Here is a 45,671-nt window from a genome sequence, read left to right on the forward strand (position 1 = left end):
ATCGCAGCCGTCAGCGTCGTCTTGCCGTGGTCAACATGGCCAATCGTGCCAATGTTGCAATGCGGTTTAGAACGCTCAAACTTTTCCTTTGCCATACCTTCAGGCGCCTCGTTGATTGGGGGGTCAGACGACCCGAGTTGCATCGCGGGCCATTTATTTGCTCAGGCTGAGAAAATCAAGCGTCAGTTGCCCGACAGGGCAGCTTCGGTGTTTTCCATCACAGCTTTGGCGGGCTCGGAAGTTATCTCGGCACCCGATGCGTCCATGACAGGGGCCGCGGGGGCAAACCATCCCTCCGCTGCCTGCTGCTCGCGCATCCAAGTTTCGGTCGCCAACGCCGCTTCTGCCGCAAGCGCCTCCATCGATTCTTCGCGCGATGAGGCCAGACGGGTTTCAAAGACCTTGATCACGGCAATCGCCTTTGGCTCCTCGTTCAGCTTTGTTGCGGCCGCATCATCCCAGACGGTCACGGCGATCTGGACCGCGGACTTTCCCGGCACAATGGGGGGCGGCAGCGAATATGCCTCTACCTTCAGACCGAAATTGTAGCGTTTCCCGCCTTCGAATCTGTCGAAGCGTTGAACGTAGGCCTCTTCAACCACGGCCACCCATTCTTCCGGTGTGGCCTCTCGCGACACCAGAAGCTTTTGCGGCGATGGCGCCACAGCTGCCGCGAAGCCGAGGCTGAAATCGCCAATCGCTTCTGGCATTTCGTCAAGGTCGCGCGTCGCATTCGCGCAGGCCGACAGCCCGAGACAGGCAACAAGCATGAAGGTCAGCGGTCGAAACATCTCGGTCACCTCTGGTTCGTAAATTCGTCCAGCCGGGATAGCCGAACCGACCCATGCGTGCAATCGGCGACGGTTTGCAGCATCCGCGCCATGACCTATATCTGACGCAGGAAAGAGGTGATCGATGCCGCAGATGCCCCACCCTTTGGAAGAGACTTCGCCCCTCCCGGTGCGTGTCCCGCTTGTGACGCAGCCCATGGGCGTACTCGCCAGCCTGCGCGCCGCTCGCACCAACCTTTTGTCGATCATCCCGGATATCGCAACGCGGCAGCCAATGGTCTCCGGACGGACGGGCAAGCGCTGGCACATGGTGATGGACCCCGGTGCACTAAAGCGCATGCTGTTGGAAAAACTGGATAACTACCCGAAATCCGATGTGACCAAGAACATGCTGCGCCCCGCGATTGGCGAATCCCTTTTTATTGCCGAAGGCGCGCATTGGCGGTGGCAGCGCAGGGCCACGGCCCCGGCATTTTCGCATCGCAACGTGTCAAACCTCGCGCCGGTGATGTCAGACGCCGCGATCCGCACGGTCGAACGGATCGGAGCTCATACTGGCCACGCGGTCAATCTTTATGACGAGATGGTGGCGACAACCTTCGACGTGATATCCGAGGTGACGTTTTCGCAGGATCAGGGCATTGACCGCAGTGCCGTACATGACGCGATCGAACAATATATCGTCGAAGCCGGCAAAGTTTCGCTTTTCGATATCTTCGGTCTGCCGGACTGGATTCCGCGCCCCGGCCGGATGGTTTCGGGGCAGGCGATGAAAGCGACCAAATCGCTGGCCGACCGCGCAATCGAAGCGCGCGCAAAGCGCCGGTCGGACGGCGTGCCTGACCTTCTGGACCTCCTGCTTGCGGGCGAAGACCCCGAAACAGGGCGGAGGATGAACACGGCAGAGATGCGCGACAACCTTCTGACCTTCATCGTCGCCGGGCACGAAACGACGGCGCTCGCCCTGTCATGGTCGCTTTACCTGTGTGCCTTTGACCCTGCCGTGCAGGACGAAGCGCGACAAGAAGCGCGCAATGTTCTGGGATCGCGCAGCCGGTTCGACGCCGAAGACCTGCCAAAGCTCGGTCTGATCCGGCGCATCGTGGACGAGGCGCTGCGGCTTTACCCACCGGCCGCGTTGGTTTCGCGGACGGCGCGCGAAGCGGATGAACTTTGCGGGCGTGAAATTCGGCCGGGCGACACCGTGATGGTTCCGATATACGCGCTGCACCGGCACCACCAGCTTTGGGTGGACCCTGATGCGTTTCGGCCTGAACGCTGGGCGCGTGGCAAAGTCGACCGCTACGCTTATCTGCCATTCGGGGACGGGCCGAGGATCTGCATTGGTGCCAGCTTTGCCCTGCAGGAAGCCGTGCTGATTCTCGCTACGTTGCTCTCGCGGTTCCGTTTCACCGCGATCAAAGGTCGCGACCCCGACCCCGTGATGATCCTCACGCTACGGCCGGAAGGCGGGGTGTGGCTGGAGTGCGAGCCTTTGTGACTGTACGGGCGCCGCTTGTCAGCGGTTCGCACCCGTCCTGCGGACCGGCGCCTTACGGCGCTTCCGGGGGCCGCCGCGTCCACTGGACGCGCCGCCGCTTGTCAGCGGTTCGCACCCGGAACCCACAACACGTCCTGGGCGCCGTTGTCATTGGCGCGGCGCGCGGCGACAAAGAACCAGTCGGACAGTCGATTGAGGTATTTCACGGCTGCCGGGTTCACCTGCTCCACCGTTGTCAGCTCAACTGCCAACCGCTCTGCCCGGCGCGACACCGTTCGGCACATATGCAGATGTGCGGAAAGCGCGCTGCCGCCCGGCAAGATGAAACTGCGCAGCGGGGCAAGATCGGCATTCATCGCGTCGATTTCGGCCTCAAGCCGCACCACCTGCGCATCGACCATCCTGAGGGGCGGGTATTCAGCCTCGGCATCCTTGTCCATGTCCGGCCGACACAGATCCGCCCCAAGATCGAACAGATCGTTCTGAATGCGACGCAGCGAGGCATCGAGATCCTCGTCAGCATTCAGCCGCGCGATCCCGAGGACAGAGTTCAGCTCGTCTACCGTGCCATACGCCGTCACCCGCATGGAATGCTTGGCCACGCGCGCACCGTTTCCCAAAGCGGTTTCACCCTGGTCACCGGTTCTGGTGTAAATCTTGTTCAATACGACCATGAATTTGCCCTTAAGGTTTCAGCCAGACGAAAAGCAGGATCAGCACCACCGCCACGAATTGCGCCGCGATCCGGTATCGCATGATCTTGTTGGCGTATTTCTTGTTGAATTCGCCGCCCTTGGCGAAACCTCCGATCCCCGTCATGAGAATCACAACCACCGCGATCATTACCACGGCGATCAGAATGAAAAGTGGGTCCTTGGTCATGTTGTCCCCGTATCAAGGTATCTGCCCGATGTAGGCCAATACAGCGCGAAAGCGAACGCTTAATCGAGCGTTTCAGCCGCGTGAAAGGATCGCATCCATGGCGCGGGTGGGCAGCAGGCGGCGCAGCACTGCCATCGCGCGCGTCACGGCCGTCACCCGGTATCTTGCGCGCGGGTTCCGTGCATTCAAGGCCCGCAGCAGCACCCTGGACACCGAAGAGGGTGGTAGTTCGAACTTTGTCGGACCCGCATCTTCGTAGAGACGTTTGAGGAGACTGTTGCGATACTGCTCTGCGCGGGCAGAGTTTTCCCAATCCACCCAACGTTCAAATTGCGGGATGGAATTCTGGCGGAAAGACGTGCCGATCGGGCCGGGCGCGATCAGGATGACCTTAATGTCGGTGTCGCTCATTTCTATCCGCAACGTGTCGGTCAGACCCTCAAGCGCGAATTTGCTGGCGACGTAGGCACCGCGCCAGGGTGCGGCGACAAATCCCAGAACCGATGAACAGTTGACGATCCGCCCGTGGCCCTGCGCCCGCATGATCTGCAAGGCCAGAGTGGTCAGCTCATGAACGCCGAAGACATTGGTTTCAAAGATTTCCTGCAACGCACCGCGCGGAAGATCCTCGACCGCGCCGGGCGTGGCAAACGCACCGTTGTTGAAAAGCGCGTCAAGCGTGCCGTCGGTCGCTTCGAGCACTTCGCTCAGCCCGTTTACGATGGATTCGGGATCGGCGTAGTCGATCCGGGGCGAGATGAAGCCTTCGCTGCGCAGATGTTCGCAATCCTCTTCCCGGCGGCAGGAGGCAAAAACCAGCCAACCCGCATCGCGCATGGCATAGGCCGCGTCGTAACCGATCCCGGACGAGCAGCCGGTGATGAGAATGGATTTTCTGGACATGACTTTCCCGCACAATCTGTGAAACGGGCTAGTGTATTCGTCGTGCTGGCGCAATCGGGCGGGGGCGATCAAGCCCCCGCATGGGCGTCAATTGGCCGAAGCCAGAAGAAAATCGGCCATCCAGCCCACGCGACCGGTTTCGACCGTGCGCAGCTTGACCCAGCCATCGCCATTGTCTTGAAGGATCTCAACCGCTTCACCGCGCGACAATTTGCCAAGGACGCTGTAGGTGGTGCCCGGACCGTTGCGCATGTTCACCCGGTTGCCATCCACCAAGCGCAGTTCGACGTCGCGATCCGAAAGCTCGGGGCTTGCAGCCTGCGCATCGGCTGCTGCTTCGGGCGCGCCCAAGCGAACAAGTTTCGTCGCATTGCGCGGCTTGCTGTCGACCAGAGCAACCGGCGTGGCTGCGGGTTTGTCGACAGAGAAGGAGGCAAGCTGCACACCTTCGACCTGCTGTGTTTTCTGCAACTTGGACACCGGTGCAACCGACGCGGCGGCGGATTTGACCGACAACAGGTCCGCCGGAGACGTGTCTGCGCGGGTCACATCGTTGACGCGCTCAGACATCTCTGCGCTTGCTGTCGCCGGTACAAAATCCGAACCACCGCTCAACTCGTAAAAGCTCCAGCCCAGTACCCCAAACGTAAGAACCATCAATCGTACCATAGGACCGCCCACCTTGAACCCGTTTCACCATACATACAGCGTGCCAAAGCGCTGTGAGGGAGTTCATAACCGATTCCCTGAATATTCCTATGTGTAAAATTACCTAATTTTTCCCCGCGTAGCTTTACGCTGTCTGTGCTCGCAGGTATCACATCATCTATGGATGACGGTGTAGACAACAACAACATGAACCCTCGCGATCTGTCAGAGCCCCTGCGCCGCGCTATCGGCGAAAGATACCTGACCTATGCTCTCAGTACGATTATGCATCGTGCGCTGCCCGATGCGCGTGACGGGTTGAAACCTGTTCACCGACGCATCCTGTATGCAATGCGCGAGCTGCGGCTAAGTTCCACCGGAGGCTTCAGAAAATCCGCCAAGATCTCCGGCGACGTGATGGGGAATTACCACCCGCATGGCGACGCTGCGATCTACGATGCAATGGCGCGGCTGGCACAGGATTTCGCTGTCCGCTATCCGCTTGTGGATGGCCAGGGCAACTTCGGAAATATCGACGGCGACAACCCGGCGGCGAGCCGATATACAGAGGCGCGCCTGACCGTCGTTTCCGAGGCGATGCTGGACGGGCTGAACGAAAACGCCGTCGATTTTCGGGATAATTATGACGGCACCCTGACCGAACCGGTCGTTCTGCCTGCCACTTTCCCCACTCTGCTGGCCAACGGATCATCCGGCATTGCAGTGGGTATGGCGACGAATATCCCGCCCCATAACATCACCGAACTGGTCGATGCCTGCCTGCACCTCATCCGCACACCTGACGCACGCGACGACACTTTGCTGCAATATGTGCCCGGCCCGGATTTCCCCACCGGCGGCGTGCTGGTCGAGCCAAAGGAAAACATCGCTCAGGCCTATCGGACGGGGCGCGGGTCTTTCCGTCTGCGCTGTCGCTGGAATGTCGAGGATCTGGGCCGCGGGCAATGGCAGGTCGTGGTCACCGAAATTCCCTATCAGGTACAAAAGTCCAAACTCGTCGAACGTATCGCCGAGCTGATCCAGACCAAGAAGATCCCGATCCTTGCCGATGTGCGCGACGAATCCGCCGATGATATTCGCATGGTGCTGGAACCGCGGTCAAAGAATGTCGATCCGGATGTTTTGATGGGGATGCTGTTCAGGAATTCCGATCTTGAAGTGCGCTTCAGCCTGAACATGAACGTATTGATCGACGGGCTGACGCCCAAGGTCTGCTCCATGAAGGAGGTGCTGCGCGCCTTCCTCGACTTCCGGCGCGAGGTCCTGATCCGTCGCAGCCAGCACCGGATGGAGAAGATCGACCACCGGCTGGAAGTGCTTGAAGGCCTGATCGTCGCCTTTCTGAACCTCGACCGCGTAATTGACATCATCCGCTATGATGACGACCCCAAGGGCGCCTTGATGCGCGAGGATTGGGGCCGGACCTTTGTGCGTGCCACCGATCAGACCGATTATGTCTCGCCCCCCGCTGCATCGGATGAGGGGCTGGGACTGACCGAAGTTCAGGCCGAGGCGATCCTCAACATGCGCCTGCGCAGCCTGCGTCGTCTCGAAGAGATGGAGCTGGTCCGCGAACGCGATGCCCTGATGGAGGAACGCGCCGGGCTGGAGGATCTTCTGGAAGATGGCGGCCTGCAATGGGCGCAGATTTCCGAACAGCTGAAAGAGACGAAAAAGGCATTCGGCAAGAATTACGAAGCCGGCGCCCGGCGGACCACCTTTGCCGAGGCTACGGACGCGCCGGATGTGCCTATCGAGGCGATGATAGAGCGCGAACCGATCACCATCGTATGTTCTCAGATGGGGTGGATCCGGGCCATGACCGGTCATATCGATCTGACGCGGGAGCTGAAATTCAAGGATGGCGACGGCCCGCGCTTCATCTTCCATGCGGAAACGACGGACCGACTGCTCGTCTTCGGGACAAACGGGCGGTTCTATACCCTGTCCGGCGCCAATCTGCCCGGCGGGCGTGGTATGGGCGAACCTTTGCGCCTGATGGTGGACCTTCCCAACGAAGCAGAGATCGTCGATCTGTTCATCCACCGGCCCGACGGCAAGCTGCTGATCGCGTCCTCAGCAGGCGATGGGTTCGTTGTTCCCGAAACGGACGTGATCGCGCAGACGCGGACCGGCAAGCAGGTCCTCAACGTGCGCGGGGACACGCGCGCGAAGATCTGCAAACCGGTGAGCGGCGACCACGTTGCCGTGGTGGGCGAAAACCGCAAGGTTCTGGTCTTTGCGCTGGATGAACTGCCCGAGATGGGTCGAGGTAAAGGCGTCCGGATGCAGAAGTACAAGGACGGGGGATTGTCAGATGCCACCACGTTCACCCTGGCAGAAGGCCTCTCCTGGCGCGACCCGGCCGGACGCACCCGCACCGAATCCACCCTTGACGAATGGATCGGAAAGCGGGCCGGAACAGGCCGCATGGCCCCCCGCGGATTCCCCAGAGACAACACCTTCACCTGACGAACTTTCCATCAGCTTCGTGGGCGCGCGCCGTCGGCTTCTGTGGCTCGCGCTCAAGATGGATTTTCTGACGATCCTGACCCTTGGAATTTATCGGTTCTGGATGAAAACCCGCCTGCGCCGGTGGTACTGGTCTGCGATCCGCCCCGGCGGGCATCCGCTGGAATATCTCGGCGATCCGTTCGAAAAGCTGCTTGGATTTCTGATCGCCGTTGTCATCCTCGCCTTCTATGTCGGCATCGTGAACCTGCTGCTGGTGTTCGCCAGTTTCTCGCTTTTTCAAAGCAACACGGCGGCATATGTTGCAAGCTTCATCGGCGTCATCCCCCTGTGGTTCTATGCCAGCTACCGCGCAAGGCGCTACGTGCTGGGACGCACCCGCTGGCGTGGCATTCGGCTGGGTGTTGATCCGGGGGCATGGGGTTACGCCGGTCGCGCGCTTGTCCATTGGGCGGTGACGCTGATTTCGCTGGGGCTGCTGTGGCCCCGGATGACCTTCATGCTGGAGAAATATCGCGCCGAGCGGAGCTGGTACGGCACTGCCCGGATCGAACAGGGCGGAAGCTGGACGATGCTATACCGCGCGGCGCTGCCCGTCCTGCCTGTGCTGGCAATGCTCGCCATAGCTGCCCTGTGCTTTTTCACCGGCAATATCGGTACGGCCATCGGAATTGCTGTCCTGGCGGGTGCTGCTGGGATCTACGCCGCCGTGCATTACAACGTGGTCAGCTGGAAGATGCTGATGGATCACAAATCCGCCGCCGGGCTGGGCCTGCGGGCCAATCCCAGCCCGCTTCGCGTCTTCGGCATCTATATCGTGGGCTACATCACGACGATCATTGTCGTCGCCATCCCGGCCGCGCTCCTCACCCTGCCACTGCTGGCGCTCCAGACCTCTTCAACAGGCGGCTCAATGGAGCTTCCCTTTTCCGCCAGTGCCATCAGCGCACTGCCCGAAGCTGTGCTGATCGCGCTGACGGCGCTGTGCTATTTCGCGCTCTTTCTTCTTTGGGGCGCGTTGCGACACGCTTTCGTCACGATGCCCCTGCTGCGTCACTACGCGGAAACGCTGACCATCACCGGCGCAGACGCCTTGAAGGGTATCAGCCAGCGCGCCCGCGACGAGTTCAGCGAAGCGGAAGGGTTCGCCGAGGCGCTGGACCTTGGGGCTGCGATATGAGCACGGTGATCCGCGTCGGAACGGAACCGGCCGCCTTTGTCGGCGAGGCCGCGTTTTTCGACGGTGACAAGGCCGTACCCCAGAACGCCACACTCACCCTTGACGAAGAGGCGCGGGAGTTGGTGATAGCTCTCGCCCAATCCGAACATCGCTGGCCGCTTAACAAGATCCGTGAAGTTCCGGACCAGGCGGGTCGCGATGTCATGATGCTGCGGCTCGACGGGGACCCCGTGCAGCGGCTGTTTCTGCCCAACCGCACGCTTGCCCCGCGCCTGCCCCACCGAACGCGACGCGCCCCGGTGAGCCGCCCCGGCCGGATCGCCGCATGGGCGGTCGCGGCCGTGGGTGCGGTCGCTGTCATCGTCCTGCTTCTGGTGCCGCGCCTTGCCAATCAGCTGGCTGACCATATCCCGCCCGGGGGCGAACACGCTTTGGGCGAGGTGACACTCACGCAGATCCGCAGCGCGCTTGACCAGACCGGGCTACAGCCTGTGCCTTTCTGCACCGCGGCCGAAGGGATGGCCGCGCTTGACCAGCTTGAGAGGCGGTTGACGGCTGGGCTTGACCTGCCCGGCCCCTTGTCCGTCCATGTTCTGGACCATGACATGGTCAATGCCTTCGCCCTGCCCGGCGGATATATCGTGCTGTTCCGCGGGCTGATCGACGCCGCCGAGACACCCGAAGAGGTCGCCGCTGTCTTTGCCCATGAAATCGGGCATGTCATCAGTCGTGACCCAACCCGGCATGCGCTGCGGTCGGCTGGCTCCATAGGGGTGCTGGGCCTGATCTTCGGGGATTTCGCGGGCGGTGCGCTGGTGCTGTTCCTTGCTGAACGCCTGATCGACGCCACCTATGCGCGCGATGCTGAAGAGGCGGCAGACCGCTTCGCGCATGAAACCCTTCTCGCAGCAGCGTTGCCCCCGTCGGCGATTGGCAGCTTCTTCGAACGTCTCCTGAAGGAAAATGGAGAGCCGGAAGGCATCGTTGCCCATTTCCTGAGTCACCCGCAGATGGGGGACCGTATTGCCGCTGCGCGGGATGCCACACCCGACAACGCGGTCTTTCGCCCTGCCCTCACGGACCCGGAGTGGAACGCTTTGAGAAAGATTTGTCGCCAATCGGCGCGTGACGTTCCGTCGGAGCCACCGAAAAGCGGCGTAGGTTGGCGCTAACGTGACGATTTTGGTCTGTTTCCCCCCGTGCAGAGCCGCTATCAACCCCGAAGAAGTCTTCAAAGGCCGCATCGCGAGCGGCTTGTCACCAAAAGGAGAGTTACGCCGATGAAGGTCCTTGTGCCGGTCAAGCGTGTGATCGACTACAACGTGAAAGTTCGTGTGAAAGCGGACGGTTCGGGTGTCGATCTTGCCAATGTGAAGATGTCGATGAACCCGTTCGACGAGATTGCCGTTGAAGAGGCGATCCGCCTCAAGGAAGCGGGCAAGGCAGACGAGATCGTCGCGGTCAGCATCGGCGTCAAGCAAAGCCAGGAAACGCTGCGCACCGCGCTGGCGATGGGCGCGGACCGGGCCATTCTGGTGGTTGCCGCAGATGACGTGCACACCGATATCGAACCGCTTGCCGTTGCCAAGATCCTGGCGAAAATCGTCGAAGAAGAACAGCCCGGCCTCGTGCTGTGCGGCAAGCAGGCGATTGACAATGACATGAACGCCACCGGCCAGATGGTCTCGGCGCTGCTGGGCTGGTCGCAGGCAACCTTCGCCTCGAAACTGGACATCGAAGGCGACGCGGCAACCGTGACACGCGAAGTCGATGGTGGCCTTCAGACGATCAAGGTCAAGATGCCTGCGATTGTCACCGTTGACCTGCGCCTGAACGAGCCGCGCTACGCGTCGCTGCCGAACATCATGAAGGCCAAGAAAAAGCCGATGGACGAGAAGACCGCCGCTGATTACGGCGTCGATGTTTCTCCGCGTCTCGAAGTCGTCAAGACTTCCGAACCGGCGGAACGTGCTGCGGGCATCAAGGTTGGCTCGGTCGACGAGCTTGTCGCGAAACTCAAAGAAGCGGGGGCTGTGTAATGGCTGTTCTTCTCCTTGCCGAAGTGAATGATGGTGAACTGGCGCTGGACGCCACCGCCAAGGCTGTTGCAGCCGCCAAGTCGCTTGGCGATGTGACCGCGCTTTGTGTCGGCGCAACCGCCGCAGCCGCAGCAGAAGCAGCGGCCAAGATCGACGGTGTTTCCAAGGTGCTGTGCGCCGAGGATGCGGGCCTTGGCCACCGTCTGGCGGAAGCGACTGCCGCGCTGATCGTCAGCCTTGCAGGCGATTATGAACATATCGTGGCACCTGCAACGACGGATGCGAAAAACATCCTGCCCCGCGTTGCGGCCCTGCTGGATGTCATGGTGCTGACCGATGTGTCGGGTGTCGTTGATGGCGCAACTTTCGAACGCCCCATCTATGCGGGCAACGCGATCCAGACGGTCAAATCTTCGGACGCGACGAAGGTGATTTCGTTCCGCACGTCGACCTTCGACGCAGCCGGTGAACAAGCTGCTGCCCCGGTCGAGACGATCTCGGCGACCGAAAACCCCGGCCTGTCCGAATGGGTCGAGGACAAGGTCGCTGCAAGCGACCGTCCGGAGCTCACCTCGGCCGGTGTCGTGGTCTCCGGCGGGCGCGGTGTCGGCTCGGAAGAGAACTTCGCGATGATTGAGGCGCTCGCAGACAAGCTGGGTGCCGCCGTTGGCGCATCGCGCGCAGCGGTCGACAGCGGGTTTGCGCCGAATGACTGGCAGGTCGGACAGACCGGTAAGGTCGTGGCACCAGAGCTCTACATCGCAATCGGCATCTCGGGCGCGATCCAGCATCTGGCAGGCATGAAGGATTCCAAGGTCATCGTCGCCATCAACAAGGACGAAGAAGCCCCGATCTTCCAAGTCGCCGACTTCGGCCTCGTTGCAGACCTCTTCGACGCTGTCCCGGAACTGACCGAAAAACTGGGCTAAGCCTCTTCCAGCCGAGCGTTCTAGAAGGCCCGCCATTGGCGGGCCTTTGTCGTTCCGGGTCGCTCTGATCAGCGCAGCACGCGGGACAAGACCGGGGTCAGCGCGTTTGCCGCCTCCTGATGAGCTATCGGCCCCAGTAATTCTTCTGCCGCAGGCCGATCCGTTGCACCCAGAACCATCCCGTCGGTCCGACGTACAAGCGCAGCAGAGCTGGCCACCACCTCCACAACCTCGTCAACATACGGGCGAAGAGCCTCGATCATCGCGCGGTTCACGAACAGCGGGTCCTGAAGAAGGGCGAAATCGTCTTCGTCTGGCGCATGTTCGGAAAACCACAGCAAAATCTTTGGGTTACGCAGCACCATCGACATGTGTTTCATCCGGGATATCCAGGCGGCGCTCAATTCCTCAGTGATTGCCGCAAACCTGTCCGGGGACAGGCTTTGTAGACTGTGCAACAAATGCCGGTTGAAATTGAACTCCGTAAAATCCACCTCGTGATAGAGGTCCTGAAGCGCGCGAGAGGCTTTCAAGAACCGATCGTTGCGCCGCGGATGAACCGTGTAGAAACGGTTCGACATGTTGGGCGCGCCCATCACCTGGATCACGGTCGCAGCGGAGGACGCAGCCGCCTCCATCACCGTGGGCTCGTTCAGGTAAACGTCCAGCCCTGCATTGCGCACCCCGAAATTGACACAAGTCTTGCCCAAAGCGCGTTCGACAAGTCCCGGAACCGGTTCCCGCAGGAACTGTCCGAAAATCTCGGTTCCACCGAGAAAGGCGATATAGTCTCCCTGTAACCGCCGCTTCGGCCCGCGAAAAAGGATACGCGAATTCGGATATCGGCACGGGTAATACTCCAGCCCGCGCTGGCCTGTTCTTTCATAGGTCATCTCACCCACCTCACATTTCTTCCCGGCCACAGAATCGCCAGATTCCGTTGCGATTCGGCTAAAGGAAAAACTTGAGAAGAAGTTTCGCGACCTGCCCTTGCACGTCCCTGCCGGGCGCGCCATTGTTGCGGCGCAACATTTTCACCAGGACGGGCAAGCATGGACATCACGCGGATCGGAGTTGTGGGCGCGGGGCAGATGGGAAACGGCATTGCGCATGTTCTGGCACTGGCCGGATACGACGTGCTGCTGAATGATGTCAGCCAAGAAGCACTGGACAAGGCCGTCGCCCTGATCGACCGGAACCTTGACCGGCAAGTCAGCCGCGAAAAGATTTCGGCCGAGGACAAAGCCGCCGCCATGGCGCGCATCAAGACGACGATGACGTTGACCGATCTGGGCAAGACCGATCTGGTCATCGAAGCAGCGACCGAACGCGAAGAGATCAAGCAGAAGATTTTCGACGCGCTGTTGCCGCATCTGGAACCGCACACGATCCTCACCTCCAACACGTCGTCGATCTCGATCACCCGCCTTGCGAGCCGCACCGACCGTCCTGAAAAGTTCATGGGGTTTCATTTCATGAACCCCGTCCCACTCATGCAGCTTGTGGAGTTGATCCGCGGCATCGCGACGGATGCGGAAACCTACGATGCCTGTCTGGGCGTGGTTGAGCGGCTCGGCAAGACGGCCGCCTCTGCCGAGGATTTCCCGGCCTTCATCGTCAACCGGATCCTGATGCCGATGATCAACGAAGCGGTATACACGCTGTACGAAGGCGTCGGAAACGTGAACTCCATCGACCAGTCGATGAAGCTGGGCGCCAACCATCCGATGGGGCCGCTGGAGCTGGCAGATTTCATCGGGCTCGACACCTGTCTTGCCATCATGAACGTCCTGCATGACGGGCTGGCGGACACGAAATACCGGCCCTGCCCCCTGCTGACAAAATATGTCGAGGCAGGATGGCTGGGACGCAAGACCAAGCGCGGTTTCTACGATTACCGCGGCGAAACCCCTGTCCCGACGCGGTGATACGCGCCGCGGTGCCGGATGACGCGGAAGAGATTGCGCGCGTCCATGTCACTGCCTGGAGTGAAACCTATCGCGGCCTGCTGGCCGACGATGTGATCGACAGCTACACCGTCGCGCGACGCCGAGAGAGATGGGAGCGGATCCTGACGCAGGAGGCTCCGGGGGCCGCAACCTTCGTCGCAGAAGCTGACGGCCAGATCATCGGATTCGCCTCGACGCTACCGCAGCGAAACCCGGACATGCGCCCTGTCGCCGAAGGTGAAATCGCCGCGCTTTATCTGCTGTCATCCTACCACCGGCAAGGGTTTGGAACTGCGCTTTGGCACGCCTGCCTGACCGAGTTGCGCAGGATGGGTTGGGGCCGTGCAACATTCGAAGTGCATCGGGGAAATGCTGCGGCCATCGCCTTTTACGACGCGCAGGGCGCAGAGTTTCACATGCCCGCAGACGCAGATCACTTGATTTACACTGTCGCGCTATAAGGTGTCAGCCGTCGCGCAGGGCCAGCGTTTGCTCGCGCAACCAAGCCACGAAACCGCGCGGATTGCTCGACCATTCCTGGATCGCATCCCGCTCGATCACCTGACCGACGACAGGGGCTTGTGGCTTGTCCAGCGCGTGGACGACCTCGTACAGCAGCAAGCCCTGCCGCATTGTCGCCGAAACGCGATTGGCCATCTGGTACCAACGTGAATTGGCCCCGGGGAAGAAGATGGGCATGACCCGCGCGTTCGACCGCTGAATCATCTTCGCCGTGAACGGGTTCCAATCCGCCTCCACGGCATCGCCGAACATGGTCGACGAAGACGCCACGACCCCAGAAGGGAACAGCACCACCACGCCCCCGTTCTGAAGATGCTGCATGGCGCGCTTGCGCATTTCGAGGTTCTGCTGAAGCGCATCCGCCTCGTGGGCGAAGGGGACGGGGATCATGAATTGCTCGATCTCGCCAACACCGGTCAGCAGCGAACGCGTCAAGATCTTGTAATCGGTCCTGACGCGGCCGATCAGCTCTGCCAGAATCATCCCATCGATCAAGCCGTGCGGGTGGTTCGCGGTGATGACGAGCGGACCTTCCTTCGGAATCCGGGCAATCTGTTCAGCTGGGGTCATCAGGTCGATGCCCATGACGTCCAGCGCCTGCTGCCAAAAACCCTGACCTTCGGGAACACCCATCGCTTCGAACTTGCGTATGCGGCGCAGCAGGCGCAGCTTGCCGGTCAAAAGCTCCATCGCCTGGATGGTCTTGACCTGAAAGGCATTTTCAAACGTGTTGGCATAGGACAGGCGGCGGCGGTCATAGGGCTGGTCAGCGAGATTGGTGCCATCCCCCTGGCCAAGCAATTGGCGGGTCTTGCCAGACATCAAATCCCGCTGAGACTGCGTACTGTCAACCAAACCGGCATGTCCTTCCAGGTTGCATCTCACATATCCTCGCCAAACCGGTCGGCCACCAGCGCTTCTACCGCATCTGCCAGAGCGCCGGCATCGGGGCCGGATATCTCGACGTCAATAGTGGTTCCCTTGGAGGCTGCCAACATCAAAAGCCCCATGATGCTGTCGCCGGACGCACTCATCCCGTCTTTGCAGACCTCGACGGAAGCATCGAAACCTTCGACAACTTCCACCAACTTTGCGGAGGCGCGGGCGTGCAGCCCCTTTTCATTCACGATCTGAAGCGTGCGGCGGATAGAGTTTGACATGATGCGCCTTAGTCCGGAGAAATATTCTGACTGTCAATATACTTTCGGCCAGCCTCGAGCGCCGAGCGAACTGCATCCGTGACCGGCAACTGGCGGCTTTTCGCCAGCTTGATCAGCATCGGCAGATTGGCACCATATAGAATCCGTCGGTTCGATGGCTGGCAAGCCATGAGTGACAGATTGGATGGCGACCCACCGAACATGTCGGTGACAATCACCACGCCATCGCCATGATCAACATCATTGGCAGCCCGGCAGATCTCTGCCTGCTTGGCGTTGCGGTTATGGTCAGCCTCGATGGCGACCGTTCGCACGCCCTGCTGTGTCCCAACCACATGTTCGACTGCCGAAAGATACTCTTTCGCCAGACCTCCATGCGCCACGATCACGATACCGATCAACTCTGGGTCTCTCCGCCTGTCTGCACGATGCGAGACGTTTCGGCGGCCAAGCCAAGACGTTCCAGTTCGCGATGCCTAATTGACACCCGCCAGCCTTGTTGCGCAAGGGCACGCGCCACGCATTCCGTAACGGCAACAGACCTGTGCCGTCCGCCGGTACATCCAAAACCAACCGAGAAGTGCGCTTTGCCCTCATCTACAGAGGCCGGCAGCAGAAATGCGACCAGATCGGTGACCTTATCGATGAACGCCTCATAGCGGCTATCGCGCGCCACATATTCGCTGACGTCCCTGTCCAGGCCCGTGAGCTTGCGCAGCCCTTGCTGCCAATACGGGTTGTTGAGAAAGCGGCAATCGAGAACAAGGTCGACACCGTTGGGCAACCCGCGCTTGTAGCTGAAGGAATGCAGGGCAACGGCCAACCCCTGACCGGTTTCGGCACCAAACCAGCGTTGCAACTGGGCGCGCAAATCATGTGGGGTCAGGTCGCTGGTTTCAATCAGCAGGTCAGCGGCGCTGCGCACCGGTGCAAGCAACCCCATCTCGCGCGCAATCCCTTCACCGGGGGCGTCGTCCGGGGAGAGGGGGTGGCGTCGCCGGGTTTCTGAAAAACGGCGCAGCAAGACATCGGCCTGACAATCGAGGTACAACAGCTCTGAAGTGATACGATCATCCCCGGCCAGCTGCGCCTGCATTGCCAGAAGGCCTTCGGGGGAAAAGTCGCGCCCCCTTGCATCAATTCCCAGCGCCATCGGGCGGGGCGCCTCGCCGTCCAGCAGGCGTGGAATCAGGCTGAGGGGCAGATTATCGATCGCCTCGAACCCGATATCCTCTAGCGCGTTGATCGCGGTCGACCGCCCGGCGCCTGACGGGCCGGTCACGAATATCACTCGCTGCGCTTTCTCGTTCATGGCAGACATGTCAGTCTCTCCTTCCGAACAAGAGATAGTGTTTAAGAGAGGCTGCAAAACAGGTGGTCTCGGCTCTGTGAAGTAGCGGAACAGAAAGCCCGAGCAAATCTATCGACCGGAATTCAGGCAGGCGCTGCGTCTCGGCCTTCTCCAGATCAACCACCAGATGAACCTCGACCGGTCCGACGAGTTGCGCATTCAACAACCCGACGCCTCGCGCCTCGATCAGCGAAGGAAGCCCGGTTGGCGCACGCGCCATCAGCACCGAATCCTGCCCGGTCGCATAGATCTCTGTCCGGTCATCGGCGACCAGCTTTGCTCCGCGGCTCATCATGTCGAGCGCAAGGGCCGATTTCCCCGCACCGGAAGGGCCAATGATGACAGCGCCGCGGCCTTCCACCGAAACGGTGGTGGCGTGCAGGATCGTGCTTTCGGTGCTCATATCACGGCCTGCCAGAACTCCAGACGGTTGGGAAAGTCAGCTGCGACAATCAGCACCGCCTTCGGCCACTGCAACAGTTTTCCGGTATCGTTTCGTGTTTTCGCATGACGTTGGGCCAAAGCGGCAACGATCATAGCCTTGCGCCCGGACCTATGTGTCAGACCGGCAACCCCACAACAAAACGCGCCCCCAGCGGGTCAGAGGTTATATCCGCCTCGGTCGGCCGGATATTTTCCGCCCATATGACGCCGCCATGCGCCTCGACGATCTGTTTCGAAATTGCCAATCCGAGGCCGGAATTATTGCCAAAGTCACTCTCGGGCCGTTCAGAGTAGAACCGTTTGAACACCTTGGTCAGAGCCTCCTCGGGGATTCCGGGCCCGGTATCTTCGACAACAACGAGGATCCGGTTTTCGCGCTGACGTGCCCACAGACGTATCGCGTCACCGTCTTCGCAAAAGCTGATGGCATTGGTGATCAGGTTGACGAAAACCTGTGCCAGACGCGCCTCGATACCGTAGACGTGGATGGGCGAGTTGGGGAAATCGACGATCAGATCTATCCCCTTACGCCCCGCCTCCGCCCCCAGAAACTCCGAGATGTTCGCAAGCGTTTCGAGGAGGTTGAACTGAACTTCTTCCTCTTTCACCAACTCGCTGTCCAGCCGGGACGCATTCGAGATGTCGCTGACCAGGCGGTCAAGACGGCGAACATCGTGTTCTATGACATCAAGAAGATTTTCCATCTGGCCTTCGTTCCGCGCGATACGCAGGGTACCGACGGCCGAACGGAGGGAAGCCAGAGGGTTCTTGATCTCGTGCGCTACATCGGCGGCAAATTGTTCGTTGCTGTCAATTCGATCATAAAGCGCAGAAACCATTCCGCGCAAAGCCCCGGACAAACGACCGACCTCGTCGTTGCGCGCTGTAAGGTCGGGAATTCTGATGCGCCCGGTCGTCGAACTGCGCCGATTTCGGTCCCGGCCAAGCTCGGCAGCCTCCGCCAATTCCGAGAGAGGCGTGGCGATCATGGACGCAAGAAGCAGGCTCAACCCGATCGAGACGAGCGCAGCAATCACGGCCAGTTGCAGCAGGGGTTCGTGCGCGGCATGGAGGATCTCTTCGATCTCGCCCGCCTCTTTGACCAGCCCAATCGTTCCTATAAGACGTCCGTCCAAATAAACTGGAGTCGCGACCGCAAAGAACCTGGCTCCGGTCTCATGCCTGCCCGTGACGACCCCGGTCGTGGCCATATCCTCGGGCAGCGGCCCGGGGCCGAGCAGGTCTTGCAGGACCGCTTCAGCCGAAAGCTGTGCAGATCTTGGCGCGGTTGTATTCGCAAGAAATGCCGACTGTCGCTGTGAGAGTTTCGACAACAGGTAGGTAAGGGTAGTCCCCTGCCCTTCTTCCACCCCGCGAGGGTCTGCATATTCTTTTCGCTCAGCAACAAGTCGGGCACCCCTGTCGAAGACAAAGACGCTGTTCCCGCCAAGGGTCATGTCGTCCAGCGCTTCGCGTGCTTTGAGGATATCCGCCTGTTCCTGACCGGAGCGGGCAACAGGCGCAAGGCGCGTCTCAAGAACGGCCGCAATCAGTTCCGCTTCGGTGACCAGATTCTGGCGATGCAACTTCGCCAAGGCATCGTCAGAGTGATTGAGGTTAAGGACGCCGACAACGAGCACCGTCAATGCAATCAAATTGTACAGAATGATCTTGCGGGTCAGCGGGGACCAGTTGAAAGAAAAACGCCCGCTTGGCGCGCGCAGCTCTTCCTCGTCGGCATCAACGGCTTCCCGGGAGATTGCCCCGCGGCCTTGCGGCGATATGCCTTCTGCAAGCGTCATGGTTACTCTTCGTTGTACCGGTAACCGATCCCATAAAGCGTCTCGATCGAAGAGAATTCGGAATCAGCGTTTCGCAGCTTTTTGCGCAGCCGTTTTATGTGGCTGTCGATGGTGCGGTCATCCACGTAAACCTGATCGCCATAGGCCACATCCATCAATTGATCCCGCGATTTCACGAAACCCGGGCGTTGCGCAAGCGCCTGCAACAACAGGAACTCCGTCACGGTCAGTGTTACATCTTTGCCCTTCCAGCTGACGGAATGGCGCATCGGGTCCATCGACAGTTCACCACGCACAATGATCTTGGACTCTTCGGTATCGCCAACCTCGCCGCTTTCCATCGCTTCCTTGCGACGCAAAAGGGCGCGGATACGCTCGACCAGAAGCCTTTGGCTGAACGGTTTCTTCACGTAGTCATCGGCGCCCATGCGTAAGCCCAGCACCTCGTCGATCTCATCATCCTTGGAGGTGAGAAAGATCACCGGCATCGAGCTGAGCTGCCGCACGCGCTGCAACAGGTCTATCCCGTCCATGCGCGGCATCTTGATATCAAACACGGCCATGTCAGGAAACGTCCCGCCGAACCCGTCCAGCGCAGCCTGCCCGTCACTGTAGGTTTCCACCTCGAAGCCCTCCGCCTCAAGCGTTATGGCCACGGATGTCAGGATATTTCTGTCATCGTCAACAAGCGCGATTCTGGACATTGAAGATCCCCTGGCCTTGGCCGATAGCTGCGTCACCGGGGGCTTTCCGCCCATCAACCCCGCAAGCGCGGTACAGAATGGCGAATCATCACCGCCGGTGTTTCCCTTTTGTCGTCAAAAGACGTTACCAAGAGCTAAATCGACTCCTATCAGAAACCGGCCGCGCAAGATGATTGCGCTAAACGTCCCCTGATTGCGCTAACTGTGCGTTTGCGTCCTGTTCACGACACAATTCGGCATGATAAGGACGACCTACTCCCGAACGAAAGCTTGGGGGCAGCGCGCCAGTGACGGCACGCGAAATCTGAAAATCGCCGCTTGACGCGCGGCTACAGGAGCTTGGAAACATGACATTTGGACGGGTAAACCCGCAATTCCGCCTTGAAGATCAGGGGATCGAGGGGCTGGGAAATGTCTATTACAATCTTATGGAGCCGGCGCTGATTGAAGCCGCGCTTAAACGTGATGAAGGTACATTGGGAAATGGCGGCGCCTTTCTGGTGACCACCGGGAAATTCACCGGCCGGTCCCCAAAGGACAAACATATCGTCAAATCGCCCAATGTCGCGGACAAGATCTGGTGGGAAAGCAACGCGGAAATGTCGCCGGAAGGCTTTGCGACGCTGCACGCCGACATGCTGGAACACATGAAGGGCCGCGAGTATTTCGTTCAGGATCTGGTGGGCGGTGCTGATCCCGCGCATTCGATCGATGTGCGCATGGTCACCGAACTGGCATGGCATGCCCTGTTCAACCGCCACATGCTGCGTCGTCCCGAGCGTGACGAGGTGGATGATTTCACCGCTGATTTCACCATAATCAACTGCCCCAGCTTCAAGGCCGACCCGGAGCGCCACAATTGTCGGTCCGAAACGGTCATTGCGCTGAATTTCGATGCCAAGCTTATCCTGATCGGCGGCACTGAATACGCGGGCGAGAACAAGAAATCCGTGTTCACGCTGCTGAACTATCTCTTGCCGGAAAAAGGCATCATGCCGATGCACTGCTCGGCCAACCATGCCCCCGGAAACCCTGTTGATGCGGCGGTCTTTTTTGGCCTGTCCGGCACCGGCAAAACAACGCTGTCCGCTGATCCAAGCCGGGTGCTGATCGGCGATGACGAGCATGGCTGGTCGGATCGCGGCACCTTCAACTTCGAGGGTGGCTGCTATGCCAAGACCATTAATCTCAGCGCCGAGGCAGAGCCGGAAATCTACGCCACGACCCGCAAATTCGGCACCGTCATCGAAAACATGGTTTTCGACCCCGAAACGTTCGAGCTGGATTTCGAGGATGACAGCCTGACCGCCAACATGCGCTGCGCCTACCCGCTGGAGTATATTTCCAACGCCAGCGCCAGCGCGATGGGGGGCCACCCCAAGAACGTCATCATGCTGACCTGCGATGCATTCGGGGTTCTGCCGCCGATCGCACGGTTGACGCCTGCGCAGGCGATGTACCACTTCCTTTCGGGCTTCACGTCCAAGGTTGCCGGAACGGAACGCGGGGTGACTGAACCCGAACCCACCTTCTCGACCTGTTTCGGTGCGCCCTTCATGCCGCGCCGTCCAGAGGCCTATGGCAACCTGCTGCGCGACAAGATTGCAAAGCATGGTGCGACCTGCTGGCTGGTCAATACCGGTTGGACCGGCGGTGCTTACGGCACGGGCAGCCGGATGCCGATCAAGGCCACCCGTGCATTGCTTTCCGCAGCACTTGATGGCTCGCTTGCAGATGCGGAATTCCGCAAGGATCCGAATTTCGGCTTCGAGGTTCCCGTCTCGGTTCCGGGCGTCCCGCAGGTTCTGCTCGACCCACGCCAGACCTGGGCCGACGCTGAGGCCTATGACGAACAGGCCGAAAAGCTGGTGCACATGTTTGCCGAGAATTTCGCGCAATACGTGCCCTATATCGACGACGACGTGAAGGCTGCAGCCATCGGCTAATCACGACGACAGTTCGAAACAGAATGGCGCCCGAGGCAACTCGTGGCGCTATTTTTCTTGTTACAGACCCGCGGTGTCAGGCAAAAATCGCCCGGCGCAGAAGGTTCAGCCCCGCGATGAGCAGCACCAGCAATGTCGCCTTGCGAAAGGCTTTCTGATCGATGCGGTCGTGCACTTTGACACCCAGGGACATCGCCGCCACAGCCGGTGGCACAAGAATGAGCGAGAACAACGCGGTCCGAGGCGTCAACACGCCAGAGCCGACATGCGCCGCAAACAATGCGACCGCCCCGACACCATAGATCACCCCCTGGACGCGTACATGTTCCCGCTTTTCCGTATCCAGCGCGGTCAGATAAGCCACGGTCGGCGGCCCCCAGACGCCAGAAAGGCCCCCGATAAAGCCTGCAAACCCGCCCACGCCGGCCTCAATGAGCTTTGATGGCCCGCGCGCCAAACGCAGGGGAAACCCGGCAAGCTGCGATATCGCGAACAGGCTGATCGGCCCACCGATGAAAATCAGCAACCATTCCCCCGGCAGCACCCGGACCAGTTGGGCCGAAACCAGAAGCATTGCCAGCATCGAACAAAGAAATATTCTGAACCGCATGACCGACTGAACCGCGGCGCGGGGTCCCTGCCGCAATGCCTGAATGCCATTGGTCACCAGTGTCGGCAGAATCAAACCTGCCAATGCGATTTCCGGGGATACGAACATGCTCATCCCCGATATGAGAATCATCGGCATTGCAAAGCCGACAAGCCCCTTTATCAGCCCCGCCAGCATTGCCACCGCGATGGCGCCACCTAGTTGAAGCGGGGAAACAATGTCGAAAATCATGTCCATACCTGCCGATAACATTTTGTCACGCGGTTTACAGGCCCAAACCTTCGCGCAATTTTTGAACAACAGGCAGCACTTTTTCGGTATTTTGTTGCGCTGCGCCCGCGAAAGGATTATGCCGTACCGCAGAAAAAGAAGGATGTGATTCATGGCCCATGACGGACAGGACCTGACGATGACTCAACCGATTTTGCTGCCCGACCTTCTCACCCTGACCGGGGCGGCCATAGATCCGGTCGCAAAGGTTTTCGAGACGGCGCGCGCCGCGCTGCGTGACCGGGTTACCGAGGGCAGCCGTGTCTCCGGTGCGCTTGTCGAGGCCAACCAGACCGCAACCCATGGGCTTGCGTGGCTTGCCACCTATTCCGAGGCGCTGCGGCAGATGCAGAAATGGGCCGAGACGCTTCAGGCCGACGGCAAATTCGGCGAGATCGAGCAGCTGATCCATCAAATCGCCTTTGGGGAGTACCTCAATCAGATCAAGGGCGGCATCCCGATGAGCCAGGGCGAAATATCGCGTCCCGGCGATATCGGGCTGTCGCAGGATGACCTCGCGCCGCTGGCAACACCCGAGATTGAACAGCTGACCCAAGGCGGAAACAGCCAGGCGGCGCGCACCCGGCTTGTGGCGCTGATGGAAGAGCAATCTGCCAATATCATCTTTGGCGCGTCCGGGCTCGAAGACGAGCTGGAAATGATCCGCGAACAGTTCCGCCGCTACGCGATTGACCGGATCGAACCGCATGCCCATGACTGGCACCTCAAGGACGAATTGATCCCGATGGACGTCATCGAGGAATTGGCCGAGATGGGCGTCTTCGGCCTGACCATCCCCGAGGATCACGGCGGTCTGGGTCTTTCCAAGGCATCCATGGTTGTTGTGTCTGAAGAGCTGTCGCGTGGCTATATCGGTGTCGGCTCGCTTGGCACCCGCTCCGAGATCGCGGCAGAACTGATCCTGTGCGGCGGCACTGACGCGCAAAAGGAACAATGGCTGCCCCGCCTCGCGAGCGGAGAGATCCTGCCCACGGCCGTCTTTACCGAACCCAATACCGGGTCTGACCTTGGCGCATTGCGCACCCGCGCGGTGAAGGATGGCGACGATTACCGCGTGACCGGCAACAAGACATGGATCACCCATGCCGCCCGCACCCATGTCATGACGCTGCTGGCGCGCACCGATCCTGACACGACCGATCACCGTGGCCTGTCGATGTTCCTGGCAGAGAAAACGCCCGGCACGGACGAGGCCCCCTTCCCGACCGAGGGCATGACCGGTGGCGAGATCGAAGTGCTGGGCTATCGCGGCATGAAGGAATACGAGCTGGCCTTCGACAACTTCCACGTCAAAGGCGAAAACCTTTTGGGCGGGGAAGAGGGCAAGGGTTTCAAGCAGTTGATGGAGACCTTTGAATCGGCCCGGATCCAGACCGCCGCTCGCGCCATCGGTGTGGCACAGGCCGCGCTGGACGTGTCGATGCGCTATGCGCAGGACCGCAAGCAATTTGGCAAATCACTGATCAACTTCCCGCGCGTCTCTGGCAAGCTGGCGATGATGACGGTGGAACTGACCGTGGCGCGCCAGCTGACCTATTTCTCGGCATGGGAAAAGGATCACGGCCATCGGTGCGACCTTGAGGCCGGGATGGCGAAACTGCTGGGGGCCCGGGTTGCCTGGGCGGCTGCCGATAACGGGTTGCAGATTCACGGTGGCAACGGGTTTGCGCTTGAATACACGATCAGCCGCATCCTTTGTGACGCGCGTATCCTGAATATCTTCGAGGGTGCCGCCGAAATTCAGGCACAGGTCATCGCGCGTCGGCTACTGGCCTAAACAACGCCGCCCTCTCCGGGATCGGAGGGGGCGGAACTGGCCCATTTTCTTCACAGCCATCTGATCCGGATCAAGGTCGCGCCGACAGCAGCGTGGTTTCTGGCGTCAAATGACATGCAAGGAGAGCGAAATGTCAGCCAAAGACGATCTGGATCACAAGCGAAAACAACTGCGTAATTTGCGCAAGGCCATCCCCGAAACGTTTGCAGGATTTGTTGCGCTGGAACAGGCCGCGTCCAAAGACGGCGCCCTGACCAAGCGGGAGAAAGAGCTGGTATCGCTTGGCATGGCCATCGCGCTACGGTGCGAGCCTTGTATCAATTCGCATGTATCCGCCCTGATCCGCCTTGACGTCACGCGCGAGGAAGTCGCCGAGATTGCAGGCACCGCGATCCAGATGGCCGGCGGCCCGGGCCTGATGTATGCGGGCAAGACCTTGGAAGTCTATGACGATCTGACCGACTGACTTTAGTCTGCGGCGCCGATGATGCGGCGCCGCCGTCTGCGCTTTTGCTACAAGGATGCCAAGGCCTGAAAGTCTCCTTTTAGTCACTTTGTCCGGACCAAGTTGCCGCCCTTACCCGTCCTTGCGGATCGTTTCGTTCTTCGGATCGTAAGGGCTGTCTTCCGTGATCTCGGCATCCCAAAGCTGATCGAGCATTCTGACTTTCAGCTTCTGACCCGGCACCGCCAGATCGGGGCGGACGTAGCCCATGCCGATGGATTTCCCAAACGCCACTGAGTAGCCGCCCGAGGTCAGCCGCCCGACCCGCACATCCCCATCATATAGCGCCTCGCGACCCCAGGGATCGCAATCCTCAGGCCCATCGATCAACAGCGTGACGCATTTGGACCGAACGCCGATCTCCTGCATCTCATCCTTACCGTGAAAATCCTTGGACAGGTCGATGAAACGCGGCAGATCGGCCTCCACCGGGGTGGCATCGCGGCCGAGTTCAGTGCCAAACGCACGATAGGACTTCTCCTGCCGCAACCAATTCTGCGCCCGCGCGCCGACCGGCTTCACCCCGTGCTTTTCGTCGGCCTGCATCAACTGGTCCCACAGGTAACGGCCCATTTCGATCGGGTGGTGCAATTCCCAGCCCAACTCGCCGGTATAGGCCACGCGGATCGCACGCACCGGGCACATCTTCAGCTCAATGTTGCGCATTGTCAGCCACGGGAACCGCTTGTTGGACAGCGCGGTTTCTGGCTCCGCATCGCAGATCAGCTCGTTCAGCACGTCACGGCTTTTTGGCCCGGCAATGGCATAGACACCCCATTGCGAAGTCACGTCCTGAATCTCGATATAGCCGAATTCCGGCGCCTTATCCTCGGCCGCTTTGCGCAGATAATCGGCATCATAAGCCGTCCACGCCCCAGCGGAGACTAGGTAATATTCGTCCTCCGCCAGTCGTACGATCGTGTATTCGGTCCGCGTGGTGCCCGCGCTGGTCAGCGCGTAGGTCAGGTTGATCCTGCCGACCTTCGGCAGCTTGTTGCAGGTGAACCAATCCAGAAAAGCGGTCGCGCCCGGCCCCTTGACGACATGTTTGGTAAAGGCCGTCGCGTCGATCAGGCCCACGCCTTCGCGGATCGCCTTCGCCTCTTCAACGGCGTAGGGCCACCAGCCGCCACGACGGAAGCTGCGTGCGTCATGGTCGAAATTCTCATCCGCATCCAGGGGGCCGTAATAGTTCGGGCGTTCCCATCCGTTAACGCAGCCGAACTGCGCACCCAACGCTTTTTGCCGGTCATAGGCCGGGGCGGTGCGCAACGGCCGACAGGCGGGGCGCTCTTCATCCGGGTGATGCAGAATATAGACGTGCTCATAGGCCTCTTCGTTCTTGCGTGCCGCATATTCTGTCGTCATCCAGCTGCCATAGCGCTTGGGGTCGAGCGAGGCCATGTCGATCTCCGCCTCTCCCTCGACCATAAGATCAGCAAGATACTTGCCCGCGCCGCCCGCTGCAGTGATCCCGAAAGAGAAACCTTCGGCCAGCCACATGTTGCGCAACCCCGGCGCCGGTCCCAGCAACGGGTTGCCATCGGGCGTATAGCAGATCGGGCCGTTATAATCGTCCTTCAGCCCCACCGTTTCGGACGAGGGGATGCGATGGATCATCGACATGTATTCCTCTTCGATCCGGTCCAGATCGAGGGGGAAGAGGTCCGCCCGGAACGCCTCTGGCACATCATAGAGGAACCGCGCGGGCGCATTGCGCTCATAAGGCCCCAAAATCCAGCCACCGCGTTCTTCGCGCACGTACCATTTGGCATCGGCATCGCGCAGAACGGGGTGCTGTTCGTTGGTCTTGCGCCATTCGACCAGGGCGGGGTCCGGCTCTGTCACGATATACTGATGTTCGACCGGGATCGCCGGAATTTTCAGCCCCAGCAGGCGCGCCGTGCGCTGCGCATGGTTGCCCGTGGCGGTTACCACATGCTCGGCCTGAATGACCTCCTTTTCCTCCGAAGGCACAAGGTTGCCGCCCCGCTCGACCATTTTGGTGACGGTGACATCCCAATGGTCGCCCGCCCATTCGTAGCCATCGACCTGCCATTTGCGCTCGATCACCACGCCCCGCTGGCGGGCGCCCTTGGCCATCGCCATGGTGACATCCGCCGGGTTAATATAGCCGTCGGTTGGATGGTAGATCGCGCCTTTCAGATCCTCAGTCCGCACCAGCGGCCAGCGTTCCTTGATCTGGGCCGGGCTCATCCATTCATAAGGCACATCGACCGTCTCTGCGGTGGCGGCATACAGCATGTATTCGTCCATGCGTTCCTGCGTCTGCGCCATGCGCAGGTTACCGACGACGAAGAAGCCGGCATTCAATCCGGTCTCTTCCTCAAGCGTCTTGTAGAATTTGATCGAGTAGTCGTGGATATGGGTCGTTGCGAAGGACATGTTAAAATAGGGGAGCAGGCCCGCCGCATGCCAGGTTGACCCACTGGTCAGTTCGTCCCTCTCCAGCAGCATGACGTCACTCCAGCCTGCGCGGGCCAGGTGATAGGCGATCGAGGTGCCAACGGCGCCGCCGCCGACGACCAGAGCTTTGACATGCGTTTTCATCGGGCGACTCCCTGCCTTGAACGACTAGTCGGCATAAGACGAAAAATCGGCCGCTCGGCGCAGTGAACATCCGACATTTTCGCGGATGAATACGACAGCAGGGAATTTATCGCAGAGGCGGCGCGACCCTTGGCGCCGTCAGAACCGTTCGAGCAGCCGTTCGAGATATTCAATCTCCGCATCCGGGCGCTCCCCGTCGCCGGTGCGGCGGCGGATTTCGTCCAGAAGCTCGCGGGCGCGGCGGTACACGTCCTCGCCCTGCAAGATGCTGTCTTCGCTGCCGATCTGACCGTTCGTACCTGCATTGCGACCCAACGGATCGCGGCGCTCGCCGGGTTCCTGCCCCTCGGCCACGCCCTGCTGGCCCTGGTTCTGCTGCTCCTGCGCCATGGCCTCACCGAGGTTGCGCAACCCATCGCGCAGCGCGTCCATGGCTTCCGCCTGACGGTCTATCGCCTCGGCCAGATCCTCGTCGCGCAGCGCCTGCTCCGCTCCTTCCATGGCTTGGTCGGCACGGTCAAGCGCCTCACGGGCGGCCTCTCCGGGCTCTGTTCCGGCGCCGGGAAGGTTGCCACGCTGACGCTCCAACTCGTTGCGCAAAGCACCCTGCCGATCAGCCAGCGACTGGCCAAGGTCCTGACCCTCGCCCGGCTGGCCGCCTTGGCCTTGCTGTCCCTGCCCTTGCTGCCCTTGCTGACCTTGCTGACCGTCCTGTCCCTGCTGTCCGGGCTGCCCCGGTTGACCGGGTTGTCCGGGTTGTCCGGGATTGAACTGATCCTGAAGATCCTGAAATGCCTGATCCGACAGCCCCTGCTGCTCGCGCAGCGTTTCGGCCAGACCTTCCATCGCCTGCTGTCCCGGGGATTGCTGGCCCTGTCCGCCCTGCCCTTGCGTGACGCGCATGTTCTCCATCATCCGCTGAAGCTCTTCCAGCGCCTGCTGCGCCTCGGCCATGCGGCCTTGCTCCATCAGTTCCTGAATCCGGTCCATCATGCGCTGCAGATCATTCTGGCTCATCTGCAACTGTTCGCCCTGCTGCTGCGCCTGCTGGTCGCCTTCCTCGCCCCGTTCCTGCGCCTGACGGCTGAGCTGGCGCAGATAGTCATCGGTGGCATCGCGGAGCTCTTGCATCAGCTCTGCGATCTCTTGGTCCGAGGCACCGTTGCGCATCGCTTCGGACAGGCGTTCCTGCGCGCGGCGGAGCCGTTCCAGCGCATCGCCCAGATCGCCATCCTCCATCAGAACCGCCAGATCCCACATCGCCTGGGCAATCTCGTCGCGCTCTTGGGTCGAAAGCTGGTCGAACCGCGTGAACGCCTCCAGCCGCCGCAAGATGGTGCGGAATCTCAGATAGGTGACAGCGGATCGGAACAGGTCGTCTGGCTGATAAGACACGGCACGCATGATCTGCGCGACGCGGCGCGCATTGTCACGGCTCCACAGCAGGTCGCGGCGTTGCTCGATCACCGCCGATGCCAGCGGGTCAAAGAAACGACGCCCGAGTAGAGTAATGTCCTCGACCACCGTCTCGCTCGCTTGCCCGGCCGCGTCTTCGACGGTCAGCGAAATGGTCACCGGCAGGTTTGCCCACGGGTGCTGCGAGAAATCCTCGATCAGGATTTCCTCGAACGCAGCCCGGTCGCCGGAAATTGGCATTGGCAGCTCGACGATAACCGCGTCTCTTGGTTCGGGGTCCAGGCTCAGACCGTGACGCCGGTCGATCTGGTCCATCGCAAGCGCGATCCGTGCCTGCCCGCGTTCGACGCCATGATCGTCCGTGGCTGCAAATGGCAAGGAAATCTCGCCGCGAGCTGACGCTTCGGGCGTACCGTTCAGTGAAACCGTCGGCAGGGCATCGGCGCGCATCACAACGTCCCATTGCCGCCCGCCCGGCCCATCCACGACCAGTTGCCCGCTTTGTGCCACGACCAGATCATGCGCCGTCTCGGCAGGGGCGTCCTGCTCTGGCGGTACGCCCGAAACGGTCTCAGAGAGGCGCAGCGCGCCGACTTCGCCGTAAAAGCGCAGCATGATGCGACTGCCTGCCGGGACGCTTAGTTCGCCCGCAGAAATATCGTTGAGGTAGAGCGATGGCTGGCGGGTATAGCTGGGGGGCTCCACCCACCCTTCCCAGGACGGCCCGGCCGCAAGGGAAGTGCCACCGGGCGTCATCGCCGTGACTGACCCCATCTTCCAGACAGACCCGAACAGCAAACCGATGCTGAGCACCAGCAAGGCGACATAGCGCAAGGCAAAGGGATCCGCCTTGGCCGCGCGCAGGTCGGGCCGCACGGGTGTCGCGCTTTCCAGTCGGGTCCGCATACGCGCCTGATGCGCTTCCCAGACCGCCCGCGAGGCGGCATCGCCCGCGCCAATGGCCTGATGATCCATGGCCGTCTGGATGGGCCGTCCGGGCAACGCAGCATCCATACGCGCCATCGCGCCAACGCGCGAAGGCCAACGAAAGCGACGAACCCCATAGCCCAAGGCGGCCAGCGCGCCCAATCCAAGCACCAGACCGGCGCCCCAGACCCATTCGACCGCCACATTGTCCTGAATGCCCAGCATGAGCAGCGCCGCAGCAACGAAAAGCACCGACCAGAGGGGCCAGAAGGCGCGCACCGCAGCCTCGGCCACCATACCGAGGCGGGTCAGCAGAAGTGGCCGTCGAATCTGACGGAGGACGTCGTTTGCCTGCCTGTCGGTCGCGGCCATGCGCGCTCCTTTATCAGGGCTGCGCGGCGGGATGCGTCACAGCCATGCAGGGATGGTATCGCGATTTATGATTTCGTCAAAGGTTGGCCGCGCCCGAATGACAGCGAATTGATCGCCATGCACCAGCACTTCGGGGATCATCGGCCGGGTGTTGTACTCGCTCGCCATCACCGCGCCGTAGGCTCCGGCAGAGCGGAAGGCCAGAAGGTCCCCCGCGGCAACCGGCGGCATCTGGCGCGCCTTGGCGAACGTATCCCCGCTTTCACAGACCGGTCCCACCACGTCATAGGGCTGATGCTCCACCGCTGCTGCAGGTTCGATCACCGGGACGATATCGTGATGCGCATCGTACATCGCAGGGCGAATCAGGTCGTTCATCGCAGCATCAAGGATCAGGAAATCCCGCCCCTCGCCGGATTTCACATAAATCACCCGGCTGACCAGAATGCCTGCATTCCCGGCGATCAGACGCCCCGGCTCAATCTCGACCTCGCAGCCCAGATGACCCACCGTGCGCTTGATCAGGGCGCCGTAATCGGTCGGTAGGGGCGGCGCTTCGTTCGACCGCGCATAGGGGATGCCCAAGCCGCCGCCCAGATCCAGGCGGGTGATCTCGTGCCCATCTGCGCGCAGTGCCTGCGTCAGATCGGCCACCTTCTTATAGGCAGCCTCGAACGGCTCCAGCTGGGTCAGCTGGCTGCCGATATGGACATCGATGCCAACGACCTTGAGCCCCGGCAACGCCGCCGCTTCGGCATAGACCTGCCGTGCGCGGGCGATCGGGATGCCGAACTTGTTTTCCGACTTGCCGGTGGCGATCTTTGCATGGGTTTTTGCATCCACGTCCGGATTCACCCGGATGGTGACGGGCGCGATCACACCCATAGAAGATGCCACTTCGGAGATCGCCTGCATCTCCGGTTCGCTCTCGACGTTGAACTGGCGGATACCGCCCTCAAGCACCGCGCGGATCTCTGCCTTGGTCTTGCCGACGCCGGAAAAGACGATGCGCTCGCCCGGCACGCCAGCCGCCTTGGCGCGGGCATATTCGCCGCCCGACACCACATCCATCCCGGCCCCGGCCTCTGCAAGCGTGCGCAGGATGGCCTGGTTGGAATTGGCCTTCATCGCGTAGCAAACGAGATGCGGCATCCCCGCCAACGCCTCGTCAAACAGCCGGTAATGCCGCAAGAGCGTCGCGGTTGAATACAGATAGAACGGCGTGTCCACCGCAGCTGCAATTTCTGCTACGGCGACATCCTCGGCGCAAAGCGCACCGTCACGATAAAGAAAATGATCCATTCCAAACGCCTCCGAAATTGCTGCCCGTCGCCATAGCTCGCAAGCTGCGGCAAAACCACCCCCCTCGCCTCTTCTTGGCCGATATTCCTGAAGGGAAGGCGCGGCGCGGGGCGGGGGCGCAGGATGCCCCCCAACCGTGCCTGCGCATTTCAGATCTGCGACGCGCTGGACAAAGGCACCACGAGGTCATGCGCCAGGGGCGCGATCAGCCCCCCCGGATCAAAGCCCGACGGATACGGTGACCGGGCCGCTTTTCACACCGACAGAGGTTGATGTGTGCACACCGCCAGAGCCTGCGGATATCGTTGTGTTCAACGTCGGGCGGATCGGATCGCCATCCGCGCCACAGCCTGCAAGCGTGATCAGGGCCAGTACAGCAGCCACCTTCATCCCAGGATCTCCTTCCAGCGGGCGACCTGTTCGCGCACCCGCGCGGGTGCCGTGCCGCCATAGCTCATCCGCGAGGCCACCGAATTATGCACCCCCAGCACACCATAGACGGCTTCGGTGATCCCGTCATGCACGCTCTGCATCTCGGCCAATGACAGGTCCGGCAGATCGCAACCCTTTGCCTCGGCCTTTGCCACGAGGCTGCCTGTCACGTGATGCGCATCGCGGAATGGCAGGCCCAGCTCGCGCACCAGCCAGTCGGCCAGATCGGTCGCGGTCGAGAACCCGGCCCCGGCAGCGGCCTCCAGCGCTTCGCGATTAGCGGTCATGTCGCGGACCATCCCCTCCATCGCGGCCAGCGCCAGCATCCAGTTATCGGCGGCGTCAAAGACCTGTTCCTTGTCCTCTTGCATATCCTTGGAATAGGCCAAGGGCAGGCCCTTCATCACCATCATCAGCGCCGTCTGCGCGCCGAAAATTCGTCCGACCTTGGCGCGGATCAACTCTGCAGCGTCGGGGTTCTTTTTCTGCGGCATGATCGAAGATCCGGTCGAAAACCTGTCCGACAGAACCACAAAGCGGAACTGCGCAGAGGACCAGATCACCAGCTCTTCGGCAAAACGCGACAGGTGCATGGCACAGATGCTGGCCGCGCCAAGAAACTCCAGCGCGAAATCGCGGTCGCTGACGGCATCCAGAGAATTGGCGCTTGGCCGGTCGAACCCCAGCGCCTCAGCCGTCATGTGCCGGTCGATGGCAAAGCCGGTGCCCGCCAGCGCCGCAGCCCCCAGGGGGCTTTCGTTCATACGGGCGCGGGCGTCGCGAACGCGTGACAGATCGCGCGCGAACATCTCGACATAGGCCATCATGTGATGCCCCCAGGTTACCGGTTGCGCGGTCTGCAGATGGGTGAAGCCCGGCATGACCCAATCGGCGCCCGCTTCGGCCTGTGCCACCAGCGCCTTCATTAGCGCCAGCAGCCCGGCTTCTGCCGCGTCCAGCTGGTCGCGCACCCAGAGTTTGAAGTCCGTCGCTACCTGATCGTTGCGCGACCGGCCGGTGTGCAGCCGCCCGGCAGGCTCGCCGATGATCTCTTTCAGGCGCGCCTCCACATTCATGTGGATGTCTTCAAGCGCCGTGGAAAACGCGAATGTACCGCCCTCGATCTCTGACAAGACCGTGAGCAGCCCTTCCCGAATGGCCTCGACATCACTAGGCTCCAGAATGCCCGTGGCGCCAAGCATGGCGGCATGGGCCCTTGATCCGGCGATGTCCTGTGCCGCCATCCGCTTGTCGAACCCGATCGAGGCGTTGATCGCCTCCATGATCGCGTCCGGCCCGGCGGCAAAGCGGCCGCCCCACATCTGGTTCGAGGATTGGTCTGCCATGTCGTGCCCCTCTGGAGGAAAAATGCGCCTGTTCCGTTCCGCTCTCCTTTATCTAGCCCTTGGTCTGGGTGCAAACGCTGCGCACGCGGTCGACATGTCCGTGATCGAAGCGCTGCGCGACGGTGACATGAAAAAACTGGTCTTCGCAGAGGCCACGCCCGCCGGGGAAAGCGCCTTTCAGACGTTCGATGGCGAGGCCGTGACCCTTGCCGACTACAAGGGAAAATGGGTGCTGGTGAATTTCTGGGCCACGTGGTGCGCGCCGTGCCGCAAGGAAATGCCCATGCTGTCGGAGCTGCAGGAAGAATTCGGCGGCGACATGTTCGAGGTCGTCACCATCGCCACCGGGCGCAACCCACCCCCGGCGATGAAGAAATTCTTTGACGAGATCGAGGTGACCAACCTTCCGCTGCACCGCGATCCCAAACAGGCTCTGGCACGCGAGATGGCAGTGCTGGGTCTGCCGATCACCGTTCTGCTGAACCCTGAAGGCCAGGAAGTCGCACGGCTGCGGGGGGATGCCGACTGGTCCTCTGACAGTGCCAGGGCCATTGTCAAAGCGCTCGTTCAGACTGACGCTGAAGGTTAACCACAGACCTCGCAGGACATCCGGGTCAGCGGCAATAGGCCCCGCCACGATACCGCGCGGTGTCAAAGTGGAAATGGTCGTTGTGATACTTGTCTGAGCCGGGGCCCAAGACGGTCCCGAACGGGCCGCAGGCCTCTTTGCGCATTTTGCGCAGCGCGTTGCCGTTCTTTTTCGACCCCCAACCCCGCAGCACGGAAATCTGAGTGCCGTCCTTCAGGCGCACGCCTGAAATATCAATGGCGCGCCCCTTTCCATGTTCGCTGACCTTCGCGCCGGGCTGATTGTTGCGTGTGCGGCAGGCGTAATGCGCGGCGACGCGCAGCGCTGACACGCCCCCGCCGCGGGACCCGAAGGCAGGCTTCACGCCACGCTCCACCCAGGTCTTGAGAGCTTTGGCGGTGGTGCAATCCATCATCGCCTGCTGGCTGAGCGTCACACCCGCGACAGAGCGGAGCCGGACGGCATCCTTGATACCGCAAGCGTTGATCCGGCCCGGGACATAGCCAATCCGCTCGCCCTGCAGGTCAAGATCGCCGCATACGGCACCGCGCTTTGCCGCCTGCCGCTTTGCCATGACACGTTCGACCACCGCACGGGGGCGCAACATCGGGCGCAGCGACCGTCTCATTCCGGAGGTTGAAAGCACGACCATCGTTCCATCGGCGCCAAAGGCAACCAGATCGGTCGTTTCTGCAACGGCGTTGGGGTTGGGCTTCATCGGGCGCATGACCGGGCGGATCGACGACAGCCGGGATGCCTCTTTCGTCTGCGCGGCTTCGACCGCATCGCCACGCGAAACTGGCCGGATCACGCCGTCCGGGGCCTTTGCAACCGCAATCTGCGCCGCCAGCACCAGACCCAATCCAACCACTAACCGCATCACTGTCCCGTCTTGGTACGTCCGAAATCAGGGGCAGCCGTATCCTGCCCGGCCTCGATGATACCACGCCGGATGGCCCGGGTTCGAGTGAAATAGTCAAAGAGCTCTTCCCCGTCACCGACCCGGATCGCGCGCTGCAGGGCAAACAGCTCTTCCGTGAACCGGCCAAGGATCTCCAGCGTGGCCTGCTTGTTGTTCAGAAACACGTCGCGCCACATGGTCGGATCACTGGCCGCGATACGGGTGAAATCCCGAAAGCCCGCGGCAGAATACTTGATGACCTCACTGTCGGTTACACGGCCAAGGTCATCCGCCACGCCCACCATCGTGTAGGCGATAAGGTGCGGTGTATGGCTGGTCACTGCGAGGACAAGATCGTGATGCTCCGGATCCATCTCGTCGACATTGGACCCCAACCCTTCCCAGTACCGGCGAAGTTTCGCCACAGCCTCTGGATCGGCTCCTGCCGGAGGCACCAGAAGACACCAGCGATTGTCGAACAGCGTCGCAAAGCCCGATTCGGGGCCTGAATGCTCTGTCCCCGCCAAAGGGTGCCCGGGCACGAAGTGAACACCCCCGGGCAGATGCGGCGCCACCGCGTCGACCACTGCAGCCTTGACCGAACCCACATCACTTACCGTGCAGCCGGGTTTCAGATAGGGCGAGATCTCTTGCGCCACCTGCCCCATCGCCCCGACCGGAACGCAAAGCATCACCAGATCGGCATCTTTCACCGCCTCGATGGCGCTGTCGCAGACCGTGTCGCACAGCCCGATCCGGCGTGCGGTATCGCGAGTGGCCTGACTGCGCGCGTACCCGGAAACCTCTGTCGCCAAGCCGCCGCGCTTGCTGGACCAGAAAATCGAGGACGCGATCAGACCCAGCCCGATCAGCGCCACCTTGTTGTAGATGACACTCATTCCGCCACCGCCTTGAACTGCCCGATTGCATGCACCACGCGGCGGCAGGCGCTTTCATCACCCACCGTGATCCGCAACGCTTCTGGCAGCTTGTAGCCCGCCACTTTCCGCACGATCAGCCCTTGGGTCTTCAGATGCGCTTCGCATGCATCCGCCTCGGCCGGGTCGGAAAACCTGGCAAGCACGAAGTTGGCGTGGCTGTCATCCACACCAATGCCCAAGCCGCGCAGCGCCTCTGTCAACCAACTGCGCATTTTCGCGTTCTCCGCCAGGCACTTTTCGACATAGGCATGATCGCCCAGTGCGGCCTCCGCTGCCTCCAACGCGGTCGAGGACAGGTTGAACGGCCCCCGCACCCGGTTCAGCACATCGATGATATCCCGGCTGGCATAGCCCCACCCGACCCGCAGACCGCCCAGACCATAAAGCTTTGAAAATGTGCGCGTCATCACCACGTTGTCACGATGTTCGATCAGGGCAGCGCCACCGTCATACCCCTCCTCGAACTCGGCATAGGCTCCGTCCAGCACCAGCAGGCACTGCTCGGGCAGGCCCTCGGCCAGCCGTTCGACCTCGCCCAGCTGGATGAAAGTTCCGGTCGGGTTGGCCGGGTTAGCGATGAATACCAACCGCGTATGTTCCGTGCAGGCCGCCAGAATCGCGTCAACATGGACGGTGCGATCACGTTCGGCCACCTCGACCGGGGTGGCCCCAGCCGCCATCGCGCTGATCCGGTACATGGCAAACCCGTGCTGCGTGTAGAGCACCTCGTCGCCCGGACCCGCGTAGGCCTGACACAGGAAGTGGATGATTTCATCAGATCCCACACCGCAGATGATGCGCGCCGCGTCGAGCCCGTGCACCTCTGCCAGCGCCGCGCGCAAGCTCGCATGATCGGTGGACGGATAGCGATGCAGGGTCCGTGCGCTTCGTTCCACCGCAGCAATGGCTGCGGGGCTCGGGCCGAACGGGTTTTCGTTCGACGACAGCTTCACGACATCCGAGACACCTGCGATCTGGCTCGCCCCACCGACGTAAAGGGCGATGTCCATGATGCCGGGTTGCGGTTCCATCCTTGTCATTGGCCAGCCTCCTGCTGCGCGCCTCTTTAGCCGGGCTTTTCCCCAGAGACCAGTGGCAAGACCGATCCGGCGCGGCGACCTGGGTTGCAAATGAAAAGGGGCCGCGCAAAAGCGCGACCCCCTGGAATTTCGTATCCTGCCAGAATTTAGTTCTGGGCGTAGAATTCGATCACCAGGTTCGGTTCCATCATGACCGGATAGGGCACATCGCCCAAGCCGGGAGTGCGCACGAATGTCGCGCTCATCTTGGAATGATCGACTTCAAGGTAGTCGGGCACATCACGCTCTGGCAGCTGCGAGGCTTCCAGAACAGCAACCATCTGCTTGGACTTCTCGCGGACCTCAACGACGTCACCCTCTTTCACGCGATAGGAGGGGATGTTGACGCGCTTGCCGTTCACCGTGACATGGCCGTGGTTCACGAACTGACGTGCGGCAAAGACGGTCGGCACGAACTTGGCGCGGTACACAACGGCGTCCAGACGACGCTCCAGCAGGCCGATGAGCAGCTCACCGGTGTCGCCACGCTGACGTTCTGCATCACGGAAGATGCGGCGGAATTGCTTTTCGGTCAGGTCGCCGTAGTAGCCTTTCAGCTTCTGCTTTGCGCGCAGCTGCAGGCCGAAGTCGGACATTTTGCCTTTGCGGCGCTGACCATGCTGGCCGGGGCCATATTCGCGACGGTTGACCGGGGATTTCGGACGACCCCAGATGTTTTCGCCCATCCGGCGGTCGAGTTTGTACTTGGCAGACGTGCGTTTGGTCACGGCTGATCTCCTTCTTTGGGCGCTGCCATGCGGCAGCTATGAAGGGCGTTGTCCTCTGCACCGGAGTAGCTCCGGCACTGACAGGCATCCCCTTGCGAGGGCCACCAACACCAATGAAGCCGCGCTTATACGCTGCAACACGCAGGAGTCAACGGCCCTATTTTCCGGGCATGTTCGGCAATGTGTATCAAATTAGAACAAAACATGAAATTTAAGCGTAATTTAAGGCATTCAGTTGCAACCTGCTCTCAACCGAATGGAGGGCACATGGGTCTTCAACATAAAGCCGCACTGCAAGAAAACTCACGTAACGCGCTGGCATTGGCCATTGAAAAGCGCGATGCAGACACCATCAAGATGGTCGAGGCCGCCGTCCGGCACCGGCATGTTCTTCTGGCCTATCAACCCATCGTCCAGGCGGCGAATCCCGGACGAACGGCCTTTTACGAAGGGCTGATCCGGGTGCTGGATGAAACCGGTCGGGTGATTCCCGCGAAGGATTTCATCCATGCCGTCGAAGAGACCGAAACCGGCCGACTGCTTGATTGCATTGCCCTGGACAAAGGCCTTCGGGCGCTGGAAAGCCAGCCCGCTTTGCGCCTGTCGATCAACATGTCTGCCAGGTCCATCGGCTACAAGAAATGGATGCGCACATTGCAGCGCGGTCTCGCCCGCAACCCCACCGTCGGGGAAAGGCTGATCCTGGAAATCACCGAAAGCTCCGCCATGCTGGTGCCGGAAATCGTGGTTGGGTTCATGCAGGATCTGCAAGGCAAGGGCATCTCGTTCGCGCTTGATGATTTTGGCGCGGGCTACACTGCCTTCCGTCATTTCAAGGACTTCCAGTTCGATATTCTGAAGATCGATGGCCAGTTCATCACCGGTATCGCGCGCGACCCCGACAATCAGGTGCTGACCCGCGCGATGCTCGCTGTGGCGCAGCAATTTGACATGTTCACCGTCGCAGAACGGGTGGAGCGGGCCGAGGATGCCGCCTTTCTCCAGACCCTCGGTGTCAATTGCATGCAAGGCTATTTTTATGGCGCACCGACTGTTTGTCCACCATGGGAAAAGGAAACGGTGGAGCGCGCCTCTGCCTGAGACATCATGGCGTGACCAGCGCAGTTGCTCCCCCCTTCACCTTGCGGTAGTTACGCTACGGTAGGGTGGGGGCTCGTAACTTGCTGGTTTGGTGCCGACCTCCATCGCAACAAGCAAAGGTGGAGATCACATCTATGACCAATGTCGTAATCGCTTCTGCGGCGCGGACCGCAGTCGGCAGTTTCGGGGGCTCTTTCGCCAACACACCCGCCCATGATCTGGGCTCGGCCGTTCTGAAAGCGCTGGTTGAGCGCGCAGGAATCGATGCTGCCGAAGTGTCCGAAACGATCCTTGGTCAGGTCCTGACCGCGGCGCAGGGACAAAACCCGGCCCGTCAGGCGCATGTCAACGCAGGCCTTCCGATCGAATCGGCTGCATGGAGCATCAACCAGGTCTGCGGTTCCGGCCTGCGCGCCGTGGCACTGGCCGCACAGCACATCCAGCTTGGCGATGCCGATATCGTCTGCGCTGGCGGACAGGAGAATATGACACTTAGCCCACACGCCGCGCATCTTCGCGCTGGCCATAAAATGGGCGATGTCAAATATATCGACACGATGATCCGCGATGGCCTTTGGGACGCTTTCAACGGCTACCACATGGGCCAGACTGCCGAGAACGTGGCCGAGAAATGGCAAATCAGCCGACAGCAACAGGACGAATTCGCCGTTGCCTCGCAGAACAAGGCAGAAGCAGCCCAGAAGGCGGGCAAATTCGACGACGAAGTGATCGCGTTCACCGTCAAGACCCGCAAGGGCGACATCATCGTCGACAAGGATGAATACATCCGCCACGGCGCAACGATGGAAGCGATGCAGAAACTGCGCCCTGCCTTCACCAAGGACGGGACGGTCACCGCGGCCAACGCCTCTGGCCTGAACGACGGCGCCGCCGGGGCTTTGCTGATGACGGCAGAAAACGCCGAAAAGCGCGGCATCACGCCGCTTGCACGGATCGTTTCCTATGCAACCGCTGGTCTTGACCCATCGATCATGGGCGCAGGCCCGATCAACGCAAGCCGCAAGGCATTGGAAAAGGCCGGGTGGAAACCCGAGGATCTTGATCTGGTTGAAGCGAACGAAGCCTTTGCCGCACAGGCCTGCGCCGTCAACAAGGAGATGGGCTGGGATCCGGCTGTCGTGAACGTCAATGGCGGTGCCATCGCCATCGGTCACCCGATTGGTGCCTCCGGCGCGCGCGTACTTAACACGCTTCTTTTCGAAATGAAGCGTCGCGATGCGAAAAAAGGTCTGGCGACCTTGTGCATCGGTGGCGGTATGGGCGTCGCCATGTGTGTGGAACGCCCCTGACCCTGCCGACAAGACATATGAGGGGCGCCGCTGGCGCCCCTTTTTCTGGTCACGCAGCATTTTTGACTGCATTTCCTTGACCCTAACCAACAAATCGCTGCGTAATATTGTTGCGCGGCGCTCGATCAGTAGGTAGCAAAGTTACCATACCTAGCCACATTGGAGGAAACCATGGCAAGAGTAGCACTCGTCACCGGCGGCAGCCGAGGCATCGGAGAAGCGATCTCGAAAGCATTGAAGGCCGAAGGTTATACGGTCGCCGCGACCTATGCCGGAAACGACGAAGCCGCCGCCAAGTTTACCGAGGAAACCGGCATCAAAACGTATAAGTGGAATGTCGCGGATTACGACTCCAGCGTTGCCGGAATTGCCAAGGTCGAAGAAGAGCTTGGGCCAATCGACGTGGTCGTGGCCAATGCCGGGATCACCCGGGACGCACCCTTCCACAAGATGACAAAGGACCAATGGCAGCAGGTCATCGATACCAACCTGACCGGCGTGTTCAACACGGTGCACCCGATCTGGCCCGGTATGCGCGAACGCAAGTTCGGGCGCGTGATCGTCATCAGCTCGATCAACGGCCAGAAGGGCCAGTTCGCCCAGGTGAACTATGCCGCGACGAAGGCTGGCGATCTTGGGATCGTGAAAAGCCTCGCGCAGGAAGGTGCGCGCGCGGGCATCACCGCAAATGCGATCTGCCCCGGCTATATCGCGACCGAAATGGTCATGGCAGTGCCCGAAAAAGTGCGCGAATCGATCATTGGCCAAATCCCGGCCGGCCGTCTGGGCGAACCCGAAGAAATCGCGCGCTGCGTGGTGTTCCTCGCATCTGACGATGCGGGCTTCATCAACGGCTCCACGATCAGTGCGAACGGTGCGCAGTTCTTCGTCTGATTCGAACCGGACCACCCCCTGAAATACATTGCGCCCCTGCCTTTCCAGGCCGGGGCGCTTTTCTAAAAAGATGAGTGGATTGTCTGACTTCTGGCTTGCAACAGGGTGTTTCCCCGGGTCTTCGCATCAATCATGGCGTGTTTTTGTTTGCCCTTGCACCAATGGGCAGCGCCTGAGAATGTCTGCGAAGACAGGCCATTCAGACACTCAGCCGCTCGATCTCTTCTTTCAGCTTAAGTTTCTGTTTTTTCATCTCAGCGATATGCAGGTCGCTGATGCCGGGGGCTCGTTGAGCCTCTTCAACGGCGTCGGAGAGGTTTTGGTGTTTCTTCTTCAGTTCCTGCACATGCGAACTCAAGCTCATCGCGTCCTCCTTTTTGTTATCAACCCTACCAGTCCAGCATATTCACACGCATCTGTCACGCCGCACCGGCAGCATAAGGCCCGCAAATCTTCAAATTCTGCGTGAGCAGATCGTCTAGGACGGAAAATTCAGCGCGGCGCCGTGGCGAAGCACCTCTGCGATGGCGGGGGCGTAGTCATCACCATCGGATTCGTGTTGCACGCCCCGGTGCAGCAAGACCGGCGCGTGCAGCCTGAAATCCGCCCTGCCTCCCTTGCGTCCACGAACGAGAATCAGCCGGGGCTCCCGCCCCTGCCGAGGGGCGAGGGGCAGCACCTGAAGCGATCCCAGCCGCGCCTGCATGGCGGTCAGCAATTCGGGCAACCGTTCAACCCGCTGGATGAATGTGACCTGACCACGCGGCTTCAAACGACGGGCCGCCGCGTTCACCCATTCCGACAGCGGAACCCGCGCCGCCAGAGCGACCTCGCGCCCTTCGTCGGCGGCCTCGCTCCGGGCCCCGGTGCGAAAATAGGGAGGGTTGGCAGCGACATGGTCAAACTGGCGGGCCAGCAGTTCCTTCGGAAGGGCGCTCAGGTCAGCCGCCAGGACCTGCCCATCCATTCCGTTTTCGGCCAGATTCCGACGCGCGAGATCCGCGTAGAACGGCTGGATTTCCACCCCCACGAGGGCGAGGCCGGGCACACGGGCCCCCAGACAACACAGGACCGGTCCGGCACCGCAGCCCAGTTCCAGAACGGATTCTCCGGCGGTGGCCTCGATGCTTGCGGCCAGCAAGACCGGGTCAATGCCTGCGCGGTATCCGTCCACCGGCTGGTAAAGATGGACCTTGCCGCCAAGAAACGCATCCCGTGACAGTTCAACGGTCAAGAGGCACTCCGTTATCCATCATCAACTGCCGCGCCGCCGCAAGATCGTCCCTCCGGACCATCAGCCGACGCGGCAAAATGCCAATGCTGCCTTCGAGAACGCTCATGTTTACGTCCAATTCAAAGCTGTCTATACCCTCGTCCAACAGGAGCACGCGGGCCAGCGGGATGACGGTTATATCGGTGGTGCGCAAAAGCTCTTCCATATCGGGGATGTAAGGACAAGGTGATGCCAATGTCGAGCCTTGTGACGGGAGTGTGATGAGTTTGGACGACGCAACCGTGAAGCCGCATGACCGCCTTGCAACCGCATTGGCCGATGACATGGCTGCGGTCAATGATCTGATCCGCCTGCGGATGACCTCAGAGCACGCACCGCGTATCCCGGAGGTGACGGCCCATCTGGTTGAGGCCGGCGGCAAGCGTCTGCGCCCGATGCTGACGCTCGCCTCTGCGCGTATGTGCGGCTATGACGGCCCCTACCATGTGCATCTTGCCGCCACGGTAGAGTTCATTCACACCGCGACCCTTCTGCACGACGATGTGGTCGACGAAAGCACCCAGCGCCGGGGTCGGCCCACCGCCAATCTGCTCTGGGACAACAAATCGAGCGTGCTGGTCGGCGATTACCTCTTTGCACGCAGCTTTCAGTTGATGGTCGAAACCGGGTCTATCCGCGTGCTCGACATTCTGGCCAACGCCTCTGCGACGATCGCCGAGGGCGAGGTGCTGCAACTCTCGGCTTCGCAGGATCTGCGCACGCGCGAGGATACCTATCTCAAGATCGTACGCGGCAAGACGGCGGCGCTCTTTTCTGCCGCGACCGAGGTGGGCGGCGTGATCGCGGGCCAGTCCGAGGACGTGGTGCAAGCGCTTTTCGACTACGGCGATGCGCTTGGCATTGCCTTCCAGATCGCGGATGATCTGCTGGATTATCAGGGGGATAGCGGGGCCACCGGCAAGAATGTCGGCGACGATTTCCGCGAGCGCAAACTGACATTGCCGGTCATCAAGGCCGTTGCTGCCGCCGATGCCGAAGAACGTGCCTTCTGGTCGCGCACCATCGAGAAGGGCAAGCAGGAAGAAGGCGACCTGAGCCACGCCATTTCCCTGCTCAAAAAACACGGCACACTCGAAGCGACCCGGCAGGACGCCAATGCCTGGGCGGGCAAGGCCAAGGATGCGCTTTCGGTTCTGCCCGACAGCGACCTGCGCAGCATGCTTATTGATCTTGCGGATTACGTGGTGGCACGGCTGACCTGACGGGCGTCACTGCCTACCGTCCGCGTCGCCTGCACCCACCACTCGGGATACTTCGCGGCGATGCGCCGTGCGGCATTCCGCGCAACATCCATCGTGTCGTAAACGCCGAAACAAGTGGCGCCAGAGCCGGACATGCGGGACAGGATCGCGCCGTCAAGGGCGCTCAACGCCTCCCCGATCTCCGGCGCAAGGCTTCGGGCAGGTATTTCCAGATCGTTGCGTTGCTGGCCCAGCCAGTCAAGAAAGGCTGGCCCACTGTCCCATCCCTCACAGTGTTGCATCGCCGGGTTCTCGCGATGCATCAGCTCCCGGAAAACTGCCGGTGTTGGCACATGCACATGTGGATTAACGAGCACGAGGTTGAGACCGGGCACGTCCTGAACGGGCCGAAGCTGTTCGCCGATCCCCCGCATCCTCTGCGGCAAGGACGACAGACAGACCGGCACGTCCGCCCCCAGTTCCAATGCCCGTTCCAATGCCCGTTCCGCGCCGATGTCACCCATGGGGTTCGGGCCATGCAGCGCCCGCAAAACGGCCGCCGCATCGGCAGAACCGCCACCAATGCCAGCGCCGTGTGGCAGGTTTTTCTCAAGCTCGATCCGGCCCATCCAGCCTGCGGCTTCCGCTGCCCGCCAGACCAGATTGCACCCATCCGTCGGCACTCCGTCGGCGAAGGGGCCCGTGACGGCGACTGACAGATTGGCACCAGCGGTCAGGATCAGCCGGTCCCCGACATCCGCGAAGACGACAAGCGAATCAAGAAGGTGGTAGCCGTCAGACCGCCTGCCGGTCACGTGGAGCGTCAGATTGATCTTGGCCGGGGCGAATGCCTCAGCCGCCGTTGTCATTGGCAACCTTCAGCGGCGGCGCCCCTTCCTCGGCCAGCAACCGATCCAGACCAACCTCCAGTTTGCGGCGAATGCGTTCGGGATCAACCTCGTCCGAGGCCACTTCGGAATCGACGAAGCTCAGCGCCCGTTTCCACATGAACTCGGCTTCCAGCTTGCGCCCGACGGACCAGTAGACATCCCCCAAGTGATCATTCACCACCGGATCAATCGCCATCAACTCTGCCGCGCGCTCCATGTGACCGACCGCCTCTTCGTAGCGACCAAGCCGATAGAGCACCCAGCCAAGCGAGTCGACGATATAGCCGCTGTCAGGGCGCGCAGCGACGGCGCGTTCGATCATGCCAAGCGCTTCGTCGAGCTTCTCGTTCTTTTCCACCAGCGAATAGCCGAGGTAATTCAGCACCTGCGGCTGTTCCGGGTTCAGCGCCAGCGCGGCGCGGAAATCCGCCTCTGCCTGTGGCCAGTTGCCTTGCCGTTCGTGGCTGATGGCGCGGGCGTAATACAGGAACCACTGCGTCGGTTCGGGCGTGTCGAACAGCGCGAGCGCGCGGTCATAAGCCTTTACCGCGTCGTCGTAGCGCTCCAATTGGCGCATCAGGTCCCCCAGCGTCGACTGGACGACCGCCAGATTGCCATGCGTCTCAGCGAGGCTTTCCAGAACTTCCACGGCGGCATCGACCTTGCCATCGGCCCGCAGCGCATCGGCGCGGCCAAGCTCTGCGGCGTGATAGGCCGGATGGTCGCGCGGCACCCGCTTGTAGGTCGCAACAGCAAGGTCGTGCTGTTCCAGCCGTTCCAGCATATCTGCCGACAGAAGGATCGCGTCCACATGATCTGGCCGCAGGTATTCGGCGACGCGGGAATACAGCAGCGTGTAGTCGTCATCCGCCTCGTTGGAAAGCGCCGCCGCCAGAGTATAGAACACCTCCGCGATGCCTTGGCGCGCACCGCTGACGGCTGTCCATGGCAATTGCTCGCCCTGTTCAAGCCGCTTGCGCAACTGGTCGATCCCGGGATCAATCCCCTTGTCAAAGGCCGTATCGATGAGTTTAAGGGCGTCGTCATTGCGCTCCAGCTGCGACAGAATCTCGACCTGCGCGATCACGGCGCGGCGCGTCATCCGCATGGCGCCCACACTGTCGCTGTCAAAGATAGCCTCTGCGCTTTCGTGATCGCCAACCGACGACAGAGCCAACGCCTTGTGGTACAGAGCGAACCCTTCAAGGCCGCGCTGTTCGGACATCTCGTCAAAGGCGACCAATGCCGCGCTCATGTCACCCCGGCCCATTTCGGCCCATGCCTCCGCCAACCCGTCAATCAGCGGGCCAACGCCAAGATCGTCGCGCAGACGGCTGAGTATCTCCGTATAGGCTTCGCGCTTTGCCTCGCCCGCGATAAGCGCGATCTGTGCGATCTGGCTACGCTCCCCGGTGTTTACCAACCGCTGGCCAAGCTCTACGGCGCGATCAAGGTTCCCAAGGGAGATATTGGCCAGAACAGCACGTTCCAACAGTTGTGGGTTGGCGGGATCATGAAAAAGCGCCTGATTGTAGTACTTTGCAGCCGCTTCGTAGTCACCGACATAGCTGGCCTGCCGTGCGGCCAGGTACGCGCCCGACAGTCCGTTGGCCGACACCGCGGCCGGAAACCATAGCCCCACGGCCAAAAGCGTTACGCCGAGTGTTCTGGCTATCGATCTGGGCAAACTTGCCTCCATCTTTCCTGCAACGGGTTTGCGCAAAGCCTAGCCCCTGCCCGGTAGCGACGCAATGAGCCACCGAAAGATTGCCGCCAAGCCCCCTGAAACATTTGATCAAATTGTCATGCTCGGGGCATTCTGACGGCAAACTGCGGCGAAATTCGCCACAGCTTGCCTGTCGGCCCTACATGTTGGGATAGTTTGGTCCGTCCCCGCCCTGCGGCGTGGTCCATGTGATGTTCTGCGCCGGATCCTTGATGTCGCAGGTCTTGCAATGCACGCAGTTCTG

The 45,671-nt window shown here is 61.0% G+C and carries 47 protein-coding genes; 16 read left to right on the forward strand and 31 right to left on the reverse strand.

Going from position 1 to position 45,671, the window contains the following annotated elements:
- Both EDD52_RS20385 and EDD52_RS20390 read right to left on the reverse strand, forming a co-directional pair.
- On the reverse strand, nucleotides 1-95 hold a 95-nt coding region (locus EDD52_RS20385), incomplete at its 3' end, for a GTP-binding protein (protein ID WP_131822069.1).
- A gap of 87 nt (nucleotides 96-182) precedes the next feature.
- On the reverse strand, nucleotides 183-791 hold the full coding sequence (locus tag EDD52_RS20390; RefSeq protein WP_132248446.1) for a hypothetical protein: 609 nt from the start codon (nucleotides 789-791) through the stop codon (nucleotides 183-185).
- Between the two features lie 124 nt (nucleotides 792-915).
- Here EDD52_RS20390 and EDD52_RS20395 point away from each other — a divergent pair, with 124 nt between their 5' ends.
- Nucleotides 916-2,292: a cytochrome P450 gene (locus EDD52_RS20395; RefSeq protein WP_424449934.1), complete on the forward strand. Its 1,377-nt coding sequence runs from the start codon at nucleotides 916-918 to the stop codon at nucleotides 2,290-2,292.
- 101 nt (nucleotides 2,293-2,393) lie between these two features.
- Here the strand turns inward: EDD52_RS20395 and EDD52_RS20400 are convergent, their stop codons facing one another.
- The 4 genes from EDD52_RS20400 to EDD52_RS20415 all read right to left on the reverse strand — a co-directional run bounded on the left by EDD52_RS20400 (nucleotide 2,394) and on the right by EDD52_RS20415 (nucleotide 4,734).
- The gene (locus EDD52_RS20400) at nucleotides 2,394-2,966 is read right to left on the reverse strand and encodes a cob(I)yrinic acid a,c-diamide adenosyltransferase (RefSeq protein ID WP_132248448.1); all 573 of its coding nucleotides are present in this window, start codon (nucleotides 2,964-2,966) and stop codon (nucleotides 2,394-2,396) included.
- Nucleotides 2,967-2,976: 10 nt separating this feature from the next.
- Entirely contained in the window at nucleotides 2,977-3,174 is a 198-nt protein-coding gene (locus EDD52_RS20405; RefSeq protein WP_132248450.1) for a twin transmembrane helix small protein, read from the reverse strand.
- Between the two features lie 72 nt (nucleotides 3,175-3,246).
- A complete protein-coding gene (locus EDD52_RS20410; protein ID WP_132248452.1) occupies nucleotides 3,247-4,077 on the reverse strand; it encodes an SDR family NAD(P)-dependent oxidoreductase in 831 nt (276 codons plus the stop codon).
- Nucleotides 4,078-4,164: 87 nt separating this feature from the next.
- A complete protein-coding gene (locus EDD52_RS20415; protein ID WP_165907605.1) occupies nucleotides 4,165-4,734 on the reverse strand; it encodes an SH3 domain-containing protein in 570 nt (189 codons plus the stop codon).
- Between the two features lie 171 nt (nucleotides 4,735-4,905).
- Between EDD52_RS20415 and parC the strand changes: the two genes are divergently transcribed.
- The 5 genes from parC (at nucleotide 4,906) to EDD52_RS20440 (ending at nucleotide 11,366) form a co-directional block, all read left to right on the forward strand.
- Entirely contained in the window at nucleotides 4,906-7,218 is a 2,313-nt protein-coding gene (gene parC / locus EDD52_RS20420; protein WP_132248456.1) for a DNA topoisomerase IV subunit A, read from the forward strand.
- A 19-nt stretch (nucleotides 7,219-7,237) separates the two neighbouring features.
- Nucleotides 7,238-8,398, forward strand: coding sequence for a DUF898 family protein (locus EDD52_RS20425; protein WP_279389281.1), 1,161 nt, complete (start codon nucleotides 7,238-7,240; stop codon nucleotides 8,396-8,398).
- Nucleotides 8,395-9,570: a M48 family metallopeptidase gene (locus tag EDD52_RS20430; protein WP_132248460.1), complete on the forward strand. Its 1,176-nt coding sequence runs from the start codon at nucleotides 8,395-8,397 to the stop codon at nucleotides 9,568-9,570. The genes EDD52_RS20425 and EDD52_RS20430 overlap by 4 nt, the downstream gene beginning before the upstream one ends.
- A 108-nt stretch (nucleotides 9,571-9,678) precedes the next feature.
- Nucleotides 9,679-10,437, forward strand: a complete 759-nt coding sequence (locus EDD52_RS20435; RefSeq protein ID WP_132248462.1) for an electron transfer flavoprotein subunit beta/FixA family protein — start codon at nucleotides 9,679-9,681, stop codon at nucleotides 10,435-10,437.
- Nucleotides 10,437-11,366 carry an electron transfer flavoprotein subunit alpha/FixB family protein gene (locus EDD52_RS20440; protein ID WP_132248464.1) on the forward strand — a complete coding sequence of 310 codons (930 nt, stop codon included), beginning with the start codon at nucleotides 10,437-10,439 and terminating at the stop codon, nucleotides 11,364-11,366. The genes EDD52_RS20435 and EDD52_RS20440 overlap by 1 nt, the downstream gene beginning before the upstream one ends.
- A 68-nt stretch (nucleotides 11,367-11,434) precedes the next feature.
- Here the strand turns inward: EDD52_RS20440 and EDD52_RS20445 are convergent, their stop codons facing one another.
- Complete coding sequence (locus tag EDD52_RS20445) at nucleotides 11,435-12,259, reverse strand: DUF6473 family protein (RefSeq protein ID WP_132248466.1); 825 nt, start codon at nucleotides 12,257-12,259, stop codon at nucleotides 11,435-11,437.
- A gap of 159 nt (nucleotides 12,260-12,418) precedes the next feature.
- On the opposite strand from EDD52_RS20445, the gene EDD52_RS20450 reads away from it, so the two are divergent.
- Both EDD52_RS20450 and EDD52_RS20455 read left to right on the forward strand, forming a co-directional pair.
- Nucleotides 12,419-13,294 carry a 3-hydroxybutyryl-CoA dehydrogenase gene (locus EDD52_RS20450; protein ID WP_132248468.1) on the forward strand — a complete coding sequence of 292 codons (876 nt, stop codon included), beginning with the start codon at nucleotides 12,419-12,421 and terminating at the stop codon, nucleotides 13,292-13,294.
- An 11-nt stretch (nucleotides 13,295-13,305) separates the two neighbouring features.
- The gene (locus EDD52_RS20455; protein WP_165907606.1) at nucleotides 13,306-13,776 is read left to right on the forward strand and encodes a GNAT family N-acetyltransferase; all 471 of its coding nucleotides are present in this window, start codon (nucleotides 13,306-13,308) and stop codon (nucleotides 13,774-13,776) included.
- 4 nt (nucleotides 13,777-13,780) lie between these two features.
- On the opposite strand, the gene EDD52_RS20460 is transcribed toward EDD52_RS20455, so the two are convergent.
- The 8 genes from EDD52_RS20460 to EDD52_RS20490 are packed head-to-tail and all read right to left on the reverse strand — an operon-like array spanning nucleotide 13,781 to nucleotide 19,298.
- Nucleotides 13,781-14,659, reverse strand: a complete 879-nt coding sequence (locus tag EDD52_RS20460; protein ID WP_132248472.1) for a lysophospholipid acyltransferase family protein — start codon at nucleotides 14,657-14,659, stop codon at nucleotides 13,781-13,783.
- 59 nt (nucleotides 14,660-14,718) lie between these two features.
- Nucleotides 14,719-14,997, reverse strand: a complete 279-nt coding sequence (locus tag EDD52_RS20465; RefSeq protein WP_132248474.1) for an HPr family phosphocarrier protein — start codon at nucleotides 14,995-14,997, stop codon at nucleotides 14,719-14,721.
- An 8-nt stretch (nucleotides 14,998-15,005) separates the two neighbouring features.
- Nucleotides 15,006-15,398: a PTS sugar transporter subunit IIA gene (locus tag EDD52_RS20470; protein ID WP_132248476.1), complete on the reverse strand. Its 393-nt coding sequence runs from the start codon at nucleotides 15,396-15,398 to the stop codon at nucleotides 15,006-15,008.
- Complete coding sequence (gene rapZ / locus EDD52_RS20475) at nucleotides 15,395-16,318, reverse strand: RNase adapter RapZ (protein WP_132248478.1); 924 nt, start codon at nucleotides 16,316-16,318, stop codon at nucleotides 15,395-15,397. The genes EDD52_RS20470 and rapZ overlap by 4 nt, the downstream gene beginning before the upstream one ends.
- Before the next feature lies 1 nt (nucleotide 16,319).
- Complete coding sequence (locus tag EDD52_RS20480) at nucleotides 16,320-16,751, reverse strand: HPr kinase/phosphorylase (protein WP_132248480.1); 432 nt, start codon at nucleotides 16,749-16,751, stop codon at nucleotides 16,320-16,322.
- A complete protein-coding gene (locus EDD52_RS23760) occupies nucleotides 16,748-16,885 on the reverse strand; it encodes a hypothetical protein (protein ID WP_165907607.1) in 138 nt (45 codons plus the stop codon). The genes EDD52_RS20480 and EDD52_RS23760 overlap by 4 nt, the downstream gene beginning before the upstream one ends.
- A 23-nt stretch (nucleotides 16,886-16,908) precedes the next feature.
- On the reverse strand, nucleotides 16,909-18,594 hold the full coding sequence (locus tag EDD52_RS20485; RefSeq protein WP_132248482.1) for a sensor histidine kinase: 1,686 nt from the start codon (nucleotides 18,592-18,594) through the stop codon (nucleotides 16,909-16,911).
- 2 nt (nucleotides 18,595-18,596) lie between these two features.
- Nucleotides 18,597-19,298, reverse strand: a complete 702-nt coding sequence (locus EDD52_RS20490) for a response regulator transcription factor (RefSeq protein WP_132248484.1) — start codon at nucleotides 19,296-19,298, stop codon at nucleotides 18,597-18,599.
- A gap of 347 nt (nucleotides 19,299-19,645) precedes the next feature.
- Here EDD52_RS20490 and EDD52_RS20495 point away from each other — a divergent pair, with 347 nt between their 5' ends.
- A complete protein-coding gene (locus EDD52_RS20495) occupies nucleotides 19,646-21,244 on the forward strand; it encodes a phosphoenolpyruvate carboxykinase (RefSeq protein ID WP_132248486.1) in 1,599 nt (532 codons plus the stop codon).
- A gap of 76 nt (nucleotides 21,245-21,320) precedes the next feature.
- Here the strand turns inward: EDD52_RS20495 and EDD52_RS20500 are convergent, their stop codons facing one another.
- Nucleotides 21,321-22,091 carry a sulfite exporter TauE/SafE family protein gene (locus tag EDD52_RS20500; RefSeq protein WP_132248488.1) on the reverse strand — a complete coding sequence of 257 codons (771 nt, stop codon included), beginning with the start codon at nucleotides 22,089-22,091 and terminating at the stop codon, nucleotides 21,321-21,323.
- A 145-nt stretch (nucleotides 22,092-22,236) separates the two neighbouring features.
- On the opposite strand from EDD52_RS20500, the gene EDD52_RS20505 reads away from it, so the two are divergent.
- Together EDD52_RS20505 and EDD52_RS20510 are read left to right on the forward strand one after the other, a co-directional pair.
- Complete coding sequence (locus EDD52_RS20505; protein ID WP_132248490.1) at nucleotides 22,237-23,922, forward strand: acyl-CoA dehydrogenase family protein; 1,686 nt, start codon at nucleotides 22,237-22,239, stop codon at nucleotides 23,920-23,922.
- 130 nt (nucleotides 23,923-24,052) lie between these two features.
- Nucleotides 24,053-24,388: a carboxymuconolactone decarboxylase family protein gene (locus EDD52_RS20510; RefSeq protein ID WP_132248492.1), complete on the forward strand. Its 336-nt coding sequence runs from the start codon at nucleotides 24,053-24,055 to the stop codon at nucleotides 24,386-24,388.
- Nucleotides 24,389-24,499: 111 nt separating this feature from the next.
- On the opposite strand, the gene EDD52_RS20515 is transcribed toward EDD52_RS20510, so the two are convergent.
- The 5 genes from EDD52_RS20515 to argH form a co-directional block, all read right to left on the reverse strand.
- Nucleotides 24,500-26,998 (reverse strand): GcvT family protein, encoded by a 2,499-nt coding sequence (locus tag EDD52_RS20515; RefSeq protein ID WP_132248494.1) that lies wholly within the window; start codon nucleotides 26,996-26,998, stop codon nucleotides 24,500-24,502.
- Between the two features lie 138 nt (nucleotides 26,999-27,136).
- Nucleotides 27,137-29,713 carry a TIGR02302 family protein gene (locus tag EDD52_RS20520; protein ID WP_132248495.1) on the reverse strand — a complete coding sequence of 859 codons (2,577 nt, stop codon included), beginning with the start codon at nucleotides 29,711-29,713 and terminating at the stop codon, nucleotides 27,137-27,139.
- A gap of 36 nt (nucleotides 29,714-29,749) precedes the next feature.
- Nucleotides 29,750-31,015: a diaminopimelate decarboxylase gene (gene lysA, locus EDD52_RS20525; protein ID WP_132248496.1), complete on the reverse strand. Its 1,266-nt coding sequence runs from the start codon at nucleotides 31,013-31,015 to the stop codon at nucleotides 29,750-29,752.
- Between the two features lie 219 nt (nucleotides 31,016-31,234).
- Nucleotides 31,235-31,405: a hypothetical protein gene (locus EDD52_RS23765; protein ID WP_165907608.1), complete on the reverse strand. Its 171-nt coding sequence runs from the start codon at nucleotides 31,403-31,405 to the stop codon at nucleotides 31,235-31,237.
- Entirely contained in the window at nucleotides 31,402-32,793 is a 1,392-nt protein-coding gene (gene argH / locus EDD52_RS20530) for an argininosuccinate lyase (protein ID WP_132248497.1), read from the reverse strand. Before argH ends, EDD52_RS23765 begins: the two co-directional genes overlap by 4 nt.
- 22 nt (nucleotides 32,794-32,815) lie before the next feature.
- Here argH and EDD52_RS20535 point away from each other — a divergent pair, with 22 nt between their 5' ends.
- Entirely contained in the window at nucleotides 32,816-33,382 is a 567-nt protein-coding gene (locus tag EDD52_RS20535) for a TlpA family protein disulfide reductase (RefSeq protein ID WP_132248498.1), read from the forward strand.
- Nucleotides 33,383-33,407: 25 nt separating this feature from the next.
- Here the strand turns inward: EDD52_RS20535 and EDD52_RS20540 are convergent, their stop codons facing one another.
- The 4 genes from EDD52_RS20540 to rpsD all read right to left on the reverse strand — a co-directional run bounded on the left by EDD52_RS20540 (nucleotide 33,408) and on the right by rpsD (nucleotide 37,031).
- Complete coding sequence (locus tag EDD52_RS20540) at nucleotides 33,408-34,262, reverse strand: extensin-like domain-containing protein (RefSeq protein WP_132248499.1); 855 nt, start codon at nucleotides 34,260-34,262, stop codon at nucleotides 33,408-33,410.
- Nucleotides 34,262-35,182, reverse strand: a complete 921-nt coding sequence (locus EDD52_RS20545) for a prephenate/arogenate dehydrogenase family protein (RefSeq protein ID WP_132248500.1) — start codon at nucleotides 35,180-35,182, stop codon at nucleotides 34,262-34,264. The genes EDD52_RS20540 and EDD52_RS20545 overlap by 1 nt, the downstream gene beginning before the upstream one ends.
- Entirely contained in the window at nucleotides 35,179-36,264 is a 1,086-nt protein-coding gene (gene hisC / locus EDD52_RS20550; RefSeq protein WP_132248501.1) for a histidinol-phosphate transaminase, read from the reverse strand. The genes EDD52_RS20545 and hisC overlap by 4 nt, the downstream gene beginning before the upstream one ends.
- A 146-nt stretch (nucleotides 36,265-36,410) precedes the next feature.
- Complete coding sequence (gene rpsD / locus EDD52_RS20555; RefSeq protein WP_132248502.1) at nucleotides 36,411-37,031, reverse strand: 30S ribosomal protein S4; 621 nt, start codon at nucleotides 37,029-37,031, stop codon at nucleotides 36,411-36,413.
- Between the two features lie 267 nt (nucleotides 37,032-37,298).
- Here rpsD and EDD52_RS20560 point away from each other — a divergent pair, with 267 nt between their 5' ends.
- The 3 genes from EDD52_RS20560 (at nucleotide 37,299) to phbB (ending at nucleotide 40,336) form a co-directional block, all read left to right on the forward strand.
- Nucleotides 37,299-38,132, forward strand: a complete 834-nt coding sequence (locus EDD52_RS20560) for an EAL domain-containing protein (protein WP_132248503.1) — start codon at nucleotides 37,299-37,301, stop codon at nucleotides 38,130-38,132.
- A gap of 134 nt (nucleotides 38,133-38,266) precedes the next feature.
- The gene (locus EDD52_RS20565) at nucleotides 38,267-39,442 is read left to right on the forward strand and encodes an acetyl-CoA C-acetyltransferase (RefSeq protein ID WP_132248504.1); all 1,176 of its coding nucleotides are present in this window, start codon (nucleotides 38,267-38,269) and stop codon (nucleotides 39,440-39,442) included.
- Nucleotides 39,443-39,613: 171 nt separating this feature from the next.
- Nucleotides 39,614-40,336 carry an acetoacetyl-CoA reductase gene (gene phbB, locus EDD52_RS20570; protein WP_132248505.1) on the forward strand — a complete coding sequence of 241 codons (723 nt, stop codon included), beginning with the start codon at nucleotides 39,614-39,616 and terminating at the stop codon, nucleotides 40,334-40,336.
- Nucleotides 40,337-40,535: 199 nt separating this feature from the next.
- Here phbB and EDD52_RS20575 read toward each other — a convergent pair whose 3' ends face one another.
- The 3 genes from EDD52_RS20575 to EDD52_RS20585 form a co-directional block, all read right to left on the reverse strand.
- On the reverse strand, nucleotides 40,536-40,700 hold the full coding sequence (locus EDD52_RS20575; protein WP_132248506.1) for a YdcH family protein: 165 nt from the start codon (nucleotides 40,698-40,700) through the stop codon (nucleotides 40,536-40,538).
- Nucleotides 40,701-40,814: 114 nt separating this feature from the next.
- Nucleotides 40,815-41,570 carry a tRNA1(Val) (adenine(37)-N6)-methyltransferase gene (locus tag EDD52_RS20580; RefSeq protein ID WP_243652041.1) on the reverse strand — a complete coding sequence of 252 codons (756 nt, stop codon included), beginning with the start codon at nucleotides 41,568-41,570 and terminating at the stop codon, nucleotides 40,815-40,817.
- A complete protein-coding gene (locus EDD52_RS20585) occupies nucleotides 41,560-41,775 on the reverse strand; it encodes a putative signal transducing protein (RefSeq protein WP_132248513.1) in 216 nt (71 codons plus the stop codon). The genes EDD52_RS20580 and EDD52_RS20585 overlap by 11 nt, the downstream gene beginning before the upstream one ends.
- A 55-nt stretch (nucleotides 41,776-41,830) precedes the next feature.
- On the opposite strand from EDD52_RS20585, the gene EDD52_RS20590 reads away from it, so the two are divergent.
- Nucleotides 41,831-42,832 (forward strand): polyprenyl synthetase family protein, encoded by a 1,002-nt coding sequence (locus EDD52_RS20590; protein WP_132248507.1) that lies wholly within the window; start codon nucleotides 41,831-41,833, stop codon nucleotides 42,830-42,832.
- Here the strand turns inward: EDD52_RS20590 and EDD52_RS20595 are convergent.
- The 3 genes from EDD52_RS20595 to EDD52_RS20605 all read right to left on the reverse strand — a co-directional run.
- Nucleotides 42,808-43,680 (reverse strand): 4-(cytidine 5'-diphospho)-2-C-methyl-D-erythritol kinase, encoded by an 873-nt coding sequence (locus EDD52_RS20595; RefSeq protein ID WP_132248508.1) that lies wholly within the window; start codon nucleotides 43,678-43,680, stop codon nucleotides 42,808-42,810. The two genes, EDD52_RS20590 and EDD52_RS20595, sit on opposite strands and share 25 nt — an antisense overlap.
- Nucleotides 43,664-45,400 carry a tetratricopeptide repeat protein gene (locus tag EDD52_RS20600; RefSeq protein WP_132248509.1) on the reverse strand — a complete coding sequence of 579 codons (1,737 nt, stop codon included), beginning with the start codon at nucleotides 45,398-45,400 and terminating at the stop codon, nucleotides 43,664-43,666. Before EDD52_RS20600 ends, EDD52_RS20595 begins: the two co-directional genes overlap by 17 nt.
- A gap of 166 nt (nucleotides 45,401-45,566) precedes the next feature.
- Nucleotides 45,567-45,671: 4Fe-4S dicluster domain-containing protein (locus EDD52_RS20605; protein ID WP_132248510.1), on the reverse strand; the 105-nt coding region annotated here is incomplete at its 5' end.

This window comes from Primorskyibacter sedentarius (genome assembly GCF_004342065.1).
GTDB lineage: Bacteria > Pseudomonadota > Alphaproteobacteria > Rhodobacterales > Rhodobacteraceae > Primorskyibacter > Primorskyibacter sedentarius.

Excerpts from the sequence above, each read along its gene's own strand:
- hisC (WP_132248501.1), bottom strand. The coding sequence starts at position 36,264 with ATGACAAGGATGGAACCGCAACCCGGCATCATGGACATCGCCCTTTAC.
- EDD52_RS20490 (WP_132248484.1), bottom strand. The coding sequence starts at position 19,298 with ATGTCCAGAATCGCGCTTGTTGACGATGACAGAAATATCCTGACATCC.
- EDD52_RS20435 (WP_132248462.1), top strand. The coding sequence starts at position 9,679 with ATGAAGGTCCTTGTGCCGGTCAAGCGTGTGATCGACTACAACGTGAAA.
- EDD52_RS20535 (WP_132248498.1), top strand. The coding sequence starts at position 32,816 with ATGCGCCTGTTCCGTTCCGCTCTCCTTTATCTAGCCCTTGGTCTGGGT.
- EDD52_RS20510 (WP_132248492.1), top strand. The coding sequence starts at position 24,053 with ATGTCAGCCAAAGACGATCTGGATCACAAGCGAAAACAACTGCGTAAT.
- EDD52_RS20515 (WP_132248494.1), bottom strand. The coding sequence starts at position 26,998 with ATGAAAACGCATGTCAAAGCTCTGGTCGTCGGCGGCGGCGCCGTTGGC.
- EDD52_RS20430 (WP_132248460.1), top strand. The coding sequence starts at position 8,395 with ATGAGCACGGTGATCCGCGTCGGAACGGAACCGGCCGCCTTTGTCGGC.
- EDD52_RS20400 (WP_132248448.1), bottom strand. The coding sequence starts at position 2,966 with ATGGTCGTATTGAACAAGATTTACACCAGAACCGGTGACCAGGGTGAA.
- EDD52_RS20415 (WP_165907605.1), bottom strand. The coding sequence starts at position 4,734 with ATGGTTCTTACGTTTGGGGTACTGGGCTGGAGCTTTTACGAGTTGAGC.
- EDD52_RS23765 (WP_165907608.1), bottom strand. The coding sequence starts at position 31,405 with ATGAAGGTGGCTGCTGTACTGGCCCTGATCACGCTTGCAGGCTGTGGC.
- EDD52_RS20445 (WP_132248466.1), bottom strand. The coding sequence starts at position 12,259 with ATGACCTATGAAAGAACAGGCCAGCGCGGGCTGGAGTATTACCCGTGC.
- argH (WP_132248497.1), bottom strand. The coding sequence starts at position 32,793 with ATGGCAGACCAATCCTCGAACCAGATGTGGGGCGGCCGCTTTGCCGCC.
- EDD52_RS20395 (WP_424449934.1), top strand. The coding sequence starts at position 916 with ATGCCGCAGATGCCCCACCCTTTGGAAGAGACTTCGCCCCTCCCGGTG.
- EDD52_RS20590 (WP_132248507.1), top strand. The coding sequence starts at position 41,831 with ATGAGTTTGGACGACGCAACCGTGAAGCCGCATGACCGCCTTGCAACC.
- EDD52_RS20440 (WP_132248464.1), top strand. The coding sequence starts at position 10,437 with ATGGCTGTTCTTCTCCTTGCCGAAGTGAATGATGGTGAACTGGCGCTG.
- rapZ (WP_132248478.1), bottom strand. The coding sequence starts at position 16,318 with ATGTCTGCCATGAACGAGAAAGCGCAGCGAGTGATATTCGTGACCGGC.
- EDD52_RS20450 (WP_132248468.1), top strand. The coding sequence starts at position 12,419 with ATGGACATCACGCGGATCGGAGTTGTGGGCGCGGGGCAGATGGGAAAC.
- EDD52_RS20540 (WP_132248499.1), bottom strand. The coding sequence starts at position 34,262 with ATGCGGTTAGTGGTTGGATTGGGTCTGGTGCTGGCGGCGCAGATTGCG.
- EDD52_RS20465 (WP_132248474.1), bottom strand. The coding sequence starts at position 14,997 with ATGTCAAACTCTATCCGCCGCACGCTTCAGATCGTGAATGAAAAGGGG.
- EDD52_RS20485 (WP_132248482.1), bottom strand. The coding sequence starts at position 18,594 with ATGACGCTTGCAGAAGGCATATCGCCGCAAGGCCGCGGGGCAATCTCC.
- EDD52_RS20565 (WP_132248504.1), top strand. The coding sequence starts at position 38,267 with ATGACCAATGTCGTAATCGCTTCTGCGGCGCGGACCGCAGTCGGCAGT.
- EDD52_RS20495 (WP_132248486.1), top strand. The coding sequence starts at position 19,646 with ATGACATTTGGACGGGTAAACCCGCAATTCCGCCTTGAAGATCAGGGG.
- EDD52_RS20460 (WP_132248472.1), bottom strand. The coding sequence starts at position 14,659 with ATGTCTGGCAAGACCCGCCAATTGCTTGGCCAGGGGGATGGCACCAAT.
- EDD52_RS20405 (WP_132248450.1), bottom strand. The coding sequence starts at position 3,174 with ATGACCAAGGACCCACTTTTCATTCTGATCGCCGTGGTAATGATCGCG.
- EDD52_RS20595 (WP_132248508.1), bottom strand. The coding sequence starts at position 43,680 with ATGACAACGGCGGCTGAGGCATTCGCCCCGGCCAAGATCAATCTGACG.
- phbB (WP_132248505.1), top strand. The coding sequence starts at position 39,614 with ATGGCAAGAGTAGCACTCGTCACCGGCGGCAGCCGAGGCATCGGAGAA.
- EDD52_RS20585 (WP_132248513.1), bottom strand. The coding sequence starts at position 41,775 with ATGGAAGAGCTTTTGCGCACCACCGATATAACCGTCATCCCGCTGGCC.
- EDD52_RS20480 (WP_132248480.1), bottom strand. The coding sequence starts at position 16,751 with ATGAGCACCGAAAGCACGATCCTGCACGCCACCACCGTTTCGGTGGAA.
- EDD52_RS20520 (WP_132248495.1), bottom strand. The coding sequence starts at position 29,713 with ATGGCCGCGACCGACAGGCAGGCAAACGACGTCCTCCGTCAGATTCGA.
- parC (WP_132248456.1), top strand. The coding sequence starts at position 4,906 with ATGGATGACGGTGTAGACAACAACAACATGAACCCTCGCGATCTGTCA.
- EDD52_RS20390 (WP_132248446.1), bottom strand. The coding sequence starts at position 791 with ATGTTTCGACCGCTGACCTTCATGCTTGTTGCCTGTCTCGGGCTGTCG.
- EDD52_RS23760 (WP_165907607.1), bottom strand. The coding sequence starts at position 16,885 with ATGATCGTTGCCGCTTTGGCCCAACGTCATGCGAAAACACGAAACGAT.
- EDD52_RS20545 (WP_132248500.1), bottom strand. The coding sequence starts at position 35,182 with ATGAGTGTCATCTACAACAAGGTGGCGCTGATCGGGCTGGGTCTGATC.
- EDD52_RS20500 (WP_132248488.1), bottom strand. The coding sequence starts at position 22,091 with ATGGACATGATTTTCGACATTGTTTCCCCGCTTCAACTAGGTGGCGCC.
- EDD52_RS20560 (WP_132248503.1), top strand. The coding sequence starts at position 37,299 with ATGGGTCTTCAACATAAAGCCGCACTGCAAGAAAACTCACGTAACGCG.
- lysA (WP_132248496.1), bottom strand. The coding sequence starts at position 31,015 with ATGGATCATTTTCTTTATCGTGACGGTGCGCTTTGCGCCGAGGATGTC.
- EDD52_RS20600 (WP_132248509.1), bottom strand. The coding sequence starts at position 45,400 with ATGGAGGCAAGTTTGCCCAGATCGATAGCCAGAACACTCGGCGTAACG.
- EDD52_RS20410 (WP_132248452.1), bottom strand. The coding sequence starts at position 4,077 with ATGTCCAGAAAATCCATTCTCATCACCGGCTGCTCGTCCGGGATCGGT.
- EDD52_RS20505 (WP_132248490.1), top strand. The coding sequence starts at position 22,237 with ATGGCCCATGACGGACAGGACCTGACGATGACTCAACCGATTTTGCTG.
- EDD52_RS20575 (WP_132248506.1), bottom strand. The coding sequence starts at position 40,700 with ATGAGCTTGAGTTCGCATGTGCAGGAACTGAAGAAGAAACACCAAAAC.